The sequence below is a fragment of the Plantactinospora sp. BC1 genome (assembly GCF_003030345.1).
GTDB lineage: Bacteria > Actinomycetota > Actinomycetes > Mycobacteriales > Micromonosporaceae > Plantactinospora.
On sequence record NZ_CP028158.1, the window covers coordinates 2639127 to 2695012 of the forward strand.

At 71.2% G+C, this 55886-nt stretch carries 57 protein-coding genes (1 of these 57 only partly in view); 36 read left to right on the forward strand and 21 right to left on the reverse strand.

The window, feature by feature from the left end; genetic code table 11:
• The first annotated feature begins 579 nt into the window (after positions 1-579).
• Positions 580-1410, forward strand: a complete 831-nt coding sequence (locus C6361_RS11155) for an NUDIX domain-containing protein (RefSeq protein WP_107267688.1) — start codon at positions 580-582, stop codon at positions 1408-1410.
• Positions 1411-1486: 76 nt separating this feature from the next.
• On the opposite strand, the gene pstB is transcribed toward C6361_RS11155, so the two are convergent.
• The 7 genes from pstB to C6361_RS11190 all read right to left on the reverse strand — a co-directional run bounded on the left by pstB (position 1487) and on the right by C6361_RS11190 (position 9237).
• Entirely contained in the window at positions 1487-2263 is a 777-nt protein-coding gene (gene pstB, locus C6361_RS11160; RefSeq protein ID WP_107263761.1) for a phosphate ABC transporter ATP-binding protein PstB, read from the reverse strand.
• A 16-nt stretch (positions 2264-2279) separates the two neighbouring features.
• The gene (pstA, locus tag C6361_RS11165; RefSeq protein ID WP_107267689.1) at positions 2280-3371 is read right to left on the reverse strand and encodes a phosphate ABC transporter permease PstA; all 1092 of its coding nucleotides are present in this window, start codon (positions 3369-3371) and stop codon (positions 2280-2282) included.
• Positions 3368-4492 carry a phosphate ABC transporter permease subunit PstC gene (pstC, locus tag C6361_RS11170; protein ID WP_107267690.1) on the reverse strand — a complete coding sequence of 375 codons (1125 nt, stop codon included), beginning with the start codon at positions 4490-4492 and terminating at the stop codon, positions 3368-3370. The genes pstA and pstC overlap by 4 nt, the downstream gene beginning before the upstream one ends.
• Positions 4493-4541: 49 nt before the next feature.
• Positions 4542-5645, reverse strand: coding sequence for a phosphate ABC transporter substrate-binding protein PstS (gene pstS / locus C6361_RS11175; RefSeq protein ID WP_107270887.1), 1104 nt, complete (start codon positions 5643-5645; stop codon positions 4542-4544).
• Positions 5646-6063: 418 nt separating this feature from the next.
• Positions 6064-7152, reverse strand: coding sequence for a mycothiol synthase (mshD, locus tag C6361_RS11180; protein WP_159079291.1), 1089 nt, complete (start codon positions 7150-7152; stop codon positions 6064-6066).
• A gap of 46 nt (positions 7153-7198) precedes the next feature.
• A complete protein-coding gene (locus tag C6361_RS11185) occupies positions 7199-8293 on the reverse strand; it encodes a polysaccharide deacetylase family protein (protein ID WP_234359445.1) in 1095 nt (364 codons plus the stop codon).
• A gap of 230 nt (positions 8294-8523) precedes the next feature.
• Positions 8524-9237: a response regulator transcription factor gene (locus C6361_RS11190; RefSeq protein ID WP_107257554.1), complete on the reverse strand. Its 714-nt coding sequence runs from the start codon at positions 9235-9237 to the stop codon at positions 8524-8526.
• A 269-nt stretch (positions 9238-9506) separates the two neighbouring features.
• Here C6361_RS11190 and C6361_RS11195 point away from each other — a divergent pair, with 269 nt between their 5' ends.
• The 13 genes from C6361_RS11195 to C6361_RS11250 all read left to right on the forward strand — a co-directional run bounded on the left by C6361_RS11195 (position 9507) and on the right by C6361_RS11250 (position 22267).
• Complete coding sequence (locus tag C6361_RS11195; RefSeq protein WP_107267692.1) at positions 9507-10544, forward strand: hypothetical protein; 1038 nt, start codon at positions 9507-9509, stop codon at positions 10542-10544.
• 148 nt (positions 10545-10692) lie between these two features.
• A complete protein-coding gene (locus C6361_RS11200; RefSeq protein WP_107267693.1) occupies positions 10693-11505 on the forward strand; it encodes a DUF2993 domain-containing protein in 813 nt (270 codons plus the stop codon).
• An 88-nt stretch (positions 11506-11593) separates the two neighbouring features.
• Positions 11594-11671, forward strand: coding sequence for an Ms5788A family Cys-rich leader peptide (locus tag C6361_RS39185; RefSeq protein ID WP_311202345.1), 78 nt, complete (start codon positions 11594-11596; stop codon positions 11669-11671).
• A gap of 172 nt (positions 11672-11843) precedes the next feature.
• Positions 11844-12692 (forward strand): sulfurtransferase, encoded by an 849-nt coding sequence (locus C6361_RS11205; protein WP_107257557.1) that lies wholly within the window; start codon positions 11844-11846, stop codon positions 12690-12692.
• Positions 12693-12697: 5 nt separating this feature from the next.
• Complete coding sequence (locus C6361_RS11210) at positions 12698-13018, forward strand: DUF1416 domain-containing protein (protein ID WP_107263764.1); 321 nt, start codon at positions 12698-12700, stop codon at positions 13016-13018.
• 188 nt (positions 13019-13206) lie between these two features.
• Positions 13207-14106, forward strand: a complete 900-nt coding sequence (locus tag C6361_RS11215; protein WP_107267694.1) for a hypothetical protein — start codon at positions 13207-13209, stop codon at positions 14104-14106.
• A gap of 64 nt (positions 14107-14170) precedes the next feature.
• On the forward strand, positions 14171-15538 hold the full coding sequence (locus C6361_RS11220) for a methyltransferase (RefSeq protein ID WP_107270889.1): 1368 nt from the start codon (positions 14171-14173) through the stop codon (positions 15536-15538).
• A complete protein-coding gene (locus C6361_RS11225; RefSeq protein WP_107267695.1) occupies positions 15433-16074 on the forward strand; it encodes a TetR/AcrR family transcriptional regulator in 642 nt (213 codons plus the stop codon). The genes C6361_RS11220 and C6361_RS11225 overlap by 106 nt, the downstream gene beginning before the upstream one ends.
• A gap of 169 nt (positions 16075-16243) precedes the next feature.
• Positions 16244-18007: an alpha-keto acid decarboxylase family protein gene (locus C6361_RS11230; RefSeq protein ID WP_107270890.1), complete on the forward strand. Its 1764-nt coding sequence runs from the start codon at positions 16244-16246 to the stop codon at positions 18005-18007.
• Between the two features lie 85 nt (positions 18008-18092).
• On the forward strand, positions 18093-18923 hold the full coding sequence (locus tag C6361_RS11235) for an ABC transporter ATP-binding protein (protein WP_234359446.1): 831 nt from the start codon (positions 18093-18095) through the stop codon (positions 18921-18923).
• Between the two features lie 9 nt (positions 18924-18932).
• A complete protein-coding gene (locus C6361_RS11240; RefSeq protein ID WP_107257559.1) occupies positions 18933-19694 on the forward strand; it encodes an ABC transporter permease in 762 nt (253 codons plus the stop codon).
• Between the two features lie 44 nt (positions 19695-19738).
• Positions 19739-20596 (forward strand): MerR family transcriptional regulator, encoded by an 858-nt coding sequence (locus C6361_RS11245; RefSeq protein WP_107267697.1) that lies wholly within the window; start codon positions 19739-19741, stop codon positions 20594-20596.
• A gap of 336 nt (positions 20597-20932) precedes the next feature.
• Positions 20933-22267 carry a serine hydrolase gene (locus C6361_RS11250; protein ID WP_107267698.1) on the forward strand — a complete coding sequence of 445 codons (1335 nt, stop codon included), beginning with the start codon at positions 20933-20935 and terminating at the stop codon, positions 22265-22267.
• 106 nt (positions 22268-22373) lie between these two features.
• Here the strand turns inward: C6361_RS11250 and C6361_RS11255 are convergent, their stop codons facing one another.
• Entirely contained in the window at positions 22374-23234 is an 861-nt protein-coding gene (locus C6361_RS11255; protein WP_107257563.1) for an SDR family oxidoreductase, read from the reverse strand.
• Between the two features lie 128 nt (positions 23235-23362).
• Here C6361_RS11255 and C6361_RS11260 point away from each other — a divergent pair, with 128 nt between their 5' ends.
• Positions 23363-23965, forward strand: coding sequence for a TetR/AcrR family transcriptional regulator (locus C6361_RS11260; protein WP_107267699.1), 603 nt, complete (start codon positions 23363-23365; stop codon positions 23963-23965).
• Between the two features lie 57 nt (positions 23966-24022).
• Here the strand turns inward: C6361_RS11260 and C6361_RS11265 are convergent, their stop codons facing one another.
• Both C6361_RS11265 and C6361_RS11270 read right to left on the reverse strand, forming a co-directional pair.
• Positions 24023-24328, reverse strand: a complete 306-nt coding sequence (locus C6361_RS11265) for a hypothetical protein (RefSeq protein ID WP_107267700.1) — start codon at positions 24326-24328, stop codon at positions 24023-24025.
• Entirely contained in the window at positions 24325-24642 is a 318-nt protein-coding gene (locus C6361_RS11270) for a DivIVA domain-containing protein (RefSeq protein ID WP_107270891.1), read from the reverse strand. The genes C6361_RS11265 and C6361_RS11270 overlap by 4 nt, the downstream gene beginning before the upstream one ends.
• A gap of 317 nt (positions 24643-24959) precedes the next feature.
• Here C6361_RS11270 and C6361_RS11275 point away from each other — a divergent pair, with 317 nt between their 5' ends.
• The 4 genes from C6361_RS11275 (at position 24960) to C6361_RS11290 (ending at position 31980) form a co-directional block, all read left to right on the forward strand.
• Positions 24960-25199 (forward strand): winged helix-turn-helix domain-containing protein, encoded by a 240-nt coding sequence (locus tag C6361_RS11275; RefSeq protein ID WP_107267701.1) that lies wholly within the window; start codon positions 24960-24962, stop codon positions 25197-25199.
• 261 nt (positions 25200-25460) lie between these two features.
• Positions 25461-28952: a DEAD/DEAH box helicase family protein gene (locus tag C6361_RS11280; RefSeq protein WP_107267702.1), complete on the forward strand. Its 3492-nt coding sequence runs from the start codon at positions 25461-25463 to the stop codon at positions 28950-28952.
• Positions 28949-30448, forward strand: a complete 1500-nt coding sequence (locus tag C6361_RS11285; protein ID WP_107267703.1) for a restriction endonuclease subunit S — start codon at positions 28949-28951, stop codon at positions 30446-30448. Before C6361_RS11280 ends, C6361_RS11285 begins: the two co-directional genes overlap by 4 nt.
• Positions 30445-31980 carry a class I SAM-dependent DNA methyltransferase gene (locus tag C6361_RS11290; protein ID WP_107267704.1) on the forward strand — a complete coding sequence of 512 codons (1536 nt, stop codon included), beginning with the start codon at positions 30445-30447 and terminating at the stop codon, positions 31978-31980. The genes C6361_RS11285 and C6361_RS11290 overlap by 4 nt, the downstream gene beginning before the upstream one ends.
• A 32-nt stretch (positions 31981-32012) precedes the next feature.
• On the opposite strand, the gene C6361_RS11295 is transcribed toward C6361_RS11290, so the two are convergent.
• The 4 genes from C6361_RS11295 to C6361_RS11310 all read right to left on the reverse strand — a co-directional run bounded on the left by C6361_RS11295 (position 32013) and on the right by C6361_RS11310 (position 34603).
• Entirely contained in the window at positions 32013-32444 is a 432-nt protein-coding gene (locus C6361_RS11295; RefSeq protein WP_159079292.1) for a hypothetical protein, read from the reverse strand.
• Positions 32445-32530: 86 nt separating this feature from the next.
• Positions 32531-32917 carry a RidA family protein gene (locus C6361_RS11300; RefSeq protein WP_107267706.1) on the reverse strand — a complete coding sequence of 129 codons (387 nt, stop codon included), beginning with the start codon at positions 32915-32917 and terminating at the stop codon, positions 32531-32533.
• A gap of 68 nt (positions 32918-32985) precedes the next feature.
• Positions 32986-33630 carry a DNA alkylation repair protein gene (locus tag C6361_RS11305; protein ID WP_199853469.1) on the reverse strand — a complete coding sequence of 215 codons (645 nt, stop codon included), beginning with the start codon at positions 33628-33630 and terminating at the stop codon, positions 32986-32988.
• 199 nt (positions 33631-33829) lie between these two features.
• Complete coding sequence (locus C6361_RS11310) at positions 33830-34603, reverse strand: hypothetical protein (protein WP_107267708.1); 774 nt, start codon at positions 34601-34603, stop codon at positions 33830-33832.
• A 248-nt stretch (positions 34604-34851) separates the two neighbouring features.
• On the opposite strand from C6361_RS11310, the gene C6361_RS11315 reads away from it, so the two are divergent.
• Together C6361_RS11315 and C6361_RS11320 are read left to right on the forward strand one after the other, a co-directional pair.
• Positions 34852-35646, forward strand: coding sequence for a hypothetical protein (locus C6361_RS11315; protein ID WP_107257572.1), 795 nt, complete (start codon positions 34852-34854; stop codon positions 35644-35646).
• A 159-nt stretch (positions 35647-35805) separates the two neighbouring features.
• Positions 35806-36276, forward strand: coding sequence for a hypothetical protein (locus C6361_RS11320; RefSeq protein WP_107267710.1), 471 nt, complete (start codon positions 35806-35808; stop codon positions 36274-36276).
• A gap of 18 nt (positions 36277-36294) precedes the next feature.
• On the opposite strand, the gene C6361_RS11325 is transcribed toward C6361_RS11320, so the two are convergent.
• The 3 genes from C6361_RS11325 to C6361_RS11335 form a co-directional block, all read right to left on the reverse strand.
• Positions 36295-36762 carry a nuclear transport factor 2 family protein gene (locus tag C6361_RS11325; protein WP_107267711.1) on the reverse strand — a complete coding sequence of 156 codons (468 nt, stop codon included), beginning with the start codon at positions 36760-36762 and terminating at the stop codon, positions 36295-36297.
• 39 nt (positions 36763-36801) lie between these two features.
• Positions 36802-37572 (reverse strand): hypothetical protein, encoded by a 771-nt coding sequence (locus C6361_RS11330; protein WP_107267712.1) that lies wholly within the window; start codon positions 37570-37572, stop codon positions 36802-36804.
• A 181-nt stretch (positions 37573-37753) separates the two neighbouring features.
• Positions 37754-42151 carry a S8 family serine peptidase gene (locus tag C6361_RS11335; protein WP_107267713.1) on the reverse strand — a complete coding sequence of 1466 codons (4398 nt, stop codon included), beginning with the start codon at positions 42149-42151 and terminating at the stop codon, positions 37754-37756.
• A gap of 311 nt (positions 42152-42462) precedes the next feature.
• Here C6361_RS11335 and C6361_RS11340 point away from each other — a divergent pair, with 311 nt between their 5' ends.
• On the forward strand, positions 42463-42936 hold the full coding sequence (locus tag C6361_RS11340) for a winged helix-turn-helix domain-containing protein (protein WP_107257577.1): 474 nt from the start codon (positions 42463-42465) through the stop codon (positions 42934-42936).
• Between the two features lie 61 nt (positions 42937-42997).
• Positions 42998-43864 carry a hypothetical protein gene (locus C6361_RS11345; RefSeq protein ID WP_369931377.1) on the forward strand — a complete coding sequence of 289 codons (867 nt, stop codon included), beginning with the start codon at positions 42998-43000 and terminating at the stop codon, positions 43862-43864.
• A 504-nt stretch (positions 43865-44368) separates the two neighbouring features.
• Here C6361_RS11345 and C6361_RS11350 read toward each other — a convergent pair.
• Entirely contained in the window at positions 44369-44731 is a 363-nt protein-coding gene (locus tag C6361_RS11350) for a DsrE family protein (RefSeq protein ID WP_101369368.1), read from the reverse strand.
• 25 nt (positions 44732-44756) lie between these two features.
• Between C6361_RS11350 and mtfM the strand changes: the two genes are divergently transcribed.
• Positions 44757-44861, forward strand: coding sequence for a small membrane protein MtfM (gene mtfM / locus C6361_RS38985; RefSeq protein WP_278065698.1), 105 nt, complete (start codon positions 44757-44759; stop codon positions 44859-44861).
• Between the two features lie 20 nt (positions 44862-44881).
• Entirely contained in the window at positions 44882-45475 is a 594-nt protein-coding gene (locus C6361_RS11355) for an FABP family protein (RefSeq protein WP_107267715.1), read from the forward strand.
• 10 nt (positions 45476-45485) lie between these two features.
• Here the strand turns inward: C6361_RS11355 and C6361_RS11360 are convergent, their stop codons facing one another.
• Positions 45486-46346 (reverse strand): aminotransferase class IV, encoded by an 861-nt coding sequence (locus C6361_RS11360; RefSeq protein WP_107267716.1) that lies wholly within the window; start codon positions 46344-46346, stop codon positions 45486-45488.
• A 58-nt stretch (positions 46347-46404) separates the two neighbouring features.
• Here C6361_RS11360 and C6361_RS11365 point away from each other — a divergent pair, with 58 nt between their 5' ends.
• The 9 genes from C6361_RS11365 (at position 46405) to C6361_RS11405 (ending at position 53314) form a co-directional block, all read left to right on the forward strand.
• Entirely contained in the window at positions 46405-46836 is a 432-nt protein-coding gene (locus C6361_RS11365) for a Fur family transcriptional regulator (protein WP_107267717.1), read from the forward strand.
• The gene (locus C6361_RS11370) at positions 46833-47945 is read left to right on the forward strand and encodes a folate-binding protein YgfZ (RefSeq protein ID WP_107267718.1); all 1113 of its coding nucleotides are present in this window, start codon (positions 46833-46835) and stop codon (positions 47943-47945) included. The genes C6361_RS11365 and C6361_RS11370 overlap by 4 nt, the downstream gene beginning before the upstream one ends.
• A gap of 29 nt (positions 47946-47974) precedes the next feature.
• Positions 47975-48811: a 3-keto-5-aminohexanoate cleavage protein gene (locus C6361_RS11375; RefSeq protein WP_107267719.1), complete on the forward strand. Its 837-nt coding sequence runs from the start codon at positions 47975-47977 to the stop codon at positions 48809-48811.
• A gap of 46 nt (positions 48812-48857) precedes the next feature.
• Positions 48858-49820 carry an asparaginase gene (locus tag C6361_RS11380; protein WP_107267720.1) on the forward strand — a complete coding sequence of 321 codons (963 nt, stop codon included), beginning with the start codon at positions 48858-48860 and terminating at the stop codon, positions 49818-49820.
• A 120-nt stretch (positions 49821-49940) separates the two neighbouring features.
• Positions 49941-50585 (forward strand): helix-turn-helix domain-containing protein, encoded by a 645-nt coding sequence (locus C6361_RS11385; RefSeq protein WP_107267721.1) that lies wholly within the window; start codon positions 49941-49943, stop codon positions 50583-50585.
• Positions 50582-51214 (forward strand): hypothetical protein, encoded by a 633-nt coding sequence (locus C6361_RS11390; RefSeq protein ID WP_107267722.1) that lies wholly within the window; start codon positions 50582-50584, stop codon positions 51212-51214. The genes C6361_RS11385 and C6361_RS11390 overlap by 4 nt, the downstream gene beginning before the upstream one ends.
• A 100-nt stretch (positions 51215-51314) precedes the next feature.
• The gene (locus C6361_RS11395; protein ID WP_107257588.1) at positions 51315-51629 is read left to right on the forward strand and encodes a DUF2516 family protein; all 315 of its coding nucleotides are present in this window, start codon (positions 51315-51317) and stop codon (positions 51627-51629) included.
• Complete coding sequence (locus C6361_RS11400) at positions 51626-52510, forward strand: alpha/beta fold hydrolase (RefSeq protein WP_107257589.1); 885 nt, start codon at positions 51626-51628, stop codon at positions 52508-52510. Before C6361_RS11395 ends, C6361_RS11400 begins: the two co-directional genes overlap by 4 nt.
• A 66-nt stretch (positions 52511-52576) precedes the next feature.
• Positions 52577-53314 carry an alanyl-tRNA editing protein gene (locus tag C6361_RS11405; RefSeq protein WP_107267723.1) on the forward strand — a complete coding sequence of 246 codons (738 nt, stop codon included), beginning with the start codon at positions 52577-52579 and terminating at the stop codon, positions 53312-53314.
• Here the strand turns inward: C6361_RS11405 and C6361_RS11410 are convergent.
• On the reverse strand, positions 53307-54305 hold the full coding sequence (locus tag C6361_RS11410) for a nitronate monooxygenase family protein (RefSeq protein WP_107267724.1): 999 nt from the start codon (positions 54303-54305) through the stop codon (positions 53307-53309). The two genes, C6361_RS11405 and C6361_RS11410, sit on opposite strands and share 8 nt — an antisense overlap.
• A gap of 148 nt (positions 54306-54453) precedes the next feature.
• Between C6361_RS11410 and C6361_RS11415 the strand changes: the two genes are divergently transcribed.
• Positions 54454-54864: a helix-turn-helix domain-containing protein gene (locus C6361_RS11415; RefSeq protein WP_199853325.1), complete on the forward strand. Its 411-nt coding sequence runs from the start codon at positions 54454-54456 to the stop codon at positions 54862-54864.
• Positions 54861-55775 carry an SDR family oxidoreductase gene (locus C6361_RS11420; protein WP_107257593.1) on the forward strand — a complete coding sequence of 305 codons (915 nt, stop codon included), beginning with the start codon at positions 54861-54863 and terminating at the stop codon, positions 55773-55775. Before C6361_RS11415 ends, C6361_RS11420 begins: the two co-directional genes overlap by 4 nt.
• Before the next feature lie 39 nt (positions 55776-55814).
• Here C6361_RS11420 and C6361_RS11425 read toward each other — a convergent pair whose 3' ends face one another.
• A protein-coding gene (locus C6361_RS11425) for a YafY family protein (RefSeq protein WP_107267725.1) crosses the window boundary here: on the reverse strand, positions 55815-55886 show its 3' portion. It continues 906 nt past the right edge of the window; only the last 72 of its 978 coding nucleotides appear in the window; its start codon lies beyond the right edge, outside the window; it ends in the stop codon at positions 55815-55817.

Genomic DNA, 55886 nt, shown 5'->3' on the forward strand with positions numbered 1-55886 from the left:
CCCTCGCGACTCGGGCTGCGGTTACCTCCAGCCGCTCCCGCTCCCGCTCCCGCTCCCGCTCCCTGCGCGGGCGCGGCGGCGTGCGGGGTCCCTCGAACGGCGGCCGACCCGATTTCCTGACCTCGTGCCGCGTGGGAGGCGGCGCCGTCGGGCCGGAGTAGCTGCCCAGCGAGACTGTCGAGCTGCCCCGCTTGTGCGCCCGCGGCCTGCTTGTGCGCCCGCGGCCTGCTTGTGCGTCCGCGGCCCGCTTGTGCGTCCGCGACCTGCTTGTGCGTCCGCGGCCCGCTTGTGCGTCCGCGACCTGCTTGTGCGTCCGCGACCTGCTTGTGCGCCCGCGGCCCGCTTGTGCGTCCGCGACCTGCTTGTGCGTCCGCGACCTGCTTGTGCGCCCGCGACCTGCTTCTGCGTCCGCGACCTGCTTGTGCGCCCGCGACCTGCTTCTGCGCCCCGCTCCGTTACCGGCGGCCCGGCTCTGCGTGCCCCGTCCGTGCACCCAGCTCGACAGTCCGCGTACCGACTACTCCCCGGTCGGCCGGGCAGCTCGCCGGGCGGCGCCGGTGGTGCCACTACTCTCGCTGCATGACCAGCTTCGTCGTCCCGGAGTCGATCGCCGCGCACGCCCGCCGGTTCTATGCCGAGCGCGGGGTGCCGGTGGCCGCCCGGCCGGCCGCGACCGTGCTGCTGCTCCGGCCCGACGCGTCCGGTCGACCCGGCTTCGAGGTGTACATGATCCGCCGCGCCGCCAGCATGACCTTCGGCGGCATGTACGCCTTCCCGGGCGGCAGCGTCGACCCGGGCGACTCCGAGATCCGGCTCGACTGGACCGGGCCGGACGCCGCCGGCTGGGGCGACCGGCTCGGCCTGTCCCCCGGGGCGGCCCAGGCGGTGGTCTGCGCGGCGGCCCGCGAGGTCTTCGAGGAGGCGGGAGTGCTGCTCGCCGGCCCGGACCACCAGGCCGTGGTCGGCGACGTCAGCGGCGACGAATGGGAGCGGGCCCGGCAGGCGCTGGTGAACCGGCGTACCGGCTTCGCCGACCTGCTCCGGGACTGCCGGCTCACCCTCCGCTCCGACCTGCTGCTGCCCTGGAGCCGCTGGGTCACCCCGGAGTTCGAGCCGCGCCGCTTCGACACGTACTTCTTCGTGGCGCTGCTGCCGATGGGGCAGCGGCCCCGGGACGTTTCCGGGGAGGCCGACCACACCGAGTGGATCCGGCCGGCGGACGCGCTGGCCCGGGCGGCGGCGGGGGAGATGGCGATGTTGCCGCCCACCATGATCACGCTGACCGAACTCGACACCTGCCCCGACCTGACCGCCCTGCCGGAGATCGCCGCCGCCCGCACCCCGGCCACCCCGATCATGCCCCGCCTCGCGGAGACCGAAGACGGCACCCCGCACTTCCACCTCGACTGAAACGTGATCCCGGAGAGTTCGGCCTGCCAGGGTGAGCCGGACTCTCCGGGATCACCGAAGAGCGGATGTGCCGGGCTCAGCCGAAGCGGCCGGTGATGTAGTCCTCGGTCTTCTTCACGCTCGGGTTGCTGAAGATCTTCTGGGTGTCGTCGTACTCGATGAGCCGGCCCGGGTCGCCGGTGCGCTCGATCGAGAAGAAGGCCGTCCGGTCCGAGACCCGGGCCGCCTGCTGCATGTTGTGCGTCACGATGATGATCGTGTAGCGGTCCTTGAGCTTGAACATCAGGTCCTCGATCGCCAGCGTGGAGATCGGGTCCAGCGCCGAGCAGGGCTCGTCCATCAGCACCACCTGCGGCTCGACCGCGATGGTCCGGGCGATGCAGAGCCGCTGCTGCTGCCCGCCGGAAAGGCCCGCCCCGGGCTTGCCGAGCCGGTCCTTGACCTCGTCCCAGAGGTTCGCCGAGCGCAGCGCCCGCTCGGCCGACTCCGCCAGGACCGACTTCTTGCGTACCCCGTTGAGCCGCAGCCCGGCGACCACGTTGTCGAAGATCGACATGGTGGGGAACGGGTTGGGGCGCTGGAAGACCATCCCGATCATCCGGCGGACCGCGGTCACGTCCACGTCCCGCTCGTAGATGTTCTGGTCGTCGATGGTGAGTTTGCCGTCGACCCGGGCACCGGGCAGCACCTCGTGCATCCGGTTGATGGTGCGCAGGAAGGTCGACTTGCCGCAGCCCGAGGGTCCGATGAGCGCGGTGACGGTCTTCGGTTCGACGGTGAGGTGGATGTCCTCGATCGCCTTGAACGAGCCGTAGTACGCGGTGACGCTGTTCGCGTCGATTCGCTTGGCCATGATCATTCCTTCGGGGTCAGCGGCTGAACCGGTTGCGGCGGGCCAGCAGTTTCGCCGCGATCGTCAGGATCAGCACGAGGGCGACGAGGGTGAGTGCGGCGGCCCAGGCGCGGGCCGGCGCGTACCGGGAGGCGTCCCCGGCCTGCTGGTAGACGAAGAGCGCCAGCGACGACTGGTTGTTCTCGAACGGGTTGAAGTTGATCGCCGCGCCGCCACCGGCGACCAGCAGTACCGGTGCGGTCTCGCCGGCCGCCCGGGCGACGGCCAGCATCACGCCGGTGACGATTCCGGGCAGCGCGGTGGGGAGCACGATCCGCAGGATCGTCTTCCACTTCGGGATCCCGAGCGCGTACGCGCCCTCGCGCAGCGGTGCCGGTACCAGCCGGAGCATCTCCTCGGTGGAGCGCACGATGGTGGGCAGCATCAGCACGCTCAACGCCAGCGAGGCGGCGAAGCCCGAGTAGCCCGGCCGCCCGTCGTTGAAGTACGGCGAGACGATCAGGATCCAGAAGGCGAGTACGAAGAGGCCGGCGACGATCGACGGAATGCCGGTCATCACGTCCACGAAGAACCGGATGGTGAAGGCGAACCGACCCCGGCCGTACTCGACGATGTAGACGGCGCAGGCGATGCCGAGCGGCACGGTGATCAGGGTGGCGATGCCGACCTGCTCCAGCGTGCCGATGATGGCGTGGTACGCGCCGCCGTTTGGATCCCGGGCCCCGATGTTGTTCATCGAGGTGCCGAAGAAGTTGCCGTCCAGCCGCTCGACGCCCTTGCTGACCAGCGTCCAGGTGACCGAGGCCAGCGGCAGCAGGGCGAGCACGAAGGCGGAGTGGATCAGCGCGCTCCAGGTGCGGTTGCGCGCCTGCCGCCGCCCCTCCACCGCGTTGCTGGCGGCGAAGAGACCGATCAGGTAGAAGACGACCGCGAGCGCGACGACCAGGGCGGCGCCGCCGATCCCGGCGCCGTAGACCAGCGCGGCCGAGAGGAGCACGGCGGCGACCGCGATGCCGAGGCTCGCCGCCAGCGGCAGTTTCCGGGTACGCAGTTGCGGGCTCTGCCCCGGCGCGGCCGAGGGAGGTGCCGGCGTCAGTGTCGTCGTCATGCGGCGGACTCCGTGAACTCCCGGCGCCGGTAGATGATGGCCCGCGCGGTGATGTTGACGATCAGCGTGATCGAGAAGAGCACCAGACCGGAGGCGATCAGTGCGCCCCGGCCGACGTCGTTGGCCTCGCCGAACGCGTTGGCGATGTTGGCGGCGACGGTGTTACCGCCGTTTTCGATGATGTTGAACGAGATGCTGGAGACGATGCCGAGGGTCATCGCCAGCGCGATGGTCTCGCCGAGCGCCCGGCCCAGGCCGAGCATGGTGGCGCCGATGACGCCGGGGCGCCCGTACGGCAGCACCGCCGTGCGGATCATCTCCCACTTGGTGGCGCCGAGCGCGAGCGCGGCCTCCTCGTTGGCGGTCGGGGTCTGCCGGAACACCTCGCGGGAGAGCGAGGTGATGATCGGCAGCACCATGATGGCCAGTACCAGCGAGCCGAGCAGGATCGACCGGCCGAACGGACCCTCGCCGCCGAAGATCGGGATCCAGCCGAAGTACCTGTTCAGCCAGACCGAGAACTCCTGGACCGGGCTGTAGAAGAAGTCCCGCCCCCAAAGCCCGAAGACGACGCTCGGCACCGCCGCCAGCAGGTCGACCAGGAAGCCCAGCGCGGTGCCGATCCGGCGGGGCGCGTAGTGCGACAGGTAGAGCGCGATGCCGAGCGCTACCGGTACGGCGAGCAGCAGCGCCAGCACCGAGGTGAGTACGGTGCCGAAGGCCAGCGCGCCGATGCCGAACCTCGGCTCCGCCTCGTTGGGGAACCAGCCCTCGAAGGTGAGGAAGTTGACGGTGTTGGCGTTCAGCGCCGGTACGGCCTTGGCGATCAGGAAGATCGCGATCGCCACGATGATGACCAGCACCATCGTCCCGGCGGCCATGGTGAAGCCCTGGAAGAGGCGCTCGGCGCCGAAGGCCCGCCGCCGGGGCAGCGCACCGCCGCCACCCAGGCCGGTGCCGCCGCCGTCGCCGCCGCGCCAGCCGGCTCCGTCCGGAGCGCGGCCCGCGGGTGTCACTGGTACGTCGACCGACAGCGCGGCACCGGCGGACCCGGGGTGACCGATGGTCACAGCGGGTCCGCCGGTGCCGGCGTTGGCCGAGCGGTCTGGGGTGTCGCCCATCTGCTCGCTCGCTCCGTTGACGAAGTTATGAGGATGATCTATCGGTGGATCAGGCGAGAGCCTTGACCGACGCCTCGACCTTGCTGCGGACCGACTCCGGCAGCGGGGCGTAGCCCAGCTCGGTCAGGTCGGCCTGCCCCTCGGTGCTGGCGGCGTAGCCGAGGAAGCCCTTGACCAGCGCCAGCTTGTCGGCGGCGAGGCCCTTGGAGCAGACGATCTCGTAGGTCACCAGGACGATCGGGTACGCCCCGGACTCCTTGGTGTTGAAGTCGATCTTCATCTTGAGGTCGTCGCCCTGGCCGACCACCTCGGCACCGGCGATGGTCTTACCGGCCGACTCGGCGGTCAGCTCGGCGTACTCGCCGGCCCCGTTGCCGATCTTGGCCATCTTCAGGCCGCCGTTCTCGGCGTACGACATCTCGACGTAGCTGATGCTGCCGTCGGCCTGCTTGACCGCGCTGGCCACGCCGTCCGACTTGGCCGCACCGGTGCCGCCCGGCGCCTTCCACGCCTTGCCCTTGCCGAAGGTCCAGTCCGCCTCGGCGGTCTTGGCCAGGAAGTCGGTGAAGTTGTCGGTGGTACCCGACTCGTCCGAGCGGTGCACCGTCTGGATCGTGGTCGACGGCAGGGTGGCACCCGGGTTGTCGGCCTTGATCGCGGCGTCGTCCCACTTGGTGACCTTGCCCGCGAAGATCTTGGCGAGGGTGGCCGGCTTGAGCTGGAGGTTGTCCAGGCCGTTGACGTTGTAGACGACCGCGACCGGGCCGATCACCATCGGCAGGTGGATCGCCTTGCCGTCCGGGCACTTGGCGTCCGCCTTCGGCTGCTCGTCCTCCTTGAGCGCCGAGTCCGAGCCGGCGAAGTCGGCGGTACCGGCGATGAAGGCCTGGATGCCCGCGCCGGAACCGCTCGGCTCGTAGTTGATGGTCGAGCCGCTGCACTTCTGCTGGTACGCCTTGCGCCACTCGTCGACCGCGTTCTTCTGCGCCGACGAACCCTGGGCGTTGATCGTGCCCGTGGCGCAGTCGGCCGCCGCGGCGGAGCCGGAGGCCGATGCCTCGGTGGGCTCGTTATTGTCCGAGCCGCACGCGCTGACTGCCAGTGCCGTGGCCAGAGCGAGGCAGGCAATGGTGCCGTGCCGCTGGAGCTTCACCTGAAAGGTTCCCTTCACCTTGTATGAAAGCAAGCCCCGGGGCGCTGCCCCGGGAGCCGACTGGTGGTCGGCTAGTAGGGAAGTTAGGAGCGCCAGGTAGCCGGTTCGCCGGTCGCGAGTGAACGCAGGGTGAACAGGGGGAGCCGGCTGGGTGGCCGACTCCTGAGGGCAAGATGTCCGTTCCGTGAACCGTGGGACCGGTGCGACATCTAGGGCTATTAGTACGGTTCGCAACCCGCCCGGGCCAACCGGACGGACGGTGCCGGATGCTCCGTACGGCCCGGGCCGGTCAGCCGGCCGGACGCTGGCGATCCCCCGTGTGGTCGCCGCCGCCCGCCGCCCGGGACACCGTCGCGTCCACTCCGGACGGGCAGGGCCGGCGCGCCCGCCGCCAGCGCCTCGACGAGGGCGGCGACGGTCAGGCCGGGGTCTGCGCCGAGGTGGGCGTCGAGCGGTACCGCACGTGCCGCAGCCAGTTCGCGAAGCCGAGCCGGGTGTAGAGGGCCATCGCCCCGGTGTTGGACTCGTCGACGTAGAGCATCACCCGGGTCAGCCCCCGGTCGCGCAGGTGGTGCAGGCCGGCCAGGGTGAGCGCCCGGCCCAGCCCGAGCCCGTGACTGTCCGGGTCGACGCCGAGCACGTAGACCTCGCCGATCGGCGCGCCGCCCGCCGGCTGGTCGCCCCGCGCCGTCGCGCCGTGCGCCTCAGCCCGGCCGTGCGCCTCAGCCTGCCCGTGCGCCTCCGCCTGGCCGTGCGCCTCCGCCTGGCCGTGCGCCTCAGCCTGGCCGTGTGCCTCCGTCCGGCCGTGCACCTTCGTCCAGTGGAAGCCGAGCAGCCGTCCCGACGACTCCTCGACGGCGAGCAGGAAGCCGGCCGGGTCGAACCACGGCTCGGCGAGCCGCAGCCGCAGCTCGGCCAGGTCCCAGCGGCCCTGCTCGGGGTGGCTGGCGAAGGCCCGCCGGTTGACCTCCAGCCACGCCTCGTCGTCGCTGCCGGGCCGGAACGCGCGCAGCGAGACCCCGTCCGGCAGTTGGGGCTCGGGCAGCGGGTCCCGCAGCGAACGGCGCAGTTGCCAGAGCACCCGGGAACGGTGCAGCCCCAGGTCGAGGGCGAGCGCGGCGGCCGACGGATGGTCGCTGTGCGCCCAGACCAGCAGCGCGCCGGTTTCGGGTACGCCCGCCAGCGCCGTCGAGACCAGCGCCCGGCCGAGTCCCCGGCGACGCCACATCGGGTGTACGACGAGTTCGGCGGCGACCTCGGCCGCCCCGTCCGGCGCCTCCAGGTTCGCGTACCCGACCACCGCCCCGGCGGGTTCCCGGACGACGAGGTGGGTGGCGGTGCCTTCCCCGGCGGCCTGCCGGAGCCGCAGCGTCACGTGTTCGGAGAGCGGGTCGGCACCGTCGGCGGCCCCCGCGACGCCGGCCAGTGCCAGTATCGCCGCGACATCGTCCGGCGCGAGCCGGTCGAGCCGGGTCACCCGGGGGTCCGCCGCCTGCTCCATGGTCATCTTGTCACCGTAGCCTCCCGCCCCGGTGCGGCCGCCGGCCGGACGATCAGGACCGCACCGGCTGCCCGGCCGACGGGGTACCGGCCGCGGGTCGTCCGGCCGGGGGCGTCGCGCCACCCGCCCGACCCTGCGGCGGCTCACCGGGCGAGGGCGTGCCGGCGGACGGCGTACCGGCCGACGGTGGGCCGCTCGGCAGCGCCGCCAGGGCGTACCTCCGGGCGAGGTCGGGCAGCAGCCAGCGGAGCGCGACCAGGGTGCCCTGCCGGTTGCCGCCCGCGTCGTGCAGCAGCACGATCGCCCCGGGGCGGACGCCGGCACTCACCCGCGCCGCGATGGCCCCGGCGCCGGGGCGGGTCCAGTCCTGCGGGTCCACCGCCCAGTGCAGGGAGGTCATCTCCAACTGCCGGGCCACCGCGACCACTGAGGCGGTCCAGGCCCCGCCGGGCTGCCGGAAATAGTCGATCCGCGCGTCGGGTACGGCGGCCCGGATCGCCTCGTTGGTGCGGACCAGGTCGGCCCGGATGCTGGCGCTGGGCCGGCTGCCCAATCCGATGTCGTGCCGCCAGGAGTGGTTGCAGAGGGTGTGTCCCTCCGCCACGATCGCCCGGACCAGTTCCGGATGTGCCTGGGCGTTCTCGCCGACCAGGCAGAAGGTCGCCTTGACGTGGTAGTCGGCCAGCGCCGCCAGGATCTGCGGGGTGTACCGGGGATCGGGGCCGTCGTCGAAGGTCAGCGCCACGTAGCTGGCGCCGGTGCTGATCCGGGCGCCGTGCGGCCCGTCCTGCTCGGCTGGCAGCCTCGGCGGCTCGTGCGCCCGGGTTCGGTCCGGATCGGCGGGTTGCGCAGCGCCGCTGGGCGGGACGGTGGCGGACGGTGCCGGCAGCGCCGGGTCCGCCGGCCGGTTGGTCGGCCCGCCGGTCTGCCCCGGGTCGGCCCGTCCCTCGGCGGGTCCGCCGGCCCGGTCCGCGGAGTGCTGGTCGGTCGCCCCGTCGGCCTGGTGCTGGGCGCGGCTCTCCGGCCGGGCCGCCAGTGGCCCGCCGGGCCGGCCGAGGGTGTGGCCGAGCGCGTACGCGCCGCCGAGCACGGTGACGGCGACCAGCGTCGCGATCGTGAGCATCCGGGTACGGGACATCGTCGGCATCAGCGGTGCACCCCGGGGGCATCGGCCCGTACCGTCCTGAAACCCACCGTGAAAACCGCTGGTGTCACCTCTGCCTCCTCCGGACGCTCCCGGTCAAGGCTACGTACGTATTGCCCGAATCATCATGCTTTCTCGCATCTGCTGCGAACTGTCCCAGGCCGGTACGCCGGAAGGCCACCCGGCCGTACCGGATGGCCTTCCTGCTGGAACTGTGCGTCGGTGGGATCGGCTCAGACGGGCAGCGGCACGCTCTCCGACTCGGGCAGCGGGCGGGACGGCGGGGTGACGAACTTGTAGCCCACCTGCCGGACGGTGCCGATCATCGACTCGTACTCCGAGCCGAGCTTGGCCCGCAGCCGGCGTACGTGCACGTCGACCGTGCGGGTACCGCCGAAGTAGTCGTAGCCCCAGACCTCGCGGAGCAGCTGGTCGCGGGTGAAGACCCGACCCGGGTGCTGGGCGAGGAACTTGAGCAGCTCGAACTCCTTGTAGGTCAGGTCGAGCGGCCGGCCCTTGAGCTTGGCGGCGTAGGTGTCGGGGTCGATGGTCAGCTCGCCGGCCCGGATCAGCCCGCCGGCCGCCGCGGTCGCGTTGCTGAGCCGGCCGACCGCCAGCCGCAGCCGGGCCTCCACCTCAGCCGGACCGGCGCTGGCCAGGATCACGTCGTCGACGCCCCAGTCCGCGTTCAGGGCGATCAGCCCGGCCTCGGTCACCACCGCGACCAGCGGCACGCCGAGCCCGGTGGCGTGCAGCATCCGGCAGGTGGCCCGGGCCTCGCTCAGCTCGGAGCGGGCGTCGACGAGCACGGCGTCCGGGCTGGGCCCGGAGACGAGGGTGCGGACATCGCGCGGAGCGGTACGCACCGAGTGGGGGAGCAGGTCGAGAGCCGGCAGCACAACGGATGGTTCGCCTGCGCGCGCGGTCACCAGCAGCAGGATCTCCACACATCACCTCCGTCCCGGCGGCACGCAGGGCGCCGCGCGGTGGCCAGCGGCACTCGGGCGGGGGATCCGGGACCGCTGGAGACTGGGGTCGTCCCGGCGTCACTGACGGGTAGGTAAGGCTCAACCTTATCGGAACTTCCGCCGGACGCTCTCACACGTTCGGTTCATCGGTTGTGTGATCGGTCATTACAGGCAGGTTTCCGATCGTGCCACCGGTTCGGGGAAGCCGGGCCCGGCGCGTCGGGCGGTCGGTCTGGCACGATCGGGGCGTGTACCCCTCGACGCCACCGGAGACCGGCCGCGACTCCTGGCCGGAGAACCGCCCCGGCCCGGCCGGCCCGCACCGCGCCCCGGACCCGCGCGGCCGCCCCGCCGGCCCGGACCCCCGCACCTCCTTCGACGGCCCGCGCCCGGCCGACGCCGCCCGACCGCCGGGCGGCGAGGCGGACCCCGAGGACCTCGACGCCGAGGAGGAGCTGCCGCCGGTACCGATCCGCCGGCTGCTGTCGGTGGCGATCGCCGGCTTCGCCGGACTGCTCGGCGTCGGCCTGATCTTCGGGGCCCAGACGGCCGGTCCGGGCGCCCGGCTGCCGTTCGCCGTGGTCGTCTTCGGGGTGCAGCTGCTCTTCGTCCTCGCCTGGACCATGGCGATGCGCCCGCCCGCCCTGCTGCTGGTCGGCGGCGTCGCGGTCGCGGTCGCGGCCGCCGCCGACGCGGCCGCCGTGCTGCCGCAGATCGCCGCGCTCGCCCCCCTCGGGTACGTGGCCGCGGGCGGCTTCCTCGTCGGGGTGCTCGGGCAGCTCGTCCGCCGGGCCGACCGGGCCCGGGTGACCGAGTCGCTCGGCGCCACCCTCTTCATCGTGGTCGGCGTGGTCGCCTTCGGCACGCTGATCGTGCTCAGCCGGATCCCGAAGGGTACCCAGGCGATCCTCGTCTGCCTGACCGCCGCGGCGGTGGCGCTGGCCGTCGCCCGGGTGACCGACGCGGTGCTGCCCTGGCCGCGCCTGGCCCCGCAGGTGCCGCGCGGTGCCGCCGGCGTGGTGATCGGGGCGATGCTCGGCACCCTCGCCGCCGGCATCCTCGGCAGCTACCTGGTCGCGTTCACCCCGACCAGTGGTGCCCTGGTCGGACTGGTCGCCGCCGCCGCGGCGGTGCTGGCCGACCTCGGGGTCGGCTACGCCGAGGCGGGCCGGCTGATGGCCGGGGAACCGCCGACGATGTGGGTCGCCCGGCACATGCAGGGCCCGCTCGGCGGCTTCGCGCTGGCCGCACCGGCCGCGTACGCGATGAGCGTCTTCTTCCTCTGAACACGGCCGAACCGGGCGGGGGAGAAGGCGCTTCCCGACACCCGGTACGGCGGTGTACCTCGACGGTTGGAGATGTGTCCGGTCGGGTAGATAGTGGTCCCGACGACGGTGGTAGGCGGGTGCGACGGCACCGGATCAGGGGGACGGCGTGGCGGACAGCTATCCGGCAGACGGCGGGACGTACGACGAACGGCCCCGTCGGCGCAGGGGGCGTCGGGCGCTCGTCATCCTGGTGATCCTGCTTCTGGTGCTGGCCGCGCTGCTGGTGGTGGCCGACCGGGTCGCCGCCGGAGTCGCCGAGCGGGTCGTCGCGGACCAGATCGACAAGGAGATATCCCGGAAGAACGTGCAGTCCTCGGCGCCCGAGGTGACGGTCGGCGGCTTCCCGTTCCTCACCCAGGTGCTGAACGGCCGGTACGACTCCGTCAAGGTGCTGCTCCGGGACGTACAGGGTCCGGTGGAGGGCAGCAACGCGACGGTGAAGGTGCCGGAGGTGACCGTCGACGCGCGGGACGTGACCGCCTCCCTCGACACGCTCCGCTCCGGCCAGGGCGAGGTCACCGCCAAGACGGTCCGGGGCACCGGCACGGTGACCTACGACAGCGTGGTGGCGCTGATCGACCGGCCGGGAGTGCAACTGCGGGAGCAGGACGGCAAGCTCGGCGTGACCGCACCGGTCCAGGTGCCGATCATCAACCAGGAGCTGACGGTGCAGGGCATCGCGAACCTGACCGTCGAGGGCGACGAGATCGTGATCGGCTTCGACCAGCTCACCTCGGCCGACCTGCCGAACAACCCGTTGATCAAGACCTTCGTCAGCAACTTCGCCCGGCAGCTCTCGGTCCGGGTGCCGCTGCCGCCGCTGCCGTTCGCGCTGCAACTGCACGAGGTACGGCCACTGCCGAACGGACTGGCCGTCACCGCCAGCGCCCGCGATGTCGCGCTGAGCGAGGTCAGCTGATCAGAGCGGTCGGACCCGGCCCGGTGTCGATCCCGGATCGTGGTTGGTCCTGGGTGACGGGTCGGTAGCGCTGATAGGCTCCGTGGTCATGGGGACGCTCCTCACCAAACGGCGCGCGGTCGACCTGTGCCGCGTGGCCACCTGCCTGTGTCGCCCCGTCATCTGACGGCGGGGCTGTTCTGCGTACCCTCTGAGTCCTTCCCTCACGCCCGGCAGCGGCGCCGTCGCACGTACCCGTGATCCGTCCTATCAATGGGTCCCGCGCGTGACATGCGACAACAACATCGGTCGACCTCCACGCGCAGGCTCACACACAATCCTCACCAAGGAGTGATCTGATGAGTCGCGACACCGCACTCGTCTCGGCCGACTGGGCCGAGAAGAACCTCGACGCTCCCGGCGTGGTCTTCGTCGAGGTCGACGAGGACACCACCGCGTACGACGGTGGGCACATCGCCGGTGCGATCAAGCTGGACTGGAAGACCGACCTCCAGGACCCGGTACGCCGGGACTTCGTCAACAAGGAGCAGTTCGAGGCGCTGCTCTCCGAGCGCGGCATCTCCAACGACGACACCGTGGTGCTCTACGGCGGCAACAACAACTGGTTCGCCGCCTACGCGTACTGGTACTTCAAGCTCTACGGCCACCGCGACGTGAAGCTGCTCGACGGCGGCCGCAAGAAGTGGGAGCTGGACGCCCGCCCGCTCGTCACCGACCCGGTCTCCCGCCCGGCGACGCAATACACCGCGCAGGAGCCGGACCTGTCGATCCGGGCCTTCCGCGACGAGACGGTCGCCGCGATCGGCGTCAAGAACCTGGTCGACGTCCGCTCCCCCGACGAGTACGCCGGCCGGCTGCTCGCCCCGGCGCACCTGCCGCAGGAGCAGGCGCAGCGGGGTGGGCACATCCCGACCGCGCTCAGCGTGCCGTGGTCGAAGGCGGCCAACGAGGACGGCACCTTCAAGTCCGACGACGAGCTGCGCCGGATCTACGGCGAGGCGGGGCTCGACGGCAGCAAGGACACCATCGCCTACTGCCGGATCGGCGAGCGTTCCTCGCACACCTGGTTCGTGCTCAAGGAGCTGCTCGGGCACCAGAACGTGAAGAACTACGACGGATCCTGGACCGAGTACGGCTCGCTGGTCGGCGTGCCGGTGGCGCTCGGCGACGAGCCGGGGGAGGCGTGAGCACCATGACCGCTCCGATCGCCGCCGGTTGTGCGGCACCCGACCAGGCGGCTCCGCTGCCGGCGGGCCTGGACCTGGAGAAGGAAACCGTCATCACCGGGATCGTCAGCGCCGAGAGCGGCGAGGCGGTCCCCGGGGCGTACGTCCGGCTGCTCGACTCCACCGGTGAGTTCACCGCCGAGGTGGTCACCTCGCCGGCCGGGCAGTTCCGGTTCTTCGCCGCACCGGGCACCTGGACGCTGCGGGCGCTCTCCCGGCACGGCAACGGCGACCTCTCGGTCACCGCCGGCCGGGGTGTCAACGAGGTGGCCGTCACGGTCGCCTGATCCGCCGCCGATTCCACGACGGAGTCCCGCCGATCGCACCTGATCGGCGGGACTCCGTCGTTGTCCGCGCGGTTACCCGGGCAAGGCGCTGACGCAGCCGAGGGGACCCGACGCTGATTGAGCGATCGCTCAAACTCGGCTACCCTCACTTTTGAGCGATCGCTCAAAGCTGCGATGGGGGTGTCGAGATGGACGAGCCGGAGCGACCGCCAGGTCGACGGAGCGGCGCGAACTGGATCCTGGCCGGACTGATCGCCGGAGGCGGCGCGATCGCCTTCGTGCTCACCGTGCGGACCGGGCGGGCCGACAGCGCCATGCTCTTCGTCGGACTGCCGGTGCTGCTCGCCGCGGCGCTGGCGCTGATGCCGCCGAAGACCACCCACGGCCGGGTCTTCGTGGTCACCACCATCGTGCTGCTGCTGGCCTCGGTGGCCCTACACGAGGGCGCCATCTGTGTGGTGCTCGCCGCCCCGTTGGTGTACGCGGTCGTGCACGGCAGCACCGCCCTGATCCGCTGGCTCCGCGAGTCGTCCTCGCGCGCCTACGCGGCGCTGGTGCTGCCGCTGCTGCTGCTCGGCGGGGTCGAGGGCAGCGCCGACGGGTTGCGGATCGCGCCGGACCAGTCGGTCGAGGTGGTCCGGACGGTCCCGGTCCCGGCCGATGAACTCGCCGGCCGGCTGACCGCCGGCCCACGCCCCAGCCCGGTCCGATCCATTCCACTGTGGATGCTCGGCGTGCCCGTGCCGCAGCATGTCCACGGAAGCGGGCTGGGCCTCGGCGGCCGGTGGGCGTTCGGCTACCACGGCACCGCACACGGCCCCGGCGGTCAACTCGTGGCCGAGGTCGACTCGGTGGCGCCGGACCGGATCGGCTTCCGCTTCGTCGAGGACACCTCGATCACCGCCCGGTGGTTGACCTGGCAGCGGGCCGACCTGCACTGGCGTGCGGTCGACGCCGGACACACCGAGGTACGGGTCACCGTCGCGTACCGGCGGGGTCTCGATCCCTCCTGGTACTTCGGGCCCCTCCAGGACGCACTGGTGCACGAGGGCACCGGCCACCTGCTCGACATGCTCGACCTGCGATGACGACACCGGCAGCGGTGACAGCGGCGACGCCGTCGACTCCGGCACCGGCGGTGGCGGGATGAGCCTGACGACGGTCCGCTACCTCTGCCTGCTGCTACCCGTGGCACTGACCCTCGGCGCGGCCCGGCTGGAGCGCGGCCGCGAGGCCCGGTTCGCCGCGCTGCTCGCCTTCGTCGCGGCGGCCGTCGGGATCGCGGCCCTGACCGAACTGGCCCGCCCCACCGGGTGGTACGCCTTCGCCCCGGTCGACGGCACGTTCCGGGGCATGCCGGTCGACCTCTGGCTCGGCTGGGCCCTGCTCTGGGGGCCGATCCCGGTGCTGCTGCGCGGCCTGCTGCCGCTGCCGGTGGCGCTCGGCCTGCTCTGCTGGCTCGACGTGGTGGCGATGCCGCAACTGCGTCCGCTGGTCCACCTCGGGCCCTCCTGGCTGGTCGGCGAGGCCGTCGGCCTGCTCTGCGTGGCGCTGCCCGCCCAGTTGCTCGGCCGCTGGAGCGCCGACCGGCGCCGGCTGCCCGCCCGGGTACTCCTGCAACTGGGCGTCTTCACCGCGCTGGTGCTGTGGCTGCTGCCGACCGTGGTGTTCGAGTTCGGCGACGGCTCGTGGGATCGGCTCGGCCGGCTGCCGACCACCTCGCTCTTCGTACTGGCCCAGCTCGGCGTGCTGCTGGCCGTACCGGCACTGGCGGCGGTACGCGAGTTCGCGGTCCGGGGCGGTGGCACCCCGTACCCGTGGGACCCGCCACGCCGGCTGGTCACCACCGGTCCATACGGCTACGTCGGCAACCCGATGCAGGTCAGTACCGTCGGGCTGCTCCTGCTGCTCTCGATGGCGACCGGCAGTGGCTGGCTCGCCGTCGCGGCGCTGGCCGGCGTGGCCTTCGGCGTCGGCGTGGCCGGTCCGCACGAGCGGCGCGACCTCGACGACCGGTACGGTCCGGCCTGGCGCCGGTACCGGGCCCAGGTCCGCGACTGGTGGCCCCGGTGGCGGCCGTACCCGTCGGACGGGCCGACCGCGCTGCTCTGGCTCGACGGCGACTGCGGACCGTGCGGAGTCGTCGGCACCTTCCTGGATCGGCGTGACCCTCGCCGACTCCTCCTCCGACCGGCGGCGGAGCACGACCGCCCGCTGCGCCGTGCCCGTTATGCCGACGGCGACGGACACCAGGAACGGGGGGTGGCCGCCGTTGCCCGCGCACTGGAGCACGTCACCCTGGGCTGGGCCTATCTGGGCTGGTTGCTGCGATTGCCGGGAGTGGCCTGGCTGGCGCAGCTGGTGACCGATGCGATGATCGCACCGCCACACCTGACCCGGCCGCGAGGAGAGGAATGTCCGACACCAAGCAGCGACTCCTCCACGGGACCCTCGCCGCCATCGGTACGCACGGCATCGCCGGGATTTCCGCCCGGACCATCGCCAGCGCCGCCGGGGTGAACCAGGCGTTGGTCTTCTACCACTTCGGCAGCGTGGACGAACTGCTGGCGGCGGCCTGCACGGCCAACACCGCCGACCGGGTCGCGACCTACTCGGCCCGGTTCGCCGAGGTACGCACGCTGCGCGAACTGCTCGACGTCGGCCGGGCGCTGCACGAGCAGGAGAAGGAACTTGGCCACGTCTCGGTGCTCGCCCAACTCCTCGCCGGCGCCCAGACCGACCGGCGGCTCGCCGAGTCGGTCGCCGCCGCCCTGCGGCTCTGGGTGGACGAGATCGAATCGGTGCTCCGCCGGCTGCTGGTGAACTCCCCCTTCGCGGAGATCGCCGACGTCGGCGGGCTGGCCCGGGCCATCTCCGGGGCCTTCGTCGGCCTCGAACTCTACGAGGGAGTGGACCGGGCGGGGGCCGGGCAGGCGTTCGCCGCCCTCGAACAGCTCGCCCTGCTGATCGACGTCGTCGACGACCTCGGCCCGGTACCCCGGCGGGCGCTGAAGGCCACCGTCGAGCGCGCGGTCCGCCGTAGCCGGGAACCCTGACCGAGCCGGCGCCCGGGCCGTGGCGGCCCGGCGGCCGGTGCGATCCGGGCGGCCGGTGGCGACCTGGACGAGCCCGTACCGGAGCGGTGTGCCGGACGTGTGCGACGGGCGGGAACGGGAACCCGCACGGGTGGCGGAAAACGGGCTGAAACGGTCGATGGGGGACGTCATGCCGCAGAACTCGGCCGAGACCACCGTCGAGACCACCACGGTGGGCGAGTACCTGCTCTGTCGGCTGCACGACCTCGGCGTACGGCACATCTTCGGGCTGCCCGGCGACTACAACATGGAGTTCCTCGACCAGGTCGAGGCGTTTCCGGACATCGAGTGGATCGGCAGCTGCAACGAGGTCAACGCGGCGTACGCCGCCGACGGGTACGCCCGGCTCGCCGGAATCTCCGCCATCGTCACCACCTTCGGCCCCGGCGAGCTGTCGGTGGTCAACGGCCTGGCCGGCGCGATGGCCGAGTCGGTGCCGATCGTCTCGATCGTCGGCGGCCCGACGACGGAGATCATGGACCGTCGGGCCGCCATGCACCACTCCATCGGCGACGGTGACTTCGACCGGTGGGTGCGGGTCGCCCGGGAGGTGACGGTCGCCCAGGCCACCCTGACCGCCGGCAACGCCACCGTCGAGATCGACCGGGTGCTGCGGGAGTGCTGGACCCAGCAACGTCCGGTCTACCTCCGGCTGCCCGGCGACGTCGCCCGGCAGCCGGTCCCGAAGCCGCCCCGGCGGTTCGACCGGCCGGCCCCGGAGGTCGCCCGCGAGCAGCTCGACGCGTTCGACGCGGCCGCGCAGCGACTGCTCAACGGCGCCACCTGCCCGGCGCTGCTGGTCGGCAACCTGGCCCTCCGGTACGGCCTCGGTGCCGAGATCGCCGCGCTGCTCGCCGACCGGCACTGGCCGGCCGCGACCCAGGGGCTCGGCCGGGGGCTGCTCGACGAGACCGGCCCGAACTACGTCGGCGTCTACAACGGCGGGGACAGCGCCGAACCGGTGCGGCGGATCGTCGAGGAGGCCGACGTGCTGGTCTGCGTCGGTACCAAGTTCTTCGACTGGGACGGGCTCTTCACCGCCGACCTCGACCCGGACAGGATCATCTCGATCGGCCGGCGGGCGAGTTCGGTGGGCGGGCGACTCTTCGAACCGGTCGCCCCGGCCGCCGCGCTGGCCCGGCTGCACACCCTCGGCCCGGTCCGCGCGGTCGACTGGGCGACCGCGCCCGATCCGGGCCGGCCACCGGCGGCCCGGCTCGATCCGGCCAGCAACGCGCCGATCACCCAGGCTCGGCTCTGGCCAGCGGTCTCGGCGATGCTCGCCGAGGGCGACATCGTGGTACCGGAGACCGGCACCCCGTCGTTCGGGGTCGCCTCGATCCGGCTGCCGAGGGGCGCGGTCTGCGTACAGGCACCGCTGTGGGGAGCGATCGGGTACGCCGTACCCGCCGCGTTCGGCGCGGCGACGGCGGCACCGCAGCGGCGGGTGGTGCTGATCACCGGCGACGGTTCGCTGCAACTGACCGCGCAGGAGATCAGCCGGATGATCGCCACCGGTCAGCGACCGGTCATCCTGGTGCTGAACAACGCCGGCTACACCGTGGAACGGGCCGTCGACGGGCGGCACCAGCCCTACAACGACATCGACAACTGGCGGTACGCCGACCTGCCGGCCGTCTTCACCCGGCGGGTGGCAGTCGACTCGCACCTGGTCAGCACCGAGGGCGAGTTGGCCCGGGTACTGGCCGAGCTGGGCGGCGTACCGGATCGGCCGACCGTGGTCGAGGTGGTCCTCGACCCGCAGGACCTGCCGGCCGGGATGCCGCAGTGGGGCCGGGAGACGACGGCGGTCGACTACCAGTCGACGCTGGGCGCCGAACCCCGGCTCTCCTGGCGCGGCCTGCCGGACCAGCTCAGTGATCTGCCCGACTAGCTCAGTGATCTGCCCGACCAGCTCGGTGATCCGGTGGCGAAAGGACTTGACCCTGACGCTACGTCAACCCGCCATGCTGCCTGTCATGGAATTACCGGCAACAACCAATCGGCCCCAGGGGCCCGCGATCCACGTGCAGGGCCTGGAGAAGTCGTACAAGGAGCTGCGGGTGCTGCGCGGCGTGGATCTCGACGTGGCCCGGGGCAGCATCTTCGCCCTGCTCGGCTCGAACGGGGCCGGCAAGACGACCCTGGTGAGGATCCTCTCCACGCTGCTTCGGGCCGACGCGGGCACCGCCCGGGTCAACGGGTTCGATGTCGCGACCCAGGCCGCCGACGTGCGCGAGTCCATCAGTCTGACCGGCCAGTTCACGGCGGTCGACCAGATCCTCACCGGTCGGGAGAACCTCGTCCTGGTCGCCAGGCTGCGGCACCTGAAAGACCCGGGCGCGATCGCGGATGAGCTGCTGCGGCGCTTCTCGCTGACCGAGGCGGGCGGCCGGCGGGTGGCGACGTACTCCGGTGGGATGCGCCGCCGGCTGGACATCGCGATGAGCCTCATCGGGAATCCGCCGGTCATCTTCCTGGACGAGCCGACGACCGGGCTGGATCCGGAGGCGCGGATCGAGGTGTGGCAGGCCGTCAAGGAACTCGCCAGCGGCGGCACCACGGTGCTGCTCACCACCCAGTACCTGGAGGAGGCCGAGCAGCTCGCCGACCGGATCGCGATCCTGCACCAGGGTCGGATCATCGTCGACGGCACCCTGGCCGAGCTGAAACAGCTACTGCCCCCCGCCAAGGTCGAGTACGTCGAGAAGCAGCCCTCCCTCGAAGACGTCTTCTTCGCGGTCGTCGGCGATGCCGGCGAGGCGGGCAGGGGAAGCCAGGATTTCAAAACCGGGTCGAGCAGGAAGTAAGGAACGACAATGGCCACGCATTTCCTCGCCGACACCGCCGTCCTCACCGGACGGACGATGCGCCACGTCACCCGCAGCCTGGACACCATCATCACGACCGCGATCACACCGGTCGCGATGATGCTGCTCTTCGTCTACGTCTTCGGCGGCGCGATCGACACCGGTTCGGTCTCGTACGTGAACTACATGCTGCCGGGCATCCTGCTCATCACCATCGCGTCCGGCATCTCCTACACGGCGTTCCGGCTCTTCACCGACATGCAGGGCGGAATCTTCGAGCGCTTCCAGTCCATGCCGATCGCCCGCTCGGGCGTACTCTGGGCGCACGTCCTGACCTCGCTGCTGGCCAACCTGATCTCGCTCGTGATCGTCGTGGGCGTCGCTCTCCTGATGGGCTTCCGCTCGGGTGCCGGGGTGCTGGCCTGGCTCGCGGTCGCCGGCATCCTCGTCCTGCTCACCCTGGCGCTGACCTGGCTCGCCGTCATCCCCGGCCTCACCGCGAAGTCCATCGACGGCGCGAGCGCGTTCTCGTACCCGTTGATCTTTCTGCCCTTCATCAGCTCGGCGTTCGTGCCCACCGACACCATGCCCGGCCCGGTGCGCGCCTTCGCCGAACACCAGCCGGTGACCTCCATCGTCAACACGATCCGCGACCTGCTCACCCGGCAACCGGTCGGCAGCGAGGTCTGGACCGCTCTCGCCTGGTGCGTCGGCATCCTCCTGGTCGCCTACCTCTTCGCCAACATCTCCTACCGGCGCAGGATTTCCTGACCCGGCGTCGACGGGGTCGGGGCGGTTGGGGGCAGGATCAGGGCATGCTGACGATCGGTCAACTGGCGGCGTACGCGGGCGTCACGGTGCGGACGGTGCGGCACTATCACCAGGTCGGGCTGCTGCCCGAGCCGGAGCGGGACGCCTCGGGCTACCGCCGGTACGGCGCGACGGCGGTGGTCTCGCTCATCAAGATCCGTACCCTCGCCAACGCCGGAGTGCCGCTGTCCCAGATCGGTCAGATGCTCGACGCCGACGCGTCGACCTTCGCCGAGGCGGTCCAGGAGATCGACGACCACCTGCGCGACGAGATCGAACGGCTGGAGACCAGCCGCAAGCAGATCGCGCAGCTTGCCGTCGGGGACGATCTGGTACTCCCGCCGGAGGTGACCGCCTATCTCGATCGGCTGCGGGAGATGGGGGTGTCGGAGCGGATCGTGCAGGGTGAGCGGGACGGGTGGATCCTGGTCGGGGCCCGCTGGCCCGATCAGATCCGCGAGTTCATGCCCGGAAAGTTCGCGCAGCTCGACGACCCGCGACAGGTCCAGCTCTACCGGGTCCTGTCGGAGATCGTCGACGGCGACCCGTCCGAGGCGGGCGCCGAGTCGCGTCTTGAGGAGGTCGCCGACATCATGGCCGGCCTGTTCGAGCAGGCGTACGCCTCCGGTCAGGCCGATCTCGGCGAGGTGATGGGCGACAGCCTGCCGTTCGACCTGCTGCACGCACTCGCCGTCGAGGCGGACCCCAGGGCGCGGCGGCTGCTGGAGCTGATGCGTGAGCGTGGCTGGACCGGTTGGACCCGGCTGGAGCGGCTGGCGGATTCGCCGGCCCGCACCGCGCCGGGCTCGACCGGCACCGGCCAGAACCGCCGCCACGATCAATCTGGTGGACGTGCGTCCTGAGGCGCTCGGAATCGTCGACCGGGGTGCGGCAAGGGTGCCTTCGTGACCGATCCGAGGAGGTGGCTGCGGAGGCCCATACCCTGCTACGCACACTGTCGAGCTGCCCCGCTTGTGCGCCCGCCCGCCCGCACGGTCGGTCGGTCCCGGGCACAGGAGTGGGCGGTGCCAGGCGCAGGAGTGGTCGGCCCCGGGCCGCGCTGAGGGTTGAGCTGGCGCGTCACGTCGTTTCGCGCGACGGGGGTAGGGCTGGCACCACCCTGCCGGTATCCCAGCCTGGACGCGGGTTGATTAGTCAGCGGCAATGATTCTGCCGGGGAAGCTCGACAGGATCGACGCATGACGACGACGCAGAACAGCACCGGCAGGAAATCCCGACTGGTCAGAATGACGGCGGTCGTGGTGACCGCCGCCGCCGCGCTGACCGCGACCGGTGCCGGCACCGCCGTTGCGGTGGCGGCCGACGAGCGCCCGGCGGCGGCGACCTTCGGCAAGCCCGGCTTCGCCAAGCCCGACTTCGGCAAGCCCGGCAAGCCCGGCAAGAACGACGTGATGGAGGACGTCGCCCGCCGGATGATCGGGGTCGGCCCGCCCGGATTCGCGTCCCGGATCGGCAAGGACCACCGGGTCAGCCGTACGGCCGCCGGGCTCGCGGACATCGCCACCAAGCGACCCATGGCCGCACGCGACCAGTTCGAGGCCGGCAGCAACACCAAGACCTTCGCCGCGGTACTCATCCTGCAACTGGTGGACCGGGGACAGCTCAAGCTCGACGCACCGGTCTCGCGGTATCTGCCGGGCGTCGTGCCGAACGGCGGAAACATCACCGTACGGATGCTGCTCAACCACAGCAGCGGGTTGTACAGCTACACCGCTGACCGTGACTTCATGGCCGGACTGGAGAGCGACCCGCAGCGGGTGTGGACCGATCGGGAACTGCTCGCCGTGGCGTTCAAGCACCAGCCGAACTTCCCGCCGGGCAAGGACTGGTCCTACTCCAACACCAACTACACGCTGCTCGGGATGATCCTGGAGAAGCTGACCGGCAAGAGCCTGCCCGTGCTGGTGCAGCAGCGCATCGCCGGACCGCTCGGCCTGCGGCACACCTACTACGCCAACCCCCGGGCGGTGCGGACCGGGCCGGGCTACGCCCACGGTTACGGGGTCAAGCTCGCCGGCCCGGAGCCGGTCTACGTGGACACGACCGGCTGGCCGATCGGCGGCTGGGGCGGTGCGGCCGGGGCCGTCATCTCGAACACCGACGACCTCGCCCGGTTCTTCTCCGCCGTACTCCAGGGCAAGCTCTTCTCCAAGGCGCAGCTCAAGCAGATGACGACGACGGTCGAGATGCCGGCGGGCTTCGGTATGCAGGGTGGCTACGGTCTCGGGCTGATCCGACTCGACACGACCTGCGGCACGGTGTGGGGCCACGGCGGTGACACCCTCGGACACCACAGCGTCGCGCTGTCGACGGTCGACGGCCGGCGTACCGTGGTCAGCGTCGCCACCGCGGAGCCCTTCGACGCCGAGTCGAACCCCCGCTGGGACCACTACTACCGGGTGGCGATGGCCGCGACCGACGCGTCCGTCTGCGAGATGCTCGACAAGCCGGTGCCGGACTCGGTCCTGAAGGACCTGCACAGCGAGGCTCCCGCCCTGGCCACCGCGAGGTAGCTCCCGCTCCGTACCGTCCACGACGCCTCCCGGCGATCCTCGCCGGGAGGTTCGTCGCGTCCAGGGTCGGGCGAAGCCGCCCAGCCAGCCGCTCCGGCCGTAGCCGTCATTGCGGAACTTCGGTCGCGGCGACGGCCTGCTCGGCGGCCCGGCTGACCCGCTCCCAGCCGGCCCAGGTCTGCATTCTCCGGCGGGAGATGTCGAACGCCAGGTCGTAGACCATGCTGCCGAGCAGCAGCCGCAGCGGCGGGTCGTCGCTGTCGACCAGCTTCAGCAGCGCCTCGGCGGCCAGCCTGGGGTCGCTGTCGATCGAGCCCTCCGCCCACTGCCGCTCCAGTTCGGCGCGGAGCGGCGCATACTCCGCCATCGGGGTGGTGGCGGTCATGCTGGTGTACAGGTCGGTCCAGTACCCGCCCGGCTGCACGATGCTGACCTTGACGTCGAAGGCCGCCGCCTCCATCGCCAGGGCCTCGCTCATGCCTTCCAGCGCGAACTTGCTCGCGCTGTACATCCCGGTGCTCGGGAAGCCACCGAGCGCGGCGATGCTGGAGATCTGCACGATGTGGCCGGCCCGTCGGGCACGCAGGTGCGGCAGTACGGCCTGGCTGACCCAGAGTGCGCCGAAGAGGTTGACCTCGAACTGGGCCCGGGCCTCGGCCTCGGTGAACTCTTCGAGCATGCCCATCGACATGGTGCCGGCGTTGTTGACGACGATGTCGAGCTGGCCGAAGTGCTCGACCGCGGTGGCGACGGCGGCGATGACCGCCGCCCGGTCGGTCACGTCGAGCGGCAGGGCCAGCAGGCGGTCACCGTGCCGCTGGGCGAAGTTGTCCCGGGCGATGCTCCGGGCCGCCGCGACCACCCGGTCACCGCGGTCGAGGGCGGCGACGGTGAAGGCGCGGCCGAGACCTCGGCTGGCGCCGGTGATGAACCAGGTACGCGGTGCGGCAGTGGGTGAGGTGCGCATGAACGGGGCTCCATTCGTTTCACTTTCAAGACGAGACGGTCCGTCTCGTTCTGCTGACGACGGTAGGCCACCCGGCGGTGCTCGTCAAGAGACGAGACGGTTCGTCTCGTCGTTGGTATGGTGATCCCATGACGCCCAACACGGCCCGCCGCAGAGAGGCGTCCCGGCGCGCCATCCTCACCGCCGCGTTCGAGCTGATGCAGGAGGTCGGCTACGCCAAATTCAGCATCGAGGGGATCGCCGCCCGTGCCGGCGTCGGCAAACAGACCATCTACCGCTGGTGGCCGTCCAAGGGTGCGGTTCTCTTCGACGCCTTCCTCGTACTCAGTGAGGGCAACGAGGGCGAGCCGCCCACCCTGCCGGACACCGGCGACCTGGAGGCCGACCTGACAGCGGTGCTGCGCGCCACGGTCGACGAGCTGAACGATCCGCGCTACGAGCAACCGATGCGCGCCCTGGCCACCGAGATCGCACACGACCCCGAGCTGGCCGCCGCCTACGCCGAACGGCTGGACGGGCCGTTGAAGGAAGCCAAGCGGCAGCGGCTGCGCAGCGCCCAGCAGGTCGGACAACTCGCCGAGGACCTCGACCTCGACGTGGCCGTGGAGCTGATCTGGGGGCCGCTGCTCAACCGCTGGCTGCAACGCAGCGGACCCCTCACCCCCGACTACGCCGACCGGGTCGTCGCCACCGCCCTCAACGGCCTGCGCCCCCGCCACTCCGGCGACTGAGCCGACGCGGCCGGTGGTGCGTCCCCCCGCAGGTGACGGTCCGCGCCGGGGACACGTTCAGCAATCGTCGGGGTCGATCCGCTGACAGTCGTCGATGTGGCCGGCCCGCAGCGGGCACCGCCCGCCGCCGTCGAGCGGCCGGTCGCAGAAGACCGGGTGCCGCAGCGTCGGATCGCCGGCCGGGGCAACGGTCGTCTCGCCGAGGACCAGGTCGGGCAGGAAACGCAGCGACCGGGCGAGGGTACGGGCCAGCAGCTCCGCCGCCGGCAGGTCCGCGCTGGTGACGGTGAGATGGACGACGTACCGCTGGCGAGGTCTGGTGGTCGCCGGCCCGTCGGCGGCGGCGGTGGTCTCCCGGCTCACGCCCGGTTCGCCCGCCGGTAACGGGCCTGCCAGTCCCGCAGGGCGTTCTTGATCCGGCTGTTCTCGGTGCGGGTCCGGGCAAGCTCGGCCCGGACCTCGGCGAACTCGTCCGCGACCCGGTAGAGGAAGGCCCGCACCTCCTCCGGATCGAGCCCCCGACGCACGCCGGAAAACCGCTGGAAGCGGATCTGACCGGCGGTCAACGGCGGGTACGCGACCCGGGCATAGTGGCTGCCGGCGTTCGGTGGCCCGGCCGGGGTGGTCGGCGGCGGTGGGGCCGCCGCCGGGAAGAGGGATCGGAACAGTCTGCGCATGCGGAGCACCTTTCCGAGGTTGGGATGGGTGGCCCGGCTCGCCGATCGGGAGTCGCGCGCCGGACCACCCGCCCTGCGGACCGCAGCCTCGACCAGCGGCGGTACGGCCACAGGGCCGCCTGCGAGGGGGCCGGGACGGGTGGTTCCTTTCCTGTCGTAACCCGCCCCGACCTGGGGGTGAGCGCTCCTAGCTGCCACGCGAGGAGTACCCGCGGACCAACTTAAGCATTGAAGCCATGAAAGGCAAGACAGTTGGCTTCCTCTTGTAAAAATCCATCGGCTCGTGATCAGATTGGAGGTGCCACGCGAGGAGTGCCATGCCAGCGACCCCGGACTACATCCGGATCTCGGATGAGATCGTCGCCGACGTCAGATCTGGGAAGTACAAGCCAGGTGACAAGCTGCCGTCGATCGCTGAACTGTGTCAGCAATACAAGGTCAGCTCGTCGACAATTCAACTTGTCTTCGTCCGCCTGGAGGCGATCGAGGCAATCCGGCGGCACCAGGGCAAGGGTGTCTTCGTGACCGATCCGAAGACCTGGCTGCGGAAGCCCTGACGGTGGCTCCGCCACCGAAGCCACTGCTTGCGTGACTGATCGGTGTCGGCTTTTCGACAGTGCGAGAGCGGCTTGACGGGTGCGTCGGGGCGCCACGTACTCATTTGATCAACAACGGTCTTGAGCAGGCGATATTCATGAGCCTCGTAAGGGGCGAGTGGCCTCGCGGCTCTTAGTTGTGGGTCGTTCGTGGGTCTTCAGCCGGGATCGATGCCCACTATCCTGACCTGTTCGCCGACGGCTACGGAGCGAGTGGGACTCATGGATCCTCGGTACATACGCAAACTGGCGGAGCAGTCTGCCAACTTCGGCTTCTTGCAGCCGCACCCACTGCTGCTCTGGTACGGCGCCGGCGCCGAGTCACTGATCTATGTGGACGCTCAGTCGGCGATGTTCAAGACCCGTGCCTTCGGCGAGGTGATGGCTCGGGAACTGGTACGCCGGACTGGTGCGCAGCCGGTGAGCAGCAGTTTTTACCACCAGGTGCAGGCGCTCAACGCCAGTGGCGCACTGGTGCCGCACATCTCCGCCGCCTTCGACCGGCTGCGAAAGGTCGGCAACAAGGCGGTACACGATCACCTGGGAGAGGTCCGCGACGCTCTCGTGCTGCTGCGTACCAGCTTCGAACTCGGCGTGTGGTTCCACCGTGCGCTGACCGGGGACCGTACGCCGATCGGGTTCGTACCGCCGAGCCCGCCGCCGCAGCAGGTCCCGCAGACGGTGGTGGACGGGCTGCACGCCGAGCTTCGGCGCTACAAAGAGGAGTTGGCACAGACGAAGCTGTTGCTGGTCGGCAAGCCGTCGCTGGCTGTTGCCAAGGCGGACGCGGTCGCGGCGGCGGATCAGGCGGTGCGGGAGGCGGACGCGCGCCGCGAGACGACCGTCGACCTGGTGGCCACGCTGGAGGCGCAGGCCGAGCACGCGCAGCGCGAGTTCGACAACGCCAAGCCGGTCAAGGTTTCGGCGGCCAAGCGGGAGGAGTTCATCTCCCGAGCCCGCCGGGCATCGCGGGAGCCGCTCAACGAGTTGCAGACCCGGGAGGAGATCGACCGCCAGTTGACGGCGGCCGGTTGGGTCGTCCAGAACGAGAACCAGCTCAACCTCTTCGCCGGGCAGGGCGTGGCCGTCCGCGAAGTCACCCTCGCGACCGGCCGGGCCGACTATCTGTTGTACGTCGACCAGCAGCTCGTCGGCGTCATCGAGGCGAAGCGGGAGGGCACCGCACCTCGGGGCGCGGAGGCGCAGCTCGACCGCTACCGTGGCGGGCTGACCGCCGAACAGCGGATGCGGGCGTGGCGGCGGGACGCGCCGCTGCCCTTCGGCTACCTGGCCACCGGCACCGAGACGGCGTTCGTGAACGGGTTGGACCCGTCTCCGCGTACCCGGGAGGTTTTTGCCTTCCACCGGCCCGAGACAGTGGCGCGGTGGATGCGGGAGGCCGACGACGACCCGGCGACGCCGACGCTGCGGGCGCGGCTGCGGCGGATGCCGGCGCTCGACGGCGCTGGCCTGCGGCCGGCGCAGGTCGACGCGATCCGGGGCCTGGAGCGGTCGCTGTCGGAGGACCGGCTCCGTTCGCTGATCCAGATGGCGACCGGCGCGGGCAAGACCTTCACCGCCGTGACCGGCAGCTACCGGCTGTTCAAGCACGCGCGGGCGAACCGGATCCTCTTCCTGGTCGACCGCAACAACCTCGGCAAGCAGACCCTCCGGGAGTACGCGGCCTACCAGACGCCGGGGGACGGGCGGAAGTTCACCGAGCTGTACAACGTCGACCGGCTCTCCGGGGCCGGAATGCTCGGCTCGTCCAAGGTCGTCATCTCCACCATCCAGCGCCTCTACGGGGCGCTGTGCGGGCGCGAACTGCCCGACGTCGACCTGGACGACCAGGCGTACGACGACTACGACCTGGACGAGCCGGCCGAGGTGGGCTACAACCCGGAGATCCCGCCAGAGACGTTCGACCTGATCGTGGTGGACGAGTGCCATCGCTCGATCTACGGCAAGTGGCGCGCGGTGCTCGAATACTTCGACGCGTTCATGGTCGGGCTGACCGCGACCCCGGTGAAGCAGACGCTGGGCTTCTTCCAGCAGAACCTTGTCTCGGAATACACCTACGAGCAGGCGGTCGCGGACGGCGTCAACGTCAACTTCGACGTGTACCGGATCAAGACCCACATCACCGAGGCCGGTGAGCGGATCGACGCCGGCACGGTGGTGCCGCTGCGGGACCGGCGGACCCGGGCCGAGCGCTACCAGGAACTGGAGGACGATTTCGCGTACGAGGGCGGCCAGGTCGGGCGGTCCGTCATCTCCCGGGGACAGCTCCGGTTGGTGTTGGAAACCTTCCGGGATCGGCTGTTCACCGAGATCTTCCCAGGGCGGTCGAAGGTGCCGAAGACGCTGATCTTCGCGCGGGACGACAACCATGCCGAGGAGATCGTCAAGATGGTGCGGGAGGTCTTCGCCAAGGGCAACGAATTCGCGCAGAAGATCACGTACGCCTCCCGGCGGGAGGGGAACAACCCGGACGACCTGATCCAGGCGTTCCGAAACAGCCCTGAGCTGCGGATCGCGGTCACCGTCGACATGATCGCCACCGGTACGGACGTACGGCCGCTGGAGTGCGTCTTCTTCCTCCGCCCGGTGCGCAGCGCCACGTACTTCGAGCAGATGAAGGGGCGGGGCGCCCGGACGATCGACCCGGCCGAGTTCCAGGCGGTCACCGAGGACGCCGAGGTGAAAGATCGGTTCGTCATCGTCGACGCGGTCGGAGTGACGGATGCCGAGTTGGACGAGGCCGTACCGCTGGAGCGCCACTCGGAGCGGCAGGTGTCGCTGAGCCAACTGCTCGGCAAGGCCGGACGGCTCAGTGCCACTCCGGACGAGGTGGCTACGCTCGCGTCCCGGCTGTCGCGGCTCAACCAGCAGCTCAGCGAGGACGAGAAGCGCGAGCTGGACGAGTTGGCGGGCCAGCCGATGACCGAGATCGTGCGCGGCCTGGTCGACGCGGTGGCGCCGGAGCAGTTGAACGCCGCCCGTCAGGCCGGCCCGGAGGCGGTACGCGGGCTGATGGCGACCGCGTTGCGGCCTCTCGCCGCCAAGCCGGAGCTGCGGGAGCGGATCATGGAGATCCGGCGGGCACACGACATCGTCATCGACGAGGGCAACGTCGACACCCTGTTGGAGGCCCGTGGCGTACCGCTGGAGGAGCGGGCACAGGTCACCGTGCGGAGCTGGCACGACTACCTGGAGCACCACAAGGACGAGATCACCGCGTTGCAGCTCTTCTACGAGGGGAAGGGACGGGTCGGCTTCGACCAGCTCAAGGAGTTGGCGGCCCGGATCGCCCGACCCCCGCAGGCGTGGACCCCGGACAAGCTCTGGCAGGCGTACGTGCTGTTGGGGCGTACGGCGGCGGAGCCCGGCAACCGGAGCATCACCGACCTGATCTCGCTTGTCAGGTATGAATTGGGGATTGATCGGGAGTTGAAGCCGTACCGGTCGCTGGTCGAGGAGCGCTTCCGAGGGTGGCTGCACCAGCAGCAACAGGGTGGGGCTACGTTCACAGCCGACCAGGTGTGGTGGCTGGAGAGGATCAAGGACGTGATAGCGGTCAGCGTGGAACTCACCCCCGAGGACCTGGACGGCGCTCCGTTCACCGAGCGCGGCGGCGTCGACGGGTACGTGAACGCCTTCGGTACCCGAGCCGCCCCTCTGATCACCGAACTCAACCAGGAGCTGTCGGCGTGAGCGCTCCGTTCGAAATCCCTTCGACCTGGCTATGGTCGACTCTCGGCGAGATTGCCGACGTCGTGGGGGGTGTCACCAAGGACAGTAAGCGGCAGTCCGATCCAAGCTTCGTTGAAGTTCCCTATCTGCGGGTAGCCAACGTTCAGCGAGGTTATCTGGACCTCACGAATGTGGCCACGATTCGGGTGCCTGAGGAGAAGGCTCGCAGTCTTCAGCTGTTGCAAGGCGACGTTCTCCTCAACGAAGGTGGCGATCGTGACAAATTGGGACGTGGCTGGATCTGGGACGGTCAGCTTCCTGTCTGTATCCATCAGAATCATGTATTCCGGGCTCGCGTTCGGGGTGGCGTCCTCCATCCAAAGCTCCTGGCTTGGCATGCGAATGAATTTGGTCAACGCTGGTTCCAGCGAAATGGTCTTCAGAGCGTCAACCTGGCCTCAATCAGTCTCTCCAAGATCAAAGAGTTCCCGGTGCCGCTGCCTCCGCTTGCCGAGCAGCGTCGCATTGTGGCCATTCTCGAAGATTATCTATCGGTTTTTGATTCGGGGGTTGCGCAGCTATCTGCGCTTACCGTCCGCATCAACCGATTTCGTGATCAAGTTATGCTCGCTGCGAGTACCGGTCAGCTCGGCCTGCGCTCCGATCGCGTGACGGCCTGCCGTCCCGCCCCAGCCGGCGTTGATGATGGCGAGCTGCCGCCGATTCCCAAAGCATGGAAATGGCTGCGCCTGCGGGAGATCGCTGACGTTGTGGGTGGAGTCACGAAGGACAGCAAGCGGCAATCCGATCCGAGCTTCGTCGAGGTTCCGTACCTCCGGGTTGCGAACGTGCAACGGGCCCACCTGGATCTTACCGACGTAGCGCATCTCCGGGTGGCGCCACAAAAGGCTGAGCAATTGCGGCTTCAGCCTGGGGACGTGCTTCTCAATGAGGGCGGCGATCGGGACAAGCTTGGCCGAGGCTGGATTTGGGAGGATCAGGTGCCCGGCTGCATCCATCAGAACCATGTATTCCGCGCCCGGATCTACGAGAGGGTCCTTCATCCCAAGTTGCTAGCGTGGCATGCAAACGGGTTCGGGCGACGATGGTTCGAGGTTAACGGCCTCCAGAGTGTCAATCTCGCCTCGATTAGCTTGCGTAAGATGAAAGAATTCCCCGTCCCCGTCCCGCCGTTGGCCGAGCAGCCGCACCTGGTCCAATTGGCCGAGCGGTACCTGTCATTGTTGGACGGGATGGAGAAGGCTATTGGATCTGCGCGTCGTAAAGCTGACGGGCTGAAGGCATCTCTCCTGGCAACTGCGTTCGCCGGTCGGCTCGTACCGCAGGATCCGAACGACGAGCCCGCGTCGGAGTTGTTAGCGCGGATCAGGGCTGAGCGGGCGGCCGTACCGCCTAAGCAGCGGGCGGCGCGCGGACGCCGTACCCAGAAAGATAAGCCGGCGCCGCCGACCAGGGTGATCGGCCGCGACTACCAGCAGGGAGAGCTGCCGCTGTGAGCAACGTTGATTCGCGCCGGCTGGTGCAGAAGCTCTGGAATTACTGCGACGTGCTGCGCGACGATGGCGTGTCAACAATCGACTACGTCGAGCAGTTGACCTTCCTGCTGTTCCTGAAGATGGCCGACGAGCGGGCCAACCGGTCGATCAAGCGGGAGCAGATCGTCCCCGACGAGCTGAGCTGGCAGACGCTGCTGGACGCCGACGGCGACGACCTGGAGGTGCAGTACCGGAAGATCCTGACCGGGCTGGCGCACGAGCCCGGCACCCTCGGCACCATCTTCCGGAAGGCGCAGAACAAGATCCAGGATCCGGCGAAGCTGAAGCGGCTGATCGTTGACCTGATCGACAAGGAGAAGTGGTCGCAGGCGGGTGTCGACGTCAAGGGTGACGCCTACGAGGAGTTGCTCGCCAAGGGCGCCGAGGACACCAAGTCCGGCGCCGGGCAATACTTCACGCCGCGCGCCCTGACCGCCGCGATGGTCGACTGCATGTTGCCGACCCCGGATGACACGATCACCGACCCGGCCTGCGGCACCGGCGGCTTCCTGCTCGCCGCGTACGAGCACATCATGCGCCACCACGGCGCCGCGCTGATGCCCGACCAGCGGCGCCGGCTTGCCAACGGCGCGATCAGCGGCACCGAGCTGGTTGACGGCACCGCCCGGCTGGCGGCGATGAACATGCTGCTGCACGGCATCGGCACCCCCAACGGACCGTCGCTGATCGAGGTGCGGGACGCGCTCGGCAAGAAGCCGGATCGGCGGGCCAGCCTGGTGCTCGCCAACCCGCCGTTCGGGCGCAGCTCCTCGATCCGGATGGTCGGCGAGGACGGCCGGGCGACCCGCGAGGAGCGGGAGATCGAACGCGACGACTTCTGGGCCACCACCGCCAACAAGCAGCTCAACTTCGTCCAGCACATCGCCTCGCTGCTGGAGATCGACGGCCGGGCCGCCGTCGTGCTGCCGGACAACGTCCTCTTCGAGGGCGGCGCGGGCGAGGTGATCCGACGCCGGCTGCTCAAGCAGTACGACCTGCACACCCTGCTCCGGCTTCCCACCGGCATCTTCTATGCCGGCGGGGTCAAGGCCAACGTGCTCTTCTTCGAGCGCAAGCGCGCCCGCGAAGAGCCGTGGACCACCAAGCTCTGGGTCTACGACTTCCGCACCAACCAGCACTTCACGCTCAAGCAGAACCCGCTGCGTCGTGACCATCTCCAGGACTTCGTCGACTGCTACCTGCCCGGCAAGGACCGTGCCGAGCGGGTCGAGACCGAACGGTTCCGGCCCTTCGGATACGACGAACTGATTGCCCGCGACAAGGTCAACCTCGACATCACCTGGCTCAAGGACGCCTCGCTGGAGGACGCCGACGCGTTGCTGCCACCGGAGGTGATCGCCCAGGAGATCGTGGAGGATCTGGAGGCAGCCCTACGCGAGTTCACCGCCATCGCTGAGGCGCTGTCGTCGCGTACGACGACGACCACCGACGGGCCGACGGAGGGCGAGCCGGTGCGGCCGGGAACAACGTGACAGACATCGCGATCGGGTGGCCGCTACCCGCCCTACCGGCTTCGACCTTGGTTCGCGTTCCTGACTCCGGAGAGGACTGCCACAAGGGTCCAGTCCAAGTTGTCTGCCCGACCCGGGTCGGAGACGTCGACTGGAAAGTCCGGGCTGGCGGCGTTGACCTTTCCGGGGCCCTCCTCGGCTTCGATGATTATCCACCGCCCGTCCTGGAGTCGGAAGGTGTACTGGCCGAATTCCGTCGCGTCGACCTCGTCGAGAAGCCCGAATTCGGGGTGTTCGATCAGCTCCACGGTCGCGGAGCGATAGTCCCAGTTGGTACCCAGGTCGTTGGCGAAGACCAGGTCGTAACCGGGCAGGACAGAGCCGTGGTAGAAGGCGAAGCGATCCTGCCGGCCGACCTTCAACGACTGGTCGAGGTTGTACCAAGCCGGCTCCCACAGCGCGAGGAAGGTCACTTCGGTACTCACGCCAGGACTGTAGAACGGACGAGTTCAGCCGCCAACGCGAAATCCAAGGCGTAGCGGCCGTCGGGCTTAACCGGCGGCAGGGCGGCTCAACCCGCCGCGACGACCTCGATTTCGACCAGCCACTCGCTGACCAGCGTCTCGGCGACGATCGCGGTGGTCGGTACGACCCGGCCGCCGAGCGCCGCGACTCGCGCCGCCGCGTTGGCTTCCGAATACGAGGCGTCGCGCAGGTAGCTGGTGAGCCGGACGATGTTGTCGACCGTCATGTCGGCCGAGGAGAGGATGGCGCGGATGTTCGACCAGATCAGGTCGAGTTGCTCGGCGAGGTCGGCGCCCGGTCTGCCGTTGGCGTCCAAACCCATGGTGCCGGCCACGAACAGCAGCCGCTCGGCGCCCCGCACCTCCATGGCGTGCACATAATCCTCGGTGGCCGGGTAGACCCCGTCGATCGGACTGTGTGGAACCAACTGCATTTGATCACCCTAGCGGAGGAGCCGGTGACCTGACGCTGCACGCAAGCCCTGACCGCAGTGGCAGCTTCCTACTTGTCGTGCTGGCGGCGGACCATTTCGTTGATCCAGATGGGCGCGTACGGGGACGTGCAGCCCGGGGGAGTCGGATAGTCCTTCAGCACCTCCAGGCGCTCGCCGATGGCGAGGGCGCGGGCGCGGTGCTCGGGGTGCTCGATGCCGATCTGGGCGAGGCAGTGGTTCATCGCCCACTGGAGGCGATCCGGGGCGTCCTTCATCTCCGCCTCGATGATGTCGAGCAGTCCCGCGAGATCGAGGCCCTCGGGCTTCTTGACGACGCGTTCGCTGGTCAGCGCCCAGCCGGCGCTCGCGACCACCGGATCAGGATCGGCGAACCACGCCAGGCGCAGCTCCTCGGAGTGCGGGCTCTTCTTCACCACGTAGTTAACCAGCCAGTCGTGCACCTTGGGGGTACGCGCCTCGCGCAACATGGTGTCCAACTCGTCCCGCTCGAACGCCTTCGGGCGGCAGATCAGCAGCGCCAGCAGCCGCGCCGCGGTGTCACCGGTTTGCCAGAGCTGGCGCGCGAGGTCCTGCTGCGTCTTCAGCCGCTTCGCGACCGCGCGCAGCTTGCCGAGGTTCACACCGTGATCGTCACCGTGTTTCTCGTTCACCTCGCGCATCTTCGGGTCCTCGAGCGCGGCCAGTTCGGCCATCACCTCGGCGACCGTCGTCCCGGTCAGTGTCGTCCCGGCCACCTCGGCCCCCCTCTCCCTCGCCTGCGAGATGCAGCGTACGTCGGATTGCCCCTGACCGGGGTGAGTCGGCGTGGGCCGGCGGCGGCCTCGGTGGGCGCCCGCAGGGCGCGGGCGGTTCGCACCGCCCGCGCCCCGGACACCGACCGCACCGGAACGGCTACGGCAACTGCCGCAGTGACTCGATCGCCACCGCGCGGCTGGTGTTGGCGTACGACGCGGCTTCGACGGCCGCCGGGTCGATCGGGCCCAACTGCCACTCGCCGAGCCAGTACTGCTCCAACTGGGTCGCGGTGTGGTTGCCGTAGACGGTGCAGGTGTAGGAGCGGATCAGCGGGACGGCGTTCGGCTCCGGATTCGAGTACTGGCAGCTCGGCGCGAGCTTGTCCACGACCTTCTGCAACGCGGCCCGGTACTGGGTACGCAGGTTCGTCGTGCCGAAGCCGGCTCGGGCCCGGGCCACCATCGCGATCGGGAAGAGCGTGACGACCGCGTACCCGACGTCGTCGATCGCCTTCTTGCCGGAGACCGCGTCGAGATAGCTGCTGGCCCGTACCGCGTCGTGGGTGACCTCCTGGGCCCAGTCCTCCAGCGTCTCGTCGGCGAAGTTGTTGATGTCCTCGAACTCGATGACGGCGGCGGTGGCGTCGTCGCGGATGTCGGCCACGGCGATGGCGTCGAGGTGGGCGATCACCGCCGACTCGGCCTGGTTGAGCGCGTTGATGACGTCCTGGGTCATCGCGGCCAGCTCCGCCGGTGACACGTTGCCGTCGCCGGCCCGGCCGAGCAGGTTGAGGGCGAGGTCGAGCATGTCGAGCAGTGAGGTGTTGGTGGTGTCGTCGGGATCGGCGTGTGCCGGCTGGGTGGTCCCGGGCAGCATGACGGCGAGCGCGAGGGCTGTCGCGGCGAACCCGCGCAGCAGTCTGGCTTTCATGGGTTGTCTCCTCTCACCCTGGTGCCGGCAGACTCTCCGATCCGACTGGACCCGTACTGGAGATTCACTGGATCGCCGACCGGAAGGGGACGGGATGCTGCCCGGTCCAGTCCGAGTCCAGTCCGCGTCCAGCGGCCGTCACTAGCGTGCCCGTGACGCCGTCGCGGCGTCGATCAGGCGACACGAGGCGAGACGGGATGGGGCGAGACGGAATGAGACCAGGCGGGATGAAGCGGAGACTGCTGAGGATGACCACCGCGGCGGTGGTGGCGACCGCCGTTGCGGTGCCGGGCGCGGCACGGCCGGCGCAGGCGACGGACCCGGCCACGATCGTCGCGGTGGCCCAGTTCGCGCTACAGGCGTACAGCTATTTCAACAGTTCGGAAGATGGCGGGATGACGATCGAGGAGGCGACCAGCCGGATCATCGTCGAGATCGGCAACACCCGGAACACCATCATCGCCCACCTGGACGGCCTCGCCACCGCCGAGGCGCGGGCCTGTGCCGAGCACCACCTGCTGGAGTTCGCCGACATCGAGGAGTTCTCGCTCAGCCTCAAGCAGCGCTGGGCACAGGACGTCACCTCCTGCGTCACGCTGATCAACAGCCTCTGGGGTTCGGTCGCCACCCTCACCGCCAAGAACCAGCTCGGCATCGCGCTCGGCACCGTCGGCCCGATCGCGCTGGTGGCCCGGGCCCAGGCCCGGTTCAGCACCACCGAACTGAAGAACCTGCTGATCGGCGCCTTCGAGCGGGTACAGCAGCGGTTCACCCCGTACTGCCAGGCGACGCCGAACGTGTCGGAGGAGTACTGGCAGATGAATCCGAACCCGTCCTGGGTCGACGCCTGGTATTCCTGCAAGCCCGCGCCCGAGCCGCCGCACTGGTCGGAGACGGTCGGCAGCTACACCGTCTACGACGTGGGGCTCTGGAGTTGGGGCACCCCGGTGGACTATCCCAACTGGCAGGCCGTCATCGACGGGTCGAAGCGGCTGTCGGCGGCCTCGGTGGCCGATGCGGCGCTGAGTCAGCTCCGCGCCTAGCCGGGCGGCGGTGACCGCGACGGGCGCGGGAAGCTCAGTGCATCGATCCAGGTAGATCCGCAAGCCCACTTTCCGGTTCGGCCCTGCGACAATGGCCGTGCGCCGCCGTGCCGGCGCCCGGCCCGGGCGCCGGCCGTGCTCCACTCAGGAGGGACGCGGATGGCCGGGAGAAGTTGGCGACTGAGCCTGACCTTCAGTCCCGTCGCGGTACTGCCGACGGCCGCACTCGCGCTGCTGACCCCGCTGATGGACGGATTCGACTTCGACGGCGGGTTCTGGAGCTGGGCGGTGCCGCTGGTCGCGGTCTACGTCGTCAACGCCGGACTGGACTGGCTGGGCACCGGCACCGGCTACTCCGGCTGGCTCTCGGGGCGGACCGGTGGCTGGGTCAAGCTGCGCTGGCTGTTGACGGGGGTACTGGTCAACGTGCTGCTGCTCGCCGTGCTTCCCCGGTTGCAGGGCCTCTTCGGGCTGGACACCTCGACCGGCGGGCCGGGGACGGTGCTGCCGGCCGGAGTGATCCTCGGCCTCTGCTTCTTCGTCGGCTCCCGGTTCGAGGACGTGTCGCTCTTCTTCGAGAAGGGCGGTTCCGACGACCCGCCGGAGGAGGGCGTACGAACCGAGGACTGACTGTGAGCAGGGGGGTCGTCAGAGGCCGAGGTCGCTCAGCCCCGGGTGGTCGTCGGGGCGACGCCCGAGCGGCCAGTGGTACTTCCGCTCCGACTCGGCGATCGGCAGGTCGTTGATGCTGGCCAGCCGGACCCGCATCAGCCCGTTCTCGTCGAACTCCCAGTTCTCGTTCCCGTACGACCGGAACCAGTTCCCGGAGTCGTCGTGGAACTCGTACGCGAACCGTACGGCGATCCGGTTCCCCTCGGTGGCCCAGAGCTCCTTGATCAGGCGGTACTCCAGCTCCCTGGCCCACTTGCGCCGGAGGAACGCGACGATCTCGTCCCGCCCGTTGATGAACTCGGCCCGGTTGCGCCACCGGGAATCCGGGGTGTACGCCTGCGCCACCTTCTCCGGATCCCGGCCGTTCCAGGCATCCTCGGCCATCCGCACCTTCTGCGCGGCGGTCTCACGGGTGAACGGGGGTACCGGGGGACGGGTCGCCATTCCTGCATCCTAGGGAGCAGCGCCGGTCACTGTCGCTCTTCAGCCGGGAGTCAGGCACCAGTAGCCGTACGGGTTGCGGTAGAGGTCGTCCGGGTCGTAGCGGGCACAGTCGCGGCGGCCGAGCATCCAGTGCGGTGCGTCGGCGGCGAGCGCGAACGTCTCACCGTCGCGGATCCGTCGGCCCGCCGGCTCGGTCAGCAGGTAGCGGGCCAGGGCGTCGAGCAGGCGTACCTGCTCGTCGACCTCGGCCGGCCCGGTCGGCTGCCCGGCGCGCAGTTCGACGTCCGGGGCGCCGAGCAGGTGCATGCCGCAGCTGTAGACCGCCACGCCGTCGGTGATCGGCCGCTTCACCCAGGCCCGGTGCAGCACCACCGCCAGGGTCGCCTCGTCGGTCGCGGCGGCGGCCCGGTCGGCGAGGTCGAGCCAGCGGTCGCGGCCGTGTGCCAGGCCGCTGCTCTCGTTGCGTACCGCGGTGGCGCCGGCCCGGAGCAGCGCGGCGGTCAACGCCAGCATCCGCCGGGACACCTCGATCGCGGTCTGCCGGGTCACGGGCGGCGAGAGCAGGTACGCCACCGTGTCGTGCTCCTTGACCGCCCGCCGGTCCGCCTCGGTGAAACTGCGGCCGGTCAGCGAGGAGCGGAACGAGGCGGCCATCCTCGGGTCGGGCTCCGGACGGGAGTACTCGGAGTCGAGGCCGCACTCCGGGCCACCGATCTCGGCCGCGAGTCGGGCCACCACGTCGAGGTCCAGCCCCGCGCCGAGCACACAGAGGACGTGCTGCGGCGGTACCGATCCGGCCTCGTCGATCACGCCCGGCAGGTTACCAACGGGTACGGCCGCACTGTCAACGCTTTCGGCACATCGGATCACCCGCACCCGGTACCGGCCGGGCGCCCGACGGCAGGGGCGGTGCCCACCGTCCCCGTACGGGAACGGTGGGCACCGCCGCTCGACAGTCACCGCCGGATCGGCACCCCGGCCGAGCCGCCGGTCAGATCCCGCCCAGCCGGGCCGGGCACGGGTTCACCGGCTCCAGGGTGAAATCGAGGGTGGTGACCAGGCTGGGCTGGATCTGCTGCCGCTTCACCTGCGGCACCCAGCCGTCCTTGGCGGCGATGACGTCGTACCGGCCCTTCGCCAGCCACCAGGAGTAGCCGCCCTGGCTGCTCGCCGGCAGGGTGTAGCCGGTGGCCGGATCGCCGACCAGGTTGGCCCGGACCGTCGCCGCCAACGGCACCTCGACGCCGCCACAGGTCCGGCCGATCACCGTGCCCTGGAGCTTGCCCCAACTGCCGGGCGGGGAGACGTTCATCTCCACCCCGACCACCGGTACCGGATAGGGGCTGTCGGTCACCAGGCCGAGTTCGGCGGTGTAGGTGCCGGGCTGGGCGACCCCGGCCGCCGCGGTGGCGGTCAGGCTGACCGTGATGGTCCGGGACGCACCGGCGGCCAGGGTGAAGCTGGCCGGCGTACTGCTCAGCCAGGACGCCCCGCCGTCCTCCAGACACGCCTCCAGCCCGCCGAGCCGCTCGCTCTCGGCCGACCCGACGAACGAACTCGGCGAACCACCGACCTTGTACGCCCCGCAGACACCGGCGCCCCGATAGCGGGCGAACTGCGCGTTCGGCAGGTTCACCCAGGCACCGGCCACCGGGTCGTACCCGATCGTCCGGTTGGTCAACGTGGTCGAGGCCGCGGTGGCGCCCCCGGCCAGCACCAGCATGCCGCCGGCCGCCGCGTACTGCGAGCCCCAGAGGTCGAGCGGCATGTCGGGCAGCGGGGACCAGGCGTTCGTCGCCGGGTCGTAGACGTAGCCGTTCTTGAACTCGGCCGCGCCGACGCCACCGGCGCAGTAGACCCGACCGCCGATGCCGCCGCAGGACATCCAGGAGGAGCCCTGCGGATAGTCGGCCGCGGTGTCGAACCTGCCGGTCAGCGGGTCGAAGACCGTCACGTCCGCGGTGTCGACCGAGCACTCGTTGTCGCCGCAGCCGCCGATGACGTAGAGCTTGCCGCCGCTGGTCGCGAACGCGGCCGCCGCCCGGGGCGCCGGGTTGGTGACCCCGGGCAGGGTGCTCCAGGTCCCGGTGGCCGGGTTGAACATGTCGACCGTCTCCACCGGGGCGTCACCGTCGCCCCAGCCGCCGATCGCGTAGATCCGGCCGTTCAGGGCGGCGACCGCCGGCTTCGACCGCGCGGTCGGCAGGTCCGGCAGCGCCGTCCAGACGTTGGTCGCCGGGTCGTAGACCCAGCTCTTGCGCTCGTTGCCGGTGTCGGCGCCGCCACCGATCGAGTAGACCTTGCCGTCAAGGGTCACCGCCGAGTTGTCGTAGACCGCCGCCGGGAGGTTCGCCACCCGGGTCCACGCCTCGTCGACCAGCGGCGCCGCGGCCGCCGTCCCGGTGCCGGGCCCGTAGGCGGTTCCGGTGCGACTCTGGCTCAGCCCCTTCATCCGGTACTCCACCAGCTCGGCGCCCTTCGCCGAGAGCTGGCTGAACCGGGCCGCCCGTTCCAGCGCCTGCACGGTGGCCGGCGCGTTGCCGGTGTTGGTGACCGTCAGGGTGACGTTCCGGGTGCTGCCGTACGGCTGGTGCAGCTCCAGGGCCTTCGGGGTGACCGTCAGCCGGGCCGCCTTGAGCGCGAAGTCGGCCCGCCGGGTGGCGTCCGGCGTCACCGTCACCTGCTTGGTGAGTCCCCGGTACGGCGACAGGCTGGCGGTGAACGGCTGCGTCCCGGTCAGGCTGGAGTAGAGCCAGTAGAAGCCGTCCGGGATGTTCGGGTCGTCCGGTGTCGCCGCCGACACGCCCCGGTCGGCCGGCTGGTTGCCGCTGACCACCGTGACACCGTTGACCGGGTCGCCGGTGTTGGCGTCGGTGGTGAAGCCGGCGACCAGGCCGCCCGGCTTCGGGGTGCAGGTCCGGTTGACCAGCGCGACGTTGTCGACCTGCCACCACCAGGCGAAGGTGCCGTTGAAGCGGAACCGCACCTGGGCGTTCGCCGCACCGGCCGCCCGGTCCAGCGGTACCTCCTCGACCCGTGGGCCGCGCCGGCTGACCGTCTGGTGCCAGACGTTGGTCCAGGTCGTACCGCCGTCGGTGGAGACGTCGACGTCGGCGGTGTCGCTGACCCCGACCGCCCGCCAGTCGCTGTTGAACCGCAGCAGCGGCGCGGCCGTCGCCGAGAGGTCCAGCGGCGGCGTGACCAGGTCGGTGTCCTGGGTGTTGCCGCTGCCCAGCGCGTCACTGTCGACGATCGCGAAGTTGCCGGTGCCGCCGGTCAGGTTGGTCCGGCCGGCCGGGTCGTCGAAGCTCCAGCCGCCGGAGTCCGTGCGGTTCACCACCGACCAGCCGGCCGGCGTCGAGGTGCCGTCGAAGCTCTCCGTCAGCAGCGGGTCGCTGAACCCGGCCGTGTAACCGGCGGCGGTGCAGGCCGGCAGTACGGTGGCGGCGATGTTGACGGTCTTCGAGCCGGTACCGACCGCCACCTCGGTGCTGACCGGCCGGTAGCCGGGGTAGACGACCGTGGTGTCGAGCCGGTAGCTGGCGCTGCCGGGGACGGTGAAGGAGTAGGCGCCGGTCACCGGGTTGGTGAAGACCGGGCCGCCGGGCCGGCCGGAGACCTCGATCTTCGCGTACAGCGGCCAGCCGTGCCCGGAGCCGTCGGTGACCTTGCCGGCGACGGTGACCATCCGGGCCGTGGCGAGGGCGAAGTTCTGGGTGAGCACCTGGCCCGGGGCCAGCGTCACGGTGGCGGTGCCGGGGTTGAAGCCGTACCCGGAGGCGGTCAGTTCGTGGGTGCCGACCGGCAGCACCAGGGAGTACCGGCCGTCCGCGTCGGTGACGGTGTTGAACGCGCCGCTGCGTACCTCGGCACCGGCGACCGGCTCCCCGGTGCTGGCGTTGCTGACGGTGCCGGTGACCCGGCCCGTGTCGCCGCGCGGTGCCGCCTGGACCGCCTGGTACGCGTTCAGCCGGCCCTCGCCGAAGGTGTTGTTGTCGTCGACGGTGCCGCCGCAGCCCAGCGCGTCGACGTCGGTGGCGGTGTCGTCGAGCAGCCGCTCGGTGGCCGGGATGTTGCCCCGCAGCCCGGGTGCCGCCGACCAGACCAGCGCGACGGTGGCGGAGACGTGCGGTGCCGCCATCGAGGTGCCGCTGCCCACCCCGTAGCCACCGCTGGAGAGGCTGGACCGGATGTTGCTGCCCGGCGCGGCGATGTTCGGCTTGACCGAGCCGTCGATGCTGGACGTTCCCCGGCCGGAGAAGCTGGAGATGGTGTTGTTGCCGTCGTAGGACCCGGTCGCGTAGGTCAGCGGGTAGTCGCCGGGGTTCTCGGTGGTGTTGCAGCCCGGTCCGTCGTTGCCGGCGGAGAAGCTGGGGAAGATGCCGGCGGCCCGCCAGGAGACCACGACCTGCTTGTACCACTCGTCGCCGCGACCGCCGCCCCAGGAGTTGTTGACGATGTCCGGGCGCAGGTCCGGCCGGGGGTTCTGCCCCTTCAGGTCGGTCGGGGCGAGCACCCACTGGCCGGCGGCGAGCAGCGAGGCGTCGGAGCAGTTGTTGGTCTCGCAGCCCTTGGCGGCGATCCACCGGGCGCCGGGTGCCACGCCGATCTGGTTGCCGGCACCGTCGTCGCCGACCATGGTGCCCATGGTGTGCGTGCCGTGGCCGTTGTTGTCGCACGGCGCCGGGTTGGCGCAGACCTCGGCGGGGTCGAACCAGTTGTAGTCGTGGTCGAAACCGCTGCCGGTGTTGCCCCGGTAGGAGTTGAGCAGCGCCGGGTGGTCGAAGAGCACGCCGCTGTCGATGTTGGCGACGACCACGTCCTCGCCCCGGGTGTCGAACTCGGACCAGACCCGGGGCGCCTCGATGTTGGCGACGTTCCACTCGACCGCGTCGGTACCGGCGTCGGTGGTGGCCCGGAACGGCTCAGGTTTGATCAGTTCGTAGGTACGACTCGGTTCGATGCTCTGCACGTCGTCCCGGGCCGCGATCGCGTCGAGCAGGGCCCGGTCGCCCTGCACCCGCAGCATGTTCGCGATCCAGTACGACCGATACGTCGTGCCTCGTTTGTCCAGTTCGGCGCGGAGGTCGCGCTGGCTGCGCTCGGCGGTGGCGGTGAGGGTCCGGTAGACGGCGCCGGCCCGGTCGTCGGCGTCGGCCAGCTTCGCCGCTCCGCTCAGCTCGGCGCGTTCCCGCAGGTAGACGTTGAACGTGGTGCTGCCCTCGGCGGCGAGTTCGGCGAGTAGTTCCCGGCTCACCTCCGCCTCGGGACCGGCCGCCGTGGCGAGCGCGGGCTGTGCGGTGACGCCGAGCAGCACGACGGTCGCGCCGACCAACAAACGCCAGCGTCTTGGCCGGTCAGCCCGGCTCCGTCCGGATCGGTGCGGCATGGTTCCTCCCCCACTCTTCGGCCTCCCGAGTGGTCTCGGGAGCCACTTCCCAGCCCCGGGTGTCCGGGCTGCCGGCACGCGTACTCCGACGTTTGCTTACGGACTGCGCCCCCCACATTGGCTTGGAGTAATGCTCTTGCTCGCCAGGGGTGGTGATCAATGCTCGATGTCGGCCAGTATCTAGGCAGTAACTGGGCGTATCTCGGTCAGGAGTGAGCCTAATGCCTTACATCGGTTAGCGTCGCTGTTGACGCGCCCGGTCAAACCCGTTTGGCTAGGGCCCGCAGCCGACGGGGGAGGAGTGGAGCGAGGTGGCAAACGGAGAGGTCCCGCTCGTCGTGTGCGTGTCCACGGACGTCGCCGTGCGGGAGCGGGTGGTCCGACGGCTCGACGACTTCGGCACCGTCGTGATCTGCTCGGACCTGTCCGAGTTGCGGGCAATGCTGTTTCCGATGGTCGGCAACGCGACGGATTCCGGACCGGGCCCGGTGAACCTCGGCGACCTCTCCGTCGACCCGGGCGGGCACCTGGTCACCTGGCGCGGCGAGCCACTGGCACTGACCCGGCTGGAACGTGAACTGCTGGCCCGGCTGGCCAGCGCACCCCTCGGGGTGTGGACGTACGAGCGGCTCTTCGGGTCGGTCTGGGGCGGCGCCTACCTCGGCGACACCGCCATCCTGCACTCGGCGGTGAAACGACTGCGCCGCAAGCTGCGCGCCGTCGAGGGCGGTCCGCAGGTGCAGACCGTACGCGGCGTCGGCTACCGGCTGGCTCCCGGACACTGACCCGCCCCGCGTTGTCGGCTCGGTGCCGACGTCCCGGCGGCGTCGTGCCACCATGGCGGGCGTGAGCCTCGACGCCCCGGCACCGGCCTGGCCCGGTCAGCCGGACCCTCCCGCCCCGCCCCGGCAGCGGCGCTGGCTGCTCGTCGGCCTGGTGGGCTGGGCGGTGCTGCTGCTGGTGCTCACCGTCGTCTCGGTCTACCGCGACGAGCCGACCGTGCCGGAGCAGCGCAGCATCGAGCAGGCCGAACCCGTGCTGGACCGGGCCCTCGGTGAACTCGTCGCGGCGGCCGGCCCGGACGTCGCCGTCGAGATCGCCGCCGGGCGGGCACCCGAGGACTGCGAACTGACCGTCGTCCGGGACGGCGCGTCGCTGGACGCGACGGTCGTGGTGCACGCGCCGGACGCGGACGTACCCGCGCTGCTGGACCGGATCGCGGACCGGTTGCCGGCGGCGTACCGGGCCGGGGTCCGGCACAGTGCCGACGGGAGCCGGCACACCCTACGCGCCGACGCGGGCGAGTTCGTGGCCGTAGAGGGCGGTCAGGCCGGCCCCGGACTGGTCGAGTTGACCGCCCGGACCGGCTGCCGACCGATTTCGGGCGACCCGGACGACCGGACCGTCCCGCCGCTGCCGCCGGCCGACCCGGACCCGCACCGGCTGCTCGGCGCGCTCGGCGCGACCGACCCGACCCCGGTCGAGTTGGCCGCCGCGCGCTGCCCCGGCCAGGGCACCACCTGGACCACACACGCCGCCGGCCGGGGAACCCCGCCCGGTCCGCCGAGCGCCGTGCTGTCCCGGCCGGCCGGCGCCGTCGTGGTCGCCGACACCACCGAGCTGTACGCCTACCGCAGCGGCCCGGTCAGCGTGGTGGTGGAGAGCGGCGAGGGCCGGATCCGGATCGCCGTCAGCCACGGCTGCGCCGGCTGACCGGTGCGGCGGCAGCGCGACCAGTAGACCGGCGCCTGGGCGCCGTCTAGTGGCTCGTCTTTGAAGGTTGGTCCGGTAACCCTCTGGTCTGGGCATCTCTTGGTGAGTTGTCTTCCGGCCCTTGCGATCGTCTCGGTGATCCGCCGTCCGGACAGCCGGCAGTCACAGGAGCGGCCGGCGGGGGAGCGGGGGTGGTCGGCGCGGAGACTGTCGAGCTGGGTGCACAGGCGGGGCGCGGAGGCCGGGGTTGCCGACGGCGTGCTGCGGTTCGCCGTCGACCGGCCGGGGAGGCCGGGGTTCGGGCAGGGCGGGGTTCGGGCAGGGCGGGGTTCGGGCAGGCCGGGGTTCGGGCAGGCCGGGAGGGTGGGCGCACAAGCGGGGCAGCTCGACAGTCTCCCCGGCGAGTATCCCACCCCGCTCCCACCCGACGTCAGGAGATCGCCGGCTTGGAGATGCCTGGAAGCACCGGGTTACCCGATCAACCCTCAAAGACAAGGAACTGGACTAGTAGACCAGCGCCTGGGCGCCGTCGGCCATCGCCTCCTCGACGAAGACCGCCGCCCCGGCGATGCGTACCCCGGGCAGCAGGTCGGACTCGCCGATCTCCCGGCGGGCGGCGCACTGGGTGCAGACCGTGACCCGGCCACTGCTCAGGATCACGTGCAGCAGCTCGGCCAGCGGTGCCGAGTGCGGCAACTCGAACTCCTCGGCCCGGCCGGGCAGCGCGAACCAGCTCGACTCGCCGGTCAGCCAGAGCGACACGTCGACCCCGGAGGCGACCGCCGTGGCGGCCACGGTGAACGCCTGCGCGCAGCGCTCCGGCGAATCCGAACCGGCGGTGACCTTGACGACCAGGGTACGAGCCATGCCGCCAGCATAGGATCTACCCGTCATGGTTACCGAGATTGGGTTCGTCAGCCTGCTGGTCGCGGGCTTCGGCGCGCTCGCCGGTTACCTGGTGTACCTGGCAGTGAGAATTTCGAGAGGACGTTGGTGAGTGCGAGGAGTGAGCCGGGTTTGAGCGACAACCCCATTGAGCCGCCGCCGTGGCTGAACGCGCCGCCGGTCGACCCGTACCCGTACGAGGAGACGTACGACCTGCGCAAGGGGCCGGACCTGCACCCGGCGCTGCTCGGCCTGCTGCCGTACGTCGGGCTCTGGCGCGGACGGGGCCGGGGCGGATTCCCGAGCATCGAGGACTTCGACTACGCCCAGGAGATCCGGATCACCCATGACGGGCGGCCGTTCCTCTACTACGAGTCGCGGGCCTGGATCCTGGACGAGCAGAGCCGGCCGGTCCGGCCCGCCGGTCGCGAGGTGGGCTGGTGGCGGGCCGTACTCGACGCCGACGGCCGGGGCACCGACGAGCTGGAGGTCCTGCTCACCACCCCGACCGGGATCATGGAGCTGCACCTCGGCAAGGTCACCGGCACCCGGGTGGAGATCGCCACCGACGCGGTGGTGCGGAGCGCGACCGCCAAGGAGGTCACCGCCGGGCACCGGCTCTTCGGCATCGTCGAGGGGGCGCTGCTCTACGCCCAGGAGATGGCCGCGGTCGGGCATCCGCTCTCCCCGCACCTCTCCGCCCGGCTGGTCCGGGTCGGCGGCTGATAGCAACCGCTCAGCGCGGCGGGACGGGGTAGCCGAGCAGGTCGGCGAGTACGGCGGTGTGCGGCGAGGCGGCCAGCGGCACCCCGTCGAGTTCGCGGACCTCGGCGAGGCCGCGTACCGACGAGGTGAACCAGACCCCGTCGGCCGCCCGCAGCCCGGCGGGGGTGACCAGCCGGTGGGCCACCGGCCAGCCCAGCTCGGCGGCGTGCCGGAGCAGCCGGTCGGCGGTCACCCCGGGCAGGATCCCGGTCTGCTCCGCCGGCACGGTGCGCAGTTCCCCGCCGGTCAGCCAGACCAGGTTGGCGGTCGGCCCCTCCAGGGCGCACCCGTCGGTCGAGGTCCAGAGCACGTCGTCCACGCCGTTGCCGGCGGCCCAGCGCCGGGCGGCCTCGCTCAGCCCGTACGACGTGGTTTTGAGCCCGCCGAGCAGCCACGGCCGGTCGTTGCGGGCGTCGGCGGCGATCCCGAGCGGCAGGGTCGCGACCCGGATGCCGTCCCGCCGGGCCCGCCGGGCGGCGGCCGGCACCCGGGAGAGGGTGGCGTAGACGGTCGGTTCGGTGCCGCCCTCCGGTCCCCGGGTGCAGACCAGCCGCAGCGCCCCCTCGGTGTCGACCGGCCAGCCGGCGCAGGCGGTGTCGAGCAGGCCGCGCAGTTCGTCGGGGTGCGGCAGTGGCAGCTCCAGTGCCGCCGCCGAGCGGGTCAGCCGGGCCAGGTGCTCCCGGACCAGCCAGGGGCGGCCGGCCCGGACGTGCATCGTCTCGAAGAGCCCGTCACCCCGGAGTACGCCCCGGTCGTCGGCCCGGACCACCGGCTCGCCGGCCGGCACCACCCCCCGGCCCAGTACGGCGACGACCGGCTGCTCGCTCGACATCCCGCCGAGGGTAGCCGCCGAGGAGCCGGCCCTCGCCGAGGCGCACTATGCTTTGTCGGTGTCGGAATCGTCACTTGCGGAGATGCTGCGTTCCCGCGGACTGCGGTTGACGGCGCAGCGGCAGCTGGTCCTCGAAGCCGTGCTGGAGCTCGGGCACGCCACGCCCGAGCAGGTGCACTCGGCGGTCCGCGAGGTCGCGGCCGGAGTGAACATCACCACGATCTACCGGACCCTGGAACTACTCGAACGCCTCGGGCTTGTTACCCATACGCACCTGTCCCACGGGTCGCCGACGTACCACGCCGCGGGTGAGGACACCCACGTGCACCTGGTCTGCCGGGTCTGCGGGGCGGTGGACGAGGTCGATCCGGAGATCTTCGGCCCGCTCTGCGAGAAGCTGGCGGCCGAGCGGGGCTTCCAGGTCGACATCGGGCACGTGGCGCTCTTCGGCGTCTGCGGGCGGAGCGACTGCGAGGAGCGGCGAGAATGATCGACATCGCGGGTGCGGTGGCCGTCGAGGCGATCGACGAGCAGAGCCGGGACCAGCCGGAGCCGGAACACGCCGCGGCCGGGGTACGCCCGGTGGCCGCGCACTACGGCGACCCGATCCGCGAGCAGCGGCTGCTCGCCACCGACGTCGGCCTGGTCGACCGGTCGCACCGGGGGGTGATCGCCGTCCCCGGGGCCGAGCGGGCGAGCTGGCTGCACACCCTGACCAGCCAGCATCTCGGCTCGATCGCCGCCGGCCAGGGCACCGAGCTGCTGGTCCTCTCCCCGCACGGGCATGTCGAGCAGCACGCCATGGTCGCCGAGGACGGCGAGACCACCTGGCTGGACACCGAGCCCGGCGACACCGGCGGCCTGCTGAGCTATCTGGAGAAGATGCGTTTCTTCACCCCGGTCGACCCCCGGGACGTCACCGCCGACTGGGCGCTGCTCTCCCTGGTCGGTCCGCGCGCCACCGAGGCGGTCGCCGCGCTCGGCGTCACCGGGCTGGTCGAACCGGACCTGCTCGGGGTGCCGGGTCCGAAGTTCGCCGCCGGCTCCGTGCCGCCCCGGCCGACCGTCGTGTACGACGTACGCGCGCTGCCCGGCGGCGGCTGGGCGCGTCGGGTCCGGCTCGGTGTCGACCTGCTGGTGCCCCGGCCGAGCCTGCCGGAGGTGGTCGGCACGCTGACCGCCGCCGGCACACCGGTCGCCGGACTGTGGGCGTACGAGGCGGTGCGGGTGGCGCAGCGGCTGCCCCGGGTCGGCTTCGAGACCGACCACCGGACCATTCCGGCCGAGGTGGGGTTGGTGGCTCCGGCCGTACACCTCGACAAGGGCTGTTACCGGGGGCAGGAGACGGTGGCCCGGGTGCACAACCTCGGCCGCCCGCCGCGCCGGCTGGCGCTGCTGCACCTCGACGGGGTGACCACCGACCAGCTTCCGGCGGCGGGTGCCCCGGTGACCGTCGACGGGCGTACGGTCGGCTTCGTCGGTACGGCGGTCCGGCACTTCGAGCTGGGCCCGGTCGCGCTCGCCGTGCTGAAGCGGTCGGTACCGGACGACGCGGCGCTGCTGGTCGAGGGGCAGGCCGCGGCGATCGACCCGGAGTGACCGGGCGCCGCCTCGGCTAGGATCCCGGCATGACGGGCACCTTGATCACGGTCGCGCCGACCGGGGCGGAGTCGGCGAAGGCGGAGGTTCCGGCGCTGCCGGTCACCCTCGACGAGCTGGTGGTCACCGCCAAGGAGTGCGAGGCGCTCGGCGCGGCGGTGATCCACGTGCACATCCGGGACGACGAGGCCCGGCCCACCCTCGACCCGGGTCGGCTGCGGGAGACCGTCGCCGCGCTGCGCGAGAGTACCGAGCTGATCGTGCAGCTCTCCACCGGTGGCGCGGTCACCGATCCGGAGGCGGACCGGCTGGCCGTGCTCGACGCCGATCCGGAGATGGCCTCCTGCACCATGGGTACGGTCAACTTCGGCGACGACGTCTTCCTCAACCGTTGGGCGTTCATCGTCGACCTGCACACCCGGATGCAGGACCGGGGCGTCGTGCCGGAGTACGAGATCTTCGACCTCGGCCACCTGGCCGCGCTGCGCCGGCTGCTCGACCGGTACGGCCTGCCGGCCGGCGGGCACGTGCACGTCGACTTCGTGATGGGGGTGCCGGGCGGCATGCCGGGCAGCACCGAGGCGCTGGTCGCCTGTGCCCAGGCGCTGCGGGACCTGCCGGCGGGGACGACGTTCTCGGCGACCGGCATCGGCCGGAGCACCATCCCGGTGATGCTCGCCTCGGTCTCGGCCGGCGGGCACCTGCGGGTCGGCATGGAGGACACCATCAGCTACGCCAAGGGGCGTCCGGTGGAGTCGAACATGCAACTGGTGGCCCGGGCGGTCGGGCTGGCGCAGCTCGCCCAGCGTCCGCCGCTGACCCCGGCGCAGGCGCGGGAGCTGTTGGGACTCGCGGCACAGCGCTGAGGGGCGCCGGGCCGGTACGCCGGCCCGGTGGGTACCGTCCGCGACCATGGGCGAGATCTACGACGGCGGCGTACCGCTGGTGGAGGCGGTCCGGTCGGGCTTCGTGGAGTCCGTGCACCGGGGTTCCGTGGTAGTGCTGGACGCGGCCGGGTCGGTGCGGGCCGGGGCGGGCGACATCCGGGGGCCGGTCTTTCCGAGGTCGTCGAACAAGCCGCTCCAGGCGATCGGGATGCTCCGGGCCGGGCTGCCGCTGGCCGGTGCCGACCTGGCCGTCGCCTGCGCCAGCCACCACGGCGAGGACGTGCACGTCGACCGGGTCGCTGCGCTGCTGCGGCGTACCGGGCTGACCGAGTCGGCGTTGCGCTGCCCGCCGGACCTGCCGCTGTCGGAGTCGGCCCGGGTCGCCCTGCTGCGGGCCGGCGGTGGGCCGTCCCGGCTCCGGATGAACTGCTCCGGCAAGCACGTCGGGATGCTGCTCGCCTGTCAGGCGGCGGGCTGGCCGGTGGCGGAGTACTGGCAGCCCGAGCACCCGCTCCAGCGGGTGATCACGGCCGCGATCGAGGAGTTCACCGGCGAGCCGGCCGCGGCGGTCGGTGTCGACGGCTGCGGGGCGCCGCTGCTCGCGGTTTCGCTGACCGGGCTCGCCCGGGCGTACCTCCGGCTGGTCTCGGCGGAGCCGGGCTCGGTGGCCCGGACGGTCGCGGACGCGATGCGGGCGTACCCGGAGATGGTCGCCGGCACCGACGACCAGGCGTACGACACCCGGTTGATGGCCGCGATCCCCGGGCTGCTCGCCAAGAGCGGCGCGGAGGGGGTGCTCGCGGTGGCGGTGCCCAGGGTCGGCGCGGTGGCGGCGAAGATCGACGACGGTGCGTCGCGTGGCCGGATGCCGGTGCTGGTCTCGGCGTTGCGCCGGCTGTCGGTGGAGGCCCCGATCCTCGACGAGCTGGCCGAGTTGCCGCTGCACGGCGGTGGCGAGGTGGTCGGCGCGGTACGCGCCCGCTGGTGACCGGGCCGGCGCGGTGCACGCCCGCTTGTGTAGTGACGTCGACTGAGACGCCGCTAACTATTGCTAACTTTCGCAAGCATTCTGCTTGCAGGAGCAAGCGCGGCTGGCTACCGTCGAGTCATGGCCAATCCGAAGGACCTTCCGCGGGACATCGGCGGGTTCATCCGTGACCTGCGCCGCAACGCGAAGATCTCGTTGCGGCAGCTGGCCGAGCAGGCCGGGGTGAGCAACCCCTACCTGAGCCAGATCGAGCGTGGGCTGCGCAAGCCGAGCGCCGAGGTGCTCCAGCAGCTCGCCAGCGCCCTGCGGGTCTCCACCCCGGCGATGTACCTCCGGGCCGGGCTGCTCGACGACCGTGAGGGGCAGGGCGTGCTCGCCGCCATCGCGGCCGATCCGGACCTGACGATGCCGCAGAAGCAGTCGCTGAGCCAGATCTACGAGACGTTCCGCCGGGAGAACCTCCGGCACGCGGACGTACCGGCCGAGCCCGGCACCACCGCTCCGGCCGCCGAGCCCGGTACCACCGACTCCGCCGACGTGGTGGGCCCGACGTCCGTCGGCCGGAACCCGGCGGAGGCCGTACTCGAATCGGTGGCGGTGACCGAGGCGGGTGCCGCCGCCGCACCACCGACCGAGGCCCGGCCCGGCGCGCAATCCACGCCACCGGCCACACCGACCAGGAGGACCGCCCGGAAGGCGGTCAAGAAGGCCGCGCCGTCGACCCCGACGGTCACCCCGGCCTCTGACGAGGAGGAACAGTCATGACCCAGCCCCGAACCGCCCGGATCCCCGCCCCGCTCTACGCGGTGGCCGGTGCCGGCGAGCTCGCATACCAGCAGTTGCGCCGGCTGCCCGCCGTGGTCAGCGGTCTCGGTGACGAGGCCACCCGCTCCGAGCTGCGGGAGAAGGCCGTGACCACCACCGCCGAGCTGCGCGAGAAGGCCGTACTGACGCTGCGCAACGCCAACTCCGGCGCGGCGAACCTGCGGCACCGCGCCACCAACCGCGAGCTGGACCTCGACGGGCTGCGGGAGGCGACCATCCGCAACGCGGCGGTGGTGGTGGCCGGCGCCCAGGCCGCGCAGGAGCGGGCCATCGCCGTCTACGGCGACCTCGTCGCCCGGGGCGAGCGGGTGGTCGGTTCCGGCGTGGTGCAGGCCGCCGACACCGTCAACGCCGACATGGTCGCCACCGAGACCCCGGCGGTGACCGCTGCCGGGCAGCCGGCGCTGAGCACCACCCCGCCCGAGGTCGTCGAGCAGGTCAAGGAGGTCGCCGCGGCGACCGAGGCGGCCGAGGCGACCCCGGCGAAGACCCCCGCGGTGAAGCGTCGCCCGGCGGCGAAGTCGACCCGTCCGGCGGCCAAGCGCACCCGGCCGGCGGCCGACAAGTAGTCGCCCGCGACCGACGACCGGTCGCCGAGCCAAGGCCGGTGACCTCGGGTGGGTGCGCCAAGTGGCACGTACCCGGGGTCACCGGCATAAGCTTTCCGCCATGGGCACAGCCGCGCCGCTCTTCTTCGACGACGTCGTCTTCATCATCAACCTGGTGCTGATCGTCTTCGCCCTCGTGATCCAGGGCGTCGCGCTCGTGCACTGCATCACCCAACGCTCCGACGCCTTCCCGGCGATCGGCACCCTCCCCAAGGGAGCCTGGGTCGCCATCCTGGCCGTCTGCCTGGTGCTCACCCTGCTGCTCTACCGGCCGCTCAGCCTCTTCGCGCTGATCGGCATCGCGGCAGCGTTGATCTATCTGCTCGACGTCCGGGTCGGGCTGCGCGACCTGACCGACGGCAAAGGCTTCTGGTGAGAGATTTCCGCTGGCCACCGCCGCCCGACGGCGGGCCACGGACGTACGGCCCGGGGCCGACCGCGCCGCGCAGCGGTCGGCCGGCGCTGCCCGATCCGGAGACCGAGCTCGTCGCCACCCCGCACGGCGTACGGCTGGAGCGGCTGGTGACCGGCGACGGTGACCCGGTCACGGTCTTCGCACACGGGCTCGGCACCGGCATCTCCACCACCCGGCCGCTGGGCAGCGCGGTCAACGGACGCAAGATCTTCTTCCAGTTCCGTGGTCACGGCCGCTCCGAGGCCCCGGAGGGCGACTGGAGCTACGCCGACCTCGCCCGTGACCTGCGGGCGATCGCCGATCTGGGTGGCGCCAGCCGGGCACTCGGGATCAGCCTCGGCGCGGGCGCGCTCTGCCGGCTCCTCTGGGAGAGTCCGGCCCGCTTCGAGCGGGCGGTCTTCGTGCTGCCGGCCGTACTCGACGAACCCCGGCCGGAGGTGGCCCGGCGGCGGCTCACCGAGCTGCTCGGCGCGGTACGCAGCGGCGACGCCGCCGAGGTGGCCGAGGCGGTCGCCTTCGAGGTGCCACCGGCGATCCGCAACACCCCGGCCGGCTGGGCCTATCTGCGGCAGCGGGTGGACCAGTTGACCCGGGACGGTCTCGCCACCGGGCTGGCCGACCTGGCCGGTCAGGTCGCCGTACGGCAGCGTTCGGCGCTGGCGGCGGTCACCGCCCGTACCCTGGTGATCGGCTGTGCCGGCGACGACCTGCACCCGGTCGCGGTCGCCGAGCAGCTCGCCGAGGCGTTGCCGGCGGCGACGCTGCACGTCTACGACAAGCCCGGCCTGCTCTGGACGCACCGCGCCGACCTGCGCGAACGGATCTCCGGCTTCCTCAATTGAGCATGCCGTCGAGCCCCGGCGGCCGGTAGCACCGCGATCGTGCCGGCCGGGGTAACGTGGCGAGCCATGGGCGTTTCGCAGCACGGCCGGACGCACCGGCTCGACCTCGCCGACCCGACCCTGCGGGAGTGGGAGTGCACGGTGCTCTCCGCCGACGCGGAGCAGGGGATCGTGCTCGACCGGTCGGCCTTCTATCCGGGTGGCGGCGGCCAGCCGCCGGACCACGGGGTGCTGCTCTGGCAGGGGGTGCAGACCCGGATCGTCGGCACCCGCAAGGGCGACGACCTCTATCTGATCCCGGCCGAGGGTGACCCGCTACCGCCGCCCGGCACGGCGGTGACCGGCGCGGTGGAGGACCAGCGGCGCAGCCTGCTGATGCGTACCCACTCCGGGCTGCACGTGCTCTGCGGCGTGGTGTTCCGGGACTTCGGCGCGCTCGTCACCGGCGGCAACATGGAACCGGGCGAGGCGCGGATGGACTTCAACCTGCCCGAGGTGCCGACCGACTTCAAGGCCCGGCTGGAGGAGTTGGTCAACACCGAGGTCGCCGCCGACCGGGCGGTCGCGGTGAAGGTGCTGCCCCGGGACGAGGCGCTGGCCCTGCCGGACATCATCCGGACCCAGTCCAACCTGATTCCCGCGGACGAGCAGGAGATCCGGATCGTCGACATCGTCGGGCTGGACGTGCAGGCCGACGGCGGTACCCACGTCGGCTCGACCGCCCAGATCGGCAAGGTCCAGGTGGTCAAGGTGGAGAGCAAGGGGCGGGCGAACCGGCGGGTGCGGGTCCGGCTGGTCAGCTGACGCCGAGCCGGCGCAGCGCCGACGCGGCCTGGTCGACCAGCCCGTCGACGATGTCGGCGGCCGGGGAGATCTCGCGGATCCCGCCGACGGACTGGCCCGCGTACCGGGCGAGTTCGTCGAGCCGGCCGGTCATTCCGGCCACCGGCACCATGTCGGCGTACCGGAGGTGGTGCCGGCCGGCGGCGTCGGTGGCGAGGACGTCGCCCTCGCCTGGCCGGTCCGGGCCGGGCGGCGAGCCGGCCGCCAGCCAGCGGTCCAGGGTGGCGTTGCGCAGCACCCGGTGCGGCGCGCCCGGCCAGCCGCCGTCGAAGCAGGTGGTGTGTACCGCGTCGGCGGCGTCGGCCGCCACGACCGCACGCCGGTACTCCTCGTGGCTGCCGGCCTCGGTGGCCGCCACGAACCGGGTGCCGAGCCAGCCGGCCTGGGCGCCGAGGGCGAGCACCGCGGCCAAGCCGCGGCCGTCCGCGATGCCGCCCGACGCCACCACCGGCAGCGGGAAGACCGCGTCCACCACCGCGGGTACCAGTGCCATCGTGCTGAGCTGACCGCGTACGTGTCCGCCGGCCTCCCAGCCCTGCGCCACCACCACGTCGACGCCGGCCTCGGCCGCCCGCCGGGCTTCCGGCACCGAGCCGACGGTGTGGAAGTGCAGCGCTCCGGCGGCCTCGATCGGCCCGCGCACCTCGGCGGGATCGCCCCAGAAGGTGGAGACGATCGGCACGTCCTCGTCGAGGCAGGTCGCGAGGTTCGCCGTGACCGGGAAGTCCAGCACCAGGTTGACCCCGAACGGCCGGTCGGTCAGCCGCCGGAGCTGCCGGATCCGGTCCCGGGCCCGTTCCGGCTCGACCCAGGTCAGGGCCAGGGTGCCGAGCCCACCGGCAGTGCAGACCGCCGCCGCCAGTTCCGGGGTGGCGGCCGAGCCGATCGGCGCCTGGACGACCGGGGCGGTGATCCCCAGCCGTCGGCAGAGTGCGGTGGTCAACCCGTTCATGCCGGCTCCCGTCGCTCGGTCGCCGATTCGGAATCCGAATCGCTCGGCACCACGATAGTGTGTCGGAAATCGAAGCGCGAGTGTGATTCGACGTGCCGACAGCGCCCGGGGCGGCCCTGCTCGGCGCCGACGGGAGGGCGGGACGCGGATGGGCGGGACGACCGCAGACACTCCCAGGCCCGGCCGGGCGGTCCGGGGCTCGACCACCGGCCGACCGCTGATGGCCGCGCTCGACCTGTTCGGCCGGCGGTGGAGCCTGCGGATCGTCTGGGAACTGCACGGCGGGCCGCTCGGCTTCCGGGCACTGCGCCAGCGCTGCGACTCGATGTCCTCCAGCGTGCTCCGCCAGCGTCTCGGCGAACTGGTCGACGCCGGACTGGTGCGGCAGGGACCGGACAGCGGGTACGCCCTGACCGAACTGGGACACGGCGCGTACGAGGCGCTGCGCCCGCTCCTGCGCTGGTCAGAGCGGTGGGCGGCCGAGTTGGCGGAGATCGGGGACGCGAGCGGAAATCCAGACGTAGGCTGTCAGGATTCGCTGTCAGAGTCGGCGTCATGACAGCAGAACTGACCGGAAAGGTCGCACTCGTCGCCGGAGCCACCCGGGGTGCCGGCCGGCAGATCGCCGTGCAGCTCGGCGCGGCCGGCGCCACCGTCTACGCCACCGGGCGGAGCACCCGGGAGAAACGCTCCGAGGTGGACCGGCCGGAAACCATCGAGGAGACCGCCGAGCTGGTCACCGCGGCCGGCGGCGTCGGGATCGCGGTGCAGGTCGACCACCTCGTCCCCGACCAGGTACGCGCGCTGGTCGAGCGGATCGACCGGGAACAGGGCCGACTGGACGTACTCGTCAACGACGTCTGGGGGGCGGACCGGCTGATCGGCTGGTACAAGCCGATCTGGGAGCAGAACCTCGACGACGGCTTCCGTACGCTCCGGCTCGCCGTCGACACCCACATGATCACGAGTCACTTCGCGCTGCCGCTGCTGATCCGCAACCCCGGCGGTCTGGTGGTGGAGGTCGGCGACGGCACCAAGGAGTACAACGACCAGAACTACCGGCTCTCGGCCTTCTTCGACCTGGCGAAGACCTCGGTGAACCGGCTCGCCTACCTCTGGGCGCACGAGCTGCGGGAACACGGCGGCACGGCGGTCGCGCTCACCCCGGGCTGGCTGCGCTCCGAGTTCATGCTCGACGAGTTCGGCGTCACCGAGGAGAACTGGCGGGACGCCATCGAGAAGCAGCCGCACTTCGTCATCTCGGAGAGCCCGACGTACGTCGGCCGGGCGGTCGCCGCGCTCGCCGCCGACCCGGACAAGGCCCGCTGGTCGGGGCAGTCGCTCTCCAGCGGACAACTCGCCAAGGTGTACGGCTTCACCGACGTCGACGGCAGCCAGCCGGACGCCTGGCGGTACATCGTGGAGGTGGAGGCGGCCGGCAAGCCCGCCGACGCCACCGGCTACCGCTGACCCGTCCACCGGCGGCCTCCGCCGGCAGCCCGCCACGGGCTACGGCGGGTCATCGGCGTAGAGCCGGGCCAGCCGCCGGGCCGCCGAGGCGAGCCGGGCCCGCAACGGCGC

Excerpts from the sequence above, each read along its gene's own strand:
- C6361_RS11155 (WP_107267688.1), top strand. The coding sequence starts at position 580 with ATGACCAGCTTCGTCGTCCCGGAGTCGATCGCCGCGCACGCCCGCCGG.
- pstB (WP_107263761.1), bottom strand. The coding sequence starts at position 2,263 with ATGGCCAAGCGAATCGACGCGAACAGCGTCACCGCGTACTACGGCTCG.
- pstA (WP_107267689.1), bottom strand. The coding sequence starts at position 3,371 with ATGACGACGACACTGACGCCGGCACCTCCCTCGGCCGCGCCGGGGCAG.
- pstC (WP_107267690.1), bottom strand. The coding sequence starts at position 4,492 with ATGGGCGACACCCCAGACCGCTCGGCCAACGCCGGCACCGGCGGACCC.
- mshD (WP_159079291.1), bottom strand. The coding sequence starts at position 7,152 with ATGACCATGGAGCAGGCGGCGGACCCCCGGGTGACCCGGCTCGACCGG.
- C6361_RS11185 (WP_234359445.1), bottom strand. The coding sequence starts at position 8,293 with ATGCCGACGATGTCCCGTACCCGGATGCTCACGATCGCGACGCTGGTC.
- C6361_RS39185 (WP_311202345.1), top strand. The coding sequence starts at position 11,594 with ATGGGGACGCTCCTCACCAAACGGCGCGCGGTCGACCTGTGCCGCGTG.
- C6361_RS11205 (WP_107257557.1), top strand. The coding sequence starts at position 11,844 with ATGAGTCGCGACACCGCACTCGTCTCGGCCGACTGGGCCGAGAAGAAC.
- C6361_RS11210 (WP_107263764.1), top strand. The coding sequence starts at position 12,698 with ATGACCGCTCCGATCGCCGCCGGTTGTGCGGCACCCGACCAGGCGGCT.
- C6361_RS11215 (WP_107267694.1), top strand. The coding sequence starts at position 13,207 with ATGGACGAGCCGGAGCGACCGCCAGGTCGACGGAGCGGCGCGAACTGG.
- C6361_RS11225 (WP_107267695.1), top strand. The coding sequence starts at position 15,433 with ATGTCCGACACCAAGCAGCGACTCCTCCACGGGACCCTCGCCGCCATC.
- C6361_RS11230 (WP_107270890.1), top strand. The coding sequence starts at position 16,244 with ATGCCGCAGAACTCGGCCGAGACCACCGTCGAGACCACCACGGTGGGC.
- C6361_RS11235 (WP_234359446.1), top strand. The coding sequence starts at position 18,093 with ATGGAATTACCGGCAACAACCAATCGGCCCCAGGGGCCCGCGATCCAC.
- C6361_RS11240 (WP_107257559.1), top strand. The coding sequence starts at position 18,933 with ATGGCCACGCATTTCCTCGCCGACACCGCCGTCCTCACCGGACGGACG.
- C6361_RS11245 (WP_107267697.1), top strand. The coding sequence starts at position 19,739 with ATGCTGACGATCGGTCAACTGGCGGCGTACGCGGGCGTCACGGTGCGG.
- C6361_RS11250 (WP_107267698.1), top strand. The coding sequence starts at position 20,933 with ATGACGACGACGCAGAACAGCACCGGCAGGAAATCCCGACTGGTCAGA.
- C6361_RS11255 (WP_107257563.1), bottom strand. The coding sequence starts at position 23,234 with ATGCGCACCTCACCCACTGCCGCACCGCGTACCTGGTTCATCACCGGC.
- C6361_RS11260 (WP_107267699.1), top strand. The coding sequence starts at position 23,363 with ATGACGCCCAACACGGCCCGCCGCAGAGAGGCGTCCCGGCGCGCCATC.
- C6361_RS11270 (WP_107270891.1), bottom strand. The coding sequence starts at position 24,642 with ATGCGCAGACTGTTCCGATCCCTCTTCCCGGCGGCGGCCCCACCGCCG.
- C6361_RS11275 (WP_107267701.1), top strand. The coding sequence starts at position 24,960 with ATGCCAGCGACCCCGGACTACATCCGGATCTCGGATGAGATCGTCGCC.
- C6361_RS11280 (WP_107267702.1), top strand. The coding sequence starts at position 25,461 with ATGGATCCTCGGTACATACGCAAACTGGCGGAGCAGTCTGCCAACTTC.
- C6361_RS11300 (WP_107267706.1), bottom strand. The coding sequence starts at position 32,917 with ATGCAGTTGGTTCCACACAGTCCGATCGACGGGGTCTACCCGGCCACC.
- C6361_RS11305 (WP_199853469.1), bottom strand. The coding sequence starts at position 33,630 with ATGGCCGAACTGGCCGCGCTCGAGGACCCGAAGATGCGCGAGGTGAAC.
- C6361_RS11310 (WP_107267708.1), bottom strand. The coding sequence starts at position 34,603 with ATGAAAGCCAGACTGCTGCGCGGGTTCGCCGCGACAGCCCTCGCGCTC.
- C6361_RS11315 (WP_107257572.1), top strand. The coding sequence starts at position 34,852 with ATGACCACCGCGGCGGTGGTGGCGACCGCCGTTGCGGTGCCGGGCGCG.
- C6361_RS11320 (WP_107267710.1), top strand. The coding sequence starts at position 35,806 with ATGGCCGGGAGAAGTTGGCGACTGAGCCTGACCTTCAGTCCCGTCGCG.
- C6361_RS11325 (WP_107267711.1), bottom strand. The coding sequence starts at position 36,762 with ATGGCGACCCGTCCCCCGGTACCCCCGTTCACCCGTGAGACCGCCGCG.
- C6361_RS11335 (WP_107267713.1), bottom strand. The coding sequence starts at position 42,151 with ATGCCGCACCGATCCGGACGGAGCCGGGCTGACCGGCCAAGACGCTGG.
- C6361_RS11350 (WP_101369368.1), bottom strand. The coding sequence starts at position 44,731 with ATGGCTCGTACCCTGGTCGTCAAGGTCACCGCCGGTTCGGATTCGCCG.
- mtfM (WP_278065698.1), top strand. The coding sequence starts at position 44,757 with ATGGTTACCGAGATTGGGTTCGTCAGCCTGCTGGTCGCGGGCTTCGGC.
- C6361_RS11360 (WP_107267716.1), bottom strand. The coding sequence starts at position 46,346 with ATGTCGAGCGAGCAGCCGGTCGTCGCCGTACTGGGCCGGGGGGTGGTG.
- C6361_RS11370 (WP_107267718.1), top strand. The coding sequence starts at position 46,833 with ATGATCGACATCGCGGGTGCGGTGGCCGTCGAGGCGATCGACGAGCAG.
- C6361_RS11375 (WP_107267719.1), top strand. The coding sequence starts at position 47,975 with ATGACGGGCACCTTGATCACGGTCGCGCCGACCGGGGCGGAGTCGGCG.
- C6361_RS11380 (WP_107267720.1), top strand. The coding sequence starts at position 48,858 with ATGGGCGAGATCTACGACGGCGGCGTACCGCTGGTGGAGGCGGTCCGG.
- C6361_RS11385 (WP_107267721.1), top strand. The coding sequence starts at position 49,941 with ATGGCCAATCCGAAGGACCTTCCGCGGGACATCGGCGGGTTCATCCGT.
- C6361_RS11390 (WP_107267722.1), top strand. The coding sequence starts at position 50,582 with ATGACCCAGCCCCGAACCGCCCGGATCCCCGCCCCGCTCTACGCGGTG.
- C6361_RS11395 (WP_107257588.1), top strand. The coding sequence starts at position 51,315 with ATGGGCACAGCCGCGCCGCTCTTCTTCGACGACGTCGTCTTCATCATC.
- C6361_RS11405 (WP_107267723.1), top strand. The coding sequence starts at position 52,577 with ATGGGCGTTTCGCAGCACGGCCGGACGCACCGGCTCGACCTCGCCGAC.
- C6361_RS11410 (WP_107267724.1), bottom strand. The coding sequence starts at position 54,305 with ATGAACGGGTTGACCACCGCACTCTGCCGACGGCTGGGGATCACCGCC.
- C6361_RS11415 (WP_199853325.1), top strand. The coding sequence starts at position 54,454 with ATGGGCGGGACGACCGCAGACACTCCCAGGCCCGGCCGGGCGGTCCGG.
- C6361_RS11420 (WP_107257593.1), top strand. The coding sequence starts at position 54,861 with ATGACAGCAGAACTGACCGGAAAGGTCGCACTCGTCGCCGGAGCCACC.